The organism is Mucilaginibacter sp. dw_454, from assembly GCF_018449775.1.
Lineage (GTDB): Bacteria > Bacteroidota > Bacteroidia > Sphingobacteriales > Sphingobacteriaceae > Mucilaginibacter.
Genome location: NZ_JAAVVB010000008.1, coordinates 115,343 through 169,786 on the forward strand (window position 1 = coordinate 115,343; position 54,444 = coordinate 169,786).

A 54,444-nucleotide genomic window follows, 5' to 3' on the forward strand; every position below is an offset into this window, starting at 1 on the left:
TCCGGATGCGCCAGGGCCACGCGCTGAAACTCGTCTATAATATGACGCATCTCTACCGGGTTACTTTTTAAAAAGTTACGGCGGGCCGGTATGTTGTAAAATAAGTTTTTAACGGATATAGAGCTGCCGGCAGCAGTAGAGCACGGCTCCTGCTTGATTACTTCCGACGCTTCAATCGTTATATGACTACCCAGCTCATCTTCATGACGGCGCGTTTTTAATTCAACCTGTGCAATTGCCGCTATCGAAGCCATAGCCTCGCCCCTGAAACCCATGGTACGGATAGCAAACAGGTCCTCGGCTTTTTTTATTTTGGAGGTAGCGTGGCGCTCAAAGCACATACGTGCATCGGTACCGCTCATGCCGCAGCCATTATCTATCACTTGTATTAGCGCTTTGCCGGCATCCTTCACAATCAATTGGATCTTATCCGCCCCGGCGTCAATAGCGTTCTCTATCAGTTCTTTTACTGCGGATGCCGGTCGCTGCACCACTTCGCCGGCGGCGATCTGGTTAGCTACTGAATCTGGTAAAAGCTGAATTATATCTGACATTTATTAAATTTCCCTTCAATTACTTTTGCGCTGCTAAATTAGCTAATTAACGGCACAAGTTTGTATTTTGCACTAACAAACACCTACCTATGAAACTGATCACATTGCTGCTGTTTTTACTGCCGGTTAGCGCAATTTCACAGAACTTTAGTTATAACCAGGGCGGTACCAGCCAAAAAAACTATTACCAGGAAATACCTTATCTTAATATTAACGGCAAAATATTTGTCGATGTGGAGATAGCCGGTGGCAAGCATCGCTTTTTATTGGATACCGGCGCACCAACCGCAATCAGTAACGAACTGGCGGCGCAGATTGGCGCTAAAGTAATTAACCAATCTACCATTCATGATACCTTTCACCGTACCAACCCGGTAACTACGGTACAGGCAAATGGCATAAAGCTGGGAGACATTACATTTGACCAGATCCCGGCTATTACCGTAATGTCCGATCTTTATACCTGTTTTGGAGCCGATGGGGTTATAGGCAGCAACTTATTGCGCAATTCTATCGTCAGTATCGATAGTAAGCGGCATATGATCATCCTTACAGATCAAAAGAAAAAGCTGGCGCTCAAGTCAAAGAATAGTGTTGACATGATAACCAACGTCGGTGTACAAAGCGATCCGCAGATAAAAATCGTCCTTAAAAACAAACTTACACTCACCATCCCATTTGATAGCGGCGATAACGCCTTTTTGCGCATCGATGATAAAACTGTAAGGGATTTACGGCAATATACCTTATTTGATACCCTGGCAAAAGGTTACGGGGCCAGCGCAATGAGTATGTTCGGCATGCAGCAGGCCGATATAAAACACCTTTATAAAGTAGTTTTTTTTACCGTTGGGAATGGCCGTTTTGATAATCTGATCATCGAAAGTAACAAGGAGGTCATCCCGGCGATTGGCAGCAAATTGTTAGCGTATGGCGTAGCGACCCTCGACTTCATCCACAGCAAATTTTACTTTGATGCCTATCAGATCGAAACAGATCTTTCAGAAAAACAGTGGCCGCTCAGGCCTACTTTTGTTGGCAAACTCATTATAGGCGTAGTATGGGACAAGGCTAGTGACATTGTAAAGCAAGGCGAGCAAATCATTGCCATTGATGATAGGGATTATAGCAATGCCACATTATGTGAGCTATTGAATGACACTCCCCCGCTTTACGGCAAAGAGCAAGCTACACTCACCCTTAAAAATGCCCAAGGCGAGATCCGTAAGGTAACCATTAAAAAAGAATGAAAGCTATGAAACTAATCACATTACTGCTTTTGTTGCTCTCTTTAGGCGCTTTTGCGCAAACTGGTACCTACAACCAGGGTGGACCGGCTCAAAAAAATTATTATTGCGAAATACCATTCGAGAATATATATGGCAAGCTGTTTTTAAACGTCGAGCTAGCCGGCAAAAAGCATCGTTTTTTATTTGATACCGGTTCGCCCGTGTTCGTAACTCCCGAATTGGCTGCCGGGCTTAAAGCTAAGGTGCTCACGAAAGCTGCATCTACCGATGCTTATATGCATACCGACACCTCAATCGTAGTCCAGGTTAATGGCATTAAGCTGGGTGACATTACTTTTAATGGGATTCCGGCAATCTCAGCGTCTCCGGATTTTTATAAATGTTACGGGATAGATGGGGTAATTGGCAGCAACCTGTTACGCAAGTCCATCGTTAGTATTGATAACAAACGGCATGTTATCATCCTTACTGATCAGGCAGATAAACTTCACCTCGACCCCAAGAATAGTATGCCGTTTTCGTTCAAAGAAGGTCCGCAAAGCGATCCGGTTATTCATATGGTTATGGCCAATAAACTCGATCGGAATAACCCCATCAACATCAATATTCCGTTTGATACCGGCGACGAGGATTTTATAAGAATTGGCGATAACGAAGTTTCACAACTCAATAAATATAGCGTATTTGATACCTTAGCCAAAGGCTACGGCGCCAGCGCATTAAGTTATGGCGGTTTGCAGGACGCAGCCACTAAGTATCTTTACAAGGTGGCGCCATTTATGGTAGGTAATGCGCAGTTTTACAACCTGACCATAGAAAGCAATAAGGAGACAATACCGGCCATTGGAAGCAAGCTATTGAATTATGGGACGGTTACGCTGGACTACATCAACGAAAAATTTTATTTTGATGCCTATACCACGGTAAATGATCTGACCGAAAAGCACTGGCCCGTCGACCCCGCTTTCGTAAACAATAAATTTATAATCGGGATGGTTTGGGATCAGGCCAGGCTGCTGTTAAAACCAGGCGAACAGATCATGGCGGTAAACGATAAGGATTGCAGTAATATTACCATGTGCGACCTGCTGCAAAGCGGCCCTGGTTTGCATGCCGATGACCTGGCCACACTAACGCTTAAAAACGCCAAAGGCGAGATCCGCAAGGTAACCATCAGGCGGCGGTAGCCTGGCCCCGTAATATTTAAGATACTGGCCTAACTTTCTTCTGCTCCGGTTGTATATACTTTATATTTACAGCACATTACCACCGTATGAAGAAATTATGGCCCCTGCTGTTGCTTTTTGTAGCAGCCTGTAAGCAAAAGGAGTACAATGCCGATCTGTTTGTAAAAAATGCGGTAGTTTATACTGTCGACAGCGCGTTTACTGTAACCAATTCATTTGTGGTTGATGGCGGGAGGATTGTGGCAGTTGGCGATTCGACTACTTTATCCGAAAAATATCTGGCCCGCGAGGTGATTGATGCCCGGGGCAAAACCGTTTATCCGGGTTTTATAGATGCACATGCTCACTTCCTGGAATATGGACTGGGTCTGCAACAAGTAAATCTGAAAGAGCTGAAAAGCTGGCAACAGGTACTGGATTCGGTTAAAGAGTACGCTACAAAAAACCCTGAAGGTTGGGTGGTGGGCAATGGCTGGGATCAGAATTTATGGGTCGGCAGTAAATTTCCGGATAAAACTAAGCTGGATGCGCTATTCCCGGTGCGCCCTGTAATTTTGAACCGGGTTGACGGCCATGGCGTTATTGTAAACCAGGCTGCTTTAAATATAGCCGGTATTAAGCCCGGGCAAACCATACCCGGAGGCGAAATTGAAACCGTAAACGGCAAGCTTACCGGCGTTTTATTGGATAATGCGGTAGGCATTGTCACCCGCAAGATCCCCGATCCCAGCGATACACTGATTACCAATGCGCTACTAGCCGCCCAGCGCAATTGCATTGCCGACGGTTTAACCACCGTTGACGATTGCGGGTTACCTTATACCATGGTAAATACCATTTCAGAACTACAGCACCGCGGCTCGTTAAAAATGAGGATGTATGTACTGCTATCTGATCGCCAGGAAAACTATGATTACTTATTTAAACGCGGTGTATACAAAACTCCGGGATTGGACGTGCGCGGCTTTAAAGTTTATGCTGACGGCGCGTTGGGTTCGCGTGGGGCAGCATTATTAAAGCCCTATTCAGACCAGGCTAACTGGAATGGCTTTTTACGCAACAATCAAAAACATTTTGCAGATGTGGCCATGCTTATCGCTGCCAAAGGTTTTCAGATGGCTACCCATGCCATTGGCGATTCGGCCAACCGGGTAATGCTGAAAATATATGCCAGCGTACTAAAAGGCAAGAATGATCGCCGCTGGCGGATAGAGCACTCGCAGGTAATTGCTCCCGAGGATCTGGATATGTTTGGTAAATATAATATCATCCCATCGGTACAACCTACGCACGCTACTTCTGACATGTACTGGGCGGGCCAGCGCCTGGGGCCAAAGCGTTTAAAAACAGCCTATGCTTATAAACAACTGCTGGCGCAAAACGGCTGGCTGCCTTTAGGTACCGATTTCCCGGTAGAGGATATTAACCCGCTTTATACTTTTTATGCCGCAGTGGTACGCAAAGATCTAAAGGGCTTCCCGGCCAAAGGTTTCCAGATGGAAAATGCCTTAACCCGCGAAGAAGCATTAAGAGGCATGACAATATGGGCGGCAAAAGCTAACTTTGAAGAGAAAGAAAAAGGCAGTATTGAGGTGGGTAAATATGCCGACTTTGTCATTACCGACAAGGACCTGATGAAAGACAATAGCGCCGATTTGCCAAAGATCAAAATATTAAAAACCTATATAAACGGAGAAAAAGTATATGAAAGAAAATAAGCTGAATTGCTTAATATTATTGCTACTGGCATTTACCTTATTTAATTCTGCATGTGCGCAAACCTCCGGTCAGGCCTATTTAAAAGAAGAGAAGCTTGTCGAGAAATCGACCGTGCTTTTAAACAACGAAGACTACCTGGTACCGCTGCGAAACATTGGTAATCTAAAAATCGTCAGCATGCATTTGTCAAACCCATATGCGCGGGCTTTTGATAGTTTGCTGAATAAATACACAAAAGTTACCTCGCTTGATATTGCTGATCATACAGGCCGCACGGTATCTAATCTTAAGACTGATATCCGTTTATACAATACACTTATTATCCAGGTTACCGAGGCCGATTTGAGCAGTACTACGCTGATGCAACTCATCACCGATCATCAAAAAAAGAAAAATATAATTGTAGTTTATTGGGGCAAATCATCAGGTTTGTCAAAGCTAGATGAGATTACCGCCCCTATCCTTTACTCCGAAAAAGCAACTGACGTAGGAGCACAATTTGCGGCACAGGCTATATTCGGTGGTGTGGCTATCACCCAAAAACTAACTGAAAATATCAATCCGCATTATAAATCAGGGATGGGTTATCTCACTGAGAAAACCCGCCTGGAATATACGGTGCCCGAGGCCGTCGGCATTAACAGCAGTAACCTGCAGGACATCGACAAAATAGCCCGCGAAGCGATGGACGAGCATGCTACGCCGGGTTGTGTAGTTTTAGTAGCAAAGGATGGCAAAGTGATCTTCAACAAGGCCTACGGTTATCACACCTATGCAGCCGATGCGCCTGATAAGCTGACCGATATTTTCGATATCGCTTCCATGACCAAGATCTCGGCTACCACAATGGCTACAATGCAATTATATGACGAGGGCAAGTTAAACCTTGACTCTACCATCGCCAATTATTGGTCGGTTACTAAAAATACCAATAAAGCCGGATTGAAACTACGCGAGATCTTGACGCACCAGGCCGGCTTGATCCCGGATATCCCTGGTTTTGACCGGATAAAACCTGCCGATCATATCGCTGACTCATCTGCAGCTTACCCGATAAAGGTTAATAACGGTTACTTTCTGCGTAAAAACTATTATACCGATATCATGCTGCCGGCTATGCTCAACTCGCCACTAAAAACGCGCGGGCAATATGTGTACAGCGATTTGAGCATGATCTTTATGCAACAGGTAGTGGAGAATATCACTAAAACACCTTTGCAGGATTATGTACAGCAGCAATTTTATACCCGGCTAAGCATGCAGACCGCAGGCTTTTTGCCGCTTTACCGTTTCTCGCCGGATAGGATTATACCATCAGAGGATGAGCAGGAGTATCGCCACTCTGAATTGATAGGTTATGTCAACGATCCAACGGCTGCTTTAATGGGTGGCGTAGCAGGCCATGCGGGGGTGTTTGCCAGTGCAAATGACATTGCTATACTTTACCAGATGGTATTGAACAAAGGTATTTACGGTGGCGATGTATTCTTTAAGCCAGAGACAGTTGATCTGTTTACCGCCAAGCAATCGGCTGTTAGTCGCCGTGGCTTAGGTTTTGACCGTTGGGACCCGATACCCGAGCATCATTATCCGTCGGAATTAGCATCGCCCGAAAGTTATGGCCATACCGGCTATACCGGCACCTGCGTTTGGGTCGATCCTAAATATAACCTGGTATACGTATTCCTGGCTAACCGTTGTTACCCAAAAGTGGGCAGTAAATTGGGGAGTTTGAATATTCGCCCAAGAATACAGGATGTTGTTTACAAGGCCATTGCTAAAGGAAAGTAATTAACCCAACTTGTCATTTCGAAATCAGAGCACCTGATTAAACTCCAGCCGTTCTCCATCGGGCCCGGTAATATTAAAATACTTACAGCCGTTTTTCCAAAACTGCAAAAACACCGGCTCGGGTTCTATAATGTTAAAGCCGCCGTGTTGCATTATAGCGTAAGCTTCGTCAATATCGGCCACGTCAAAAGCAACGTGGTCAATATGGCCGTCTTTGCGGGCGGCAATTTCAGGTAAGATAGCAGCAGGCATTTGGTATAGTTCAATGATCATGTTATGACGCTTCATCATCACACAAGTACCTTGCTCGCCGTTATGGTCGAAATGCCTTTCCATCACATTTAAGAAACCAAGCCTGCTGTAAAACGAAGCGGAATTTACCACATTGGTTACCGGTATGCCTATATGCTGTATGGCTTTGATATCGAGCTTTATTGCTGTTTCCATTTTTGAAGGTATTACTAAATAACGGCAAAAAGGAGGTGTAGTGTTTTCCTTAACAAATTAATATTACAAAATGCAAACACTTAATCGCCAAATTGCTGTTAAACTTGCATAATTAATTATCACAACAAGCCAGATCTACCTTAAATGAAAATCGGAATTGTCTGTTACCCAACCTTTGGTGGTAGCGGTGTTGTAGCAACCGAGCTGGGCAAGGCCCTGGCCGATAACGGTCACCAGGTGCATTTTATCACCTATAACCAGCCTGCCCGCCTGGATTTTTTCTCTGAAAACCTTTTTTACCACGAAGTTTCGGTATCTAAATATCCACTATTTGATTACCCGCCATATGAGCTTGCCCTGGCCAGCCGATTGGTAGATGTGGTGCGTTTTGAGAAACTGGATATTCTGCATGTACATTACGCTATTCCGCATGCTTCGGCTGCGTTTATGGCTAAACAGATCTTGCTAACCTACGGCATCTATATCCCGGTAGTTACTACGCTGCACGGTACAGATATTACGCTGGTAGGTAAAGACCGCACCTACAAACCGGTGGTTACTTTTTCTATCAATAAATCTGACGGTGTTACCGCCGTTTCTGAGAATCTAAAGAAAGACACTTACGAGTTTTTTGATATTGAGAACGATATCCGGGTGATCCCTAACTTTATCGACCTAAAACGTTTTAACCTGCAGGCGAAGGACCACTTTAAAAGAGCCATAGCGCCCGAGGGCGAAAAAATACTGATCCACACGTCCAACTTCCGTAAAGTAAAACGTACAGATGATGTGGTAAGGATCTTTGCCAGGATCCGCGAAAAGATCCCCTCAAAATTATTAATGGTGGGCGACGGCGGCGAGCGCAGCGATTGCGAGCAATTGTGCCGCGATTTAGGAGTTACTGACGATGTACGCTTTTTGGGTAAACAAGATGCTATTGAAGAGATTCTTTCGGTGTCTGATCTGTTCCTGATGCCGTCGCAGTCTGAAAGTTTTGGTTTGGCAGCGTTAGAAGCCATGGCTTGCAAGGTACCCGTAATCAGTTCGAACGCCGGCGGTTTACCTGAACTGAATGTAGATGGTGTAACCGGTTACCTGAAAGATATTGGCGATGTGGAGGGCATGGCAGAAAAATCAATCTATATTCTGAGCGACGAGGCCCGTTTAGCAACGTTTAAAGAAAATGCTTTGGCCCGTGCTAAAGAGTTTGACCTGGCTAAGATTTTGCCAGTGTATGAGAATTACTATCTGGAGGTGATTGAGAAAAGTAAGGCGACTCAATAATATCCTGACAACCGTTTGGCTAAAGCCAAATTATTGTGTCTTAAGTTCCGTTGGCTAAAGCCAACGGCAATGAATAATGGATGATAATAGTTGCTTTCTAAGATCAAACTATTTCATTGCCGTCCCATTTATGGGATGGATACACAAACAAATCCAATTGGCTTTAGCCAAACTTTACGCGTTAGTCCGGATTTGCAATCCACCTATAACAAATCCGTCATTGCGAGGTACGAAGCAATGATGCGGCGGAGAGAACGCAAACGAAATTATGCCCCCTTACATCTTCAACGGATACGTATTAAACAGCAAAGACACCGCTGTGGATGGCCCGAAACTACTCTTAGGCTTCGGTGCTTCCTCAATATTACGCGTCGCCCATTTGGTTTGGATAATGCCATGGCTGTTACGGTTATTGTAGGCTACCTTGGCATTCAGGTCCAGCCAGTCCACTAAATCTGTGTTGCCTGTCTCTTGTGTGTATTTACGGGCATAGCGCACAAAAATTCCTTTAAAGCCCGGCAGGTCGCCGCCGTTTTCTTCGTTATTCATCACCTTGCCCTTGTAAATGCTATCGCGGGTAAACTGTGCTATTTTTTTAGCTTCCTGCAAATAACTGGCTTCTTTGGTGTGTTTGTACAACATGGTTGCCGCACCTAAAAAAGTTCCTTCATTATAAGTAAAGCTCACATTACTGGTTCTGAGCAAGCCGGTTCTTTTATTAATATCGACATTGTCTTTCACCTTGCCGGTAGCCATATTTAACAGGTAAATTTTAGACCAGCTATATAACGCAATTGCCTTATCATAATAAGTACTGTCGCCGGTTGCCTCGCCTAAATAGCAGGCAGCCACAGCTGCAGGGCCTTCAATACAAGCGTTCTTAGATGTCTTGCCCTGGTACCAGATCAAACCGCCGCCATAGGTGTTGTTAAAAGCGCGTTTATACATTTTATCGTATTGATCTTTGGCTTTATCTAAATAGATCTTATTACCGGTTAACAAATATCCGCGAACGCTAAATAGCACCGCCCAGGTAATATCGTCGTTAAAATCATTGTACATCCAGTCTTCTTTATGGTTTTTGATGAAGTTGGTGTACAGCGTAGCAAATTTGTCTTTGTATTTAGGGTCCTTAGTTACCTCGTAAGCATCAAGTACCGTCTCCATCATTTCGGCCTGGTCCCAAAAACCTTTGTGGGCTTCTACCTGGTAGCCATTGTACCAATCGTCGAAAGCCATAGTCGCGGTAGCTAAAGTTGGCGCAACTTCTTGTGCTAGTTCTTTTTTAAATATCCATTTCTGCGCATCTGTTTTAGAAGATGTCGCCAGTTTAATTGGAGCGCCGTCGACAGAACTGCCTGCATTCAAGGCAAACTTTGGATTAGCCGCTGATTGCAAGATATAAGCACCGCCACTGGCTTTAACAATCACCCATTTGGTGTCATCGCCATTGGTATCATCACTTTGATCTAAAGTAACCGAATCAGCAGGGGCCGCTATTATGTGCAGCAGTTTTCCGCTACCTACATTGGTTAACGTATACGTATTTTTCTTAACCAGTTTAACTATCCAGCGTTGCGCGTCAGATTTGGTATCGGTCCAGGTATCCACCGTTGCGCCGTTATCAACAGACGAATTAGCTACATCCAGCATCTTGTTTGCCGCTTTTGCTTTCAACGAATAAATAGTGCCTGAGGTAATGCCGCCGGTTTGGGCAAAGCTGATAGCGCTGCTTGCCAGCAGGGTGATGGTAGCTAAAGCGCGTAGGTAAGATCTCTTCATAATTGGGATAATTAATAGTTACTCAGGCAATAATCTCCATAAAAATCAACTTAAACTGCAATGTTTTGAAGATGTTACATAGCAAACGATTGCATAAATTTATTTAACATTAAAACATTTTGCACCCGCTTTGAATTAATTGTTTGCACCTACAATGGTGACCTGTTTAATTGGAAAATAAACTACGCATAGCCCTGTTGGGCGGCGGGCCAAGCGCCCTTTTTATGTTAAAGCGATTTGTTGATGCCGGCAACGCCAACCTGCTCATAGACATTTATGAAAAAAAGGACCAGTTAGGTTTAGGCATGCCCTATAGCCCTGAGGGTGCCAGGGACGAGCACGTAACCAATACTTCGGGCAACGAGATCCCGGAGCTGGTAACCCCGGTGGCCGACTGGGTGAAAACCGCACCCGAAAGCCTGGAGCAACATTTCAACATCAGCCCTGAAACCTATAACGACTATAAAGTTTTACCACGCCTGTTTTTTGGTCAATACCTGAAGGACCAATTTAAATTACTTTGCGATATGGCCAATGGCATGGGCATAATGGGACAGATCCATTTTAATTGCGCCGTAACCGACATTATTGATCACCCTGAACAGAAAATTGTAGCGATAGAAATTAATGGCGATAGGCACGCAGAATACGACCGCGTCATCATCTGTACCGGCCACACCTGGCCTAAAAAACACGAAGGTAAAGTCCGGGGATATTTTGATTCACCTTATCCGCCTGCAAAACTGAATATTAAGTCTAATGAACCGATTGCCATCAAAGGCTCATCGCTTACTGCGGTTGATGCGGTGCGTACGCTGGCTCGTGCCAATGGCGAATTTTGGATAGATGCCAATGGTGTGCGTCATTTTAAAGTAGCCGATGATAGTGCAGGCTTCAAATTGCTCATGCATTCGCGCGATGGATTGTTGCCCGGTATAAGGTTTCATTTGGAAGACCCGCATTTATCTAAAGATGGAACGCTAACCAAAGCGCAGCTACAACAGCATCGCCAAGCAAACGGCGGCTTTATATCACTGGATATTTTGTTCGAGGAGAATTTCAAGCACATCATTCTTAAAAAACATCCCGAAGTTTATGCAAAGATCAAAAGCATGAACCTTGAAGCTTTTGTTGAGCTGATGATGGGCATGCGCGAACACACAGAGCCGTTCCGCTTGTTTAAAGCAGAGTATGACGAAGCCGAACGATCCATCAAAAAGCGCGAATCGGTTTTTTGGAAGGAGTTGCTTGCTATTTTAAGCTTCAGCATGAACTATCCGGCTAAATATTTAGCTGCCGAGGATTACCTGCGGTTTGAAAAAACATTGATGCCTTTGATCTCTGTAGTCATTGCATTTATCCCCCAAAGCGCATCCGAAGAATTGATGGCTTTGCATAGCGCCGGTGTGCTGGATATTATAGCCGTGGGCCATGACAGCCATGCCGATGCGGGGCCTGAGCACGGGGCGACATATCATTACCATGGCAAAGCGGTGCACTTTAACACGTTTGTAGATGCTACCGGGCAACCGCATTTGGCGTTTGAGGATTTGCCTTTTAAAAGTTTGCTGAAGAAACAAACGGTTAGCCCGGCCCGGTTAAAGTTCAGGATTGCGGATGCCGCCAAAGCCACCGATCAAACCAAAATAGAAACCGATACCCAGGGCAATGATTGCCTGCGTGTACCCGGCATAGCTATTAATGACGATTATCAACCTGTTGATGAAAACGGCACGGTGAACCCGCGTATTTATATGATGGCGGTTCCGTATATTGGTGGTTTTAATCCGGATTACTCGGGGCTTGATTTTTGCGAGTCGGCCTCAGAGGTTATCATTAAAAGCATCTTAAAATAATGGATCAGCAACCGTTAAAACTATACTTATTACTACTAGGCTCAAAAGCGCCGGGGCGTCATGTAGAGCAGCATGATTTTTTCTTTGGGATAGCCCCATCGCTTAAGGACCTGATACCAAACATCAAAGCTTTTTGGCGCGGTGCGGCGGGCAATCTGCACATTGATGGTTTCCGCGAAGTGAATCATGTAGATGGGTACCGCATTGAGGCCTTGCTAAGAGATGAAACGACTGTCGAGTCGCCGGAAAGCTTATTCTTTATCAATTTAGGCGGCTATACCGTCGGTCGTTTAGAAGAACAACACTACGTAATTTTAAGTGTAAATAAAGATCGCGGCCAGGCTATTCAAAACGCTAAAAAAGCAGTCTTTTTTAAAACAAATACTATCGCCGATAACAAAAATGCCAACGCGCATATCGACGATAAATATGGCATTGATGTGGACGATATTTATAACATCGCCGAAATGTTGTCGCCGGCACAAAAGGCGAAGTATCATATTAAGATAACGCCTGAGAAAGGTTTACCTGAGGACGAGATTCATCTGGGGTATTTTAGGTTGGATAAGCTATAATAACCCTTTCTGTCATTGCGAGCGAAGCGCGGCAATCGCGAACTTTGCTCCTTGCGATTGCCGCGCTTCGCTCGCAATGACAGATTTTTTTGCCTATTGCACCGACGGCGGTGGCACCTTCACACCCCAGGCTTCATTCGGCTTGCTGCCCATTCTAAGCACTAGCTTACCACCCTTCATTAACTCGTCCCGGTACAGCCAACAGTTATTAAGTGGCTTGCCGTTAAAGCTGGCTGATTGAATATAAACATTAGTCTTAGAATTATTAATAGCTTGAATATTCAATTTCTTACCATTACCCAGCGCAATATTGGCACTGTTAAATACCGGGCTGCTCAACTCCACAATAGGCCGAAAATCTGTGAAACCTTTCACGTCGAACAATCCCAGCGAAGCCATTACGTACCATGAACCTAACTGACCCTGATCTTCATCTTGCCCATAGCCGTAACCATGAATGGGTTCTATACCATAAAACTCGTCGCAAATGGCGCGGGTCCATTTTTGGGTGAGCCAGGGTTTGCCCGAGAAGTTGAATAGCCAGCTGGTATGCAGGCAAGGTTGGTTGCCATGGTTGTATAATGATTTGATACCCGCAAAAGCATCGATAGTTTTACCACCACTGAAACCGTCATTTTCTGAGGTTTCAAAGATATTATTCAGGCGAGTGTTAAATTCATCCTTACCTACTGCATCAACCAGTCCTTTCGGATTTTGCGGGACGAAATAAGTGTACTGAATAGCATTCCCCTCCTGGAACCCGCGCCAAGGCTCGGCAGGGTCAAACTTGTCTATGAAAGAGCCGTCTGCACGTTTAGGACGCATCAGTTTTTGATCTTTATCGAAAATGTAGCGCCAGCCGTTGGAGTTTTTGATGAGTAATTTGTAGTCATCTGTCTTACCTAAATTCTTCGCCATCTGTGCGGCAGCAAAAGCGCTGAAGCTATATTCTAACGTATGCGACGCCGAGAAATGCGAGCCGGTCGAATCCGTATTATAATCCCCATCCAGATAAGGCGAGTAACCATATTTTACAAAAGCATCCACGTCCATTTTACCCGAGCCTTCTTTACGGTCCTTGCCCGATAACTCATTAGCCCGGATAGCCTGGTAAGCCAGATTAACATCGTAATCGCGAATACCAACCTGGTAAGCGGCTGCGATAGTGAGTCCCACAAAGTTAGTACCCACACCTGATACAAAATTACTGTTGGCAATGCCGTCGCCAAACCAGCTGCGCTCTTTGTAGATCTCTAATTGGGTATGCACATAATCATTATAATGGCTTGGGTAAGCCAGTGCCCATAATTGGGTTAGGTTCCAGTAGGCACCCCAAATAGCATCGGTGTTATAAAAGTTATAGCTAAAGCGGCCCTGTTTATCTTTTGGCAGGCGACCAATAGTCCCATCATGTCTTGGGAATGAACCATTAACATCATTGGCAATACCTCGCCCCAATAAACCATGAAACAAACCAGTATAAAATTTCACTTTGCTAACGCGATCTCCGCCTTGCACCATGATCTTGCCCAATTCGGTGCGCCAGGTGGCTTGTGCCTGTTGTTTGGCTTTATCGAAAGTTAAGCCTGTTGCCTCGGCCGCCAGGTTGGCTTTAGCATTGGCGATGGAGGTATAGGATAATCCTACCTTCAGCTCAATTGCCTCATTAGCCTGCGTTTTATAATTCAGGAAGATACCGGCGCCTTTCCCTTTGGCTTCTTTTGATTGTTGCTTTATTCCCTCGTTATTAAACGAGCCGACAGATGCCGGTGCTTTACTTACCTCGCCATAAAAACACATTTGCACCTGCCCGTCCGGATCGTACTTTTTAACGTATTTGGGATAGGTAATTACATAACCCTCAAAGTGCGTAGCGTCGGTCATTTTTACACCGGCGTCGCGTACCTCGCCGCTTTCGCCTTGTGTGTTTCCGATATCGAAGATAATGCGCGAGCGATCATTCTTCGGGAAAGTATAGCGATGAAAACCGACGTGTTTGGTAGCGGTTAGCTCGGCAGTAATATGGTAATCATCCAACAAAACTTTATAATAGCCAGGTTGCGCTATTTGATTTTTACGATCAAAATGCGAGCGGTAACCGCTGCCGGGTTTATCCAGTTCTCCGGGTTTTATTTTCAGTTCGCCGGTAGCAGGCATTACGCTCACGCCCCCTACCTGCCATTCGTGGAAATGCACAAAACCCTCAATCGAGTTATGACGGGTATCGTACCCTACAGCTTCCCAACCGCTGGCGTTGCCGTAATGTCCATTGGTTGAAGGCGCCAGTTTAGCCATGCCATAAGGCACTGCAGCCGGCGTGTAAAAGAACCAGCGACTATGCGCCGTGCCGATGTTTGGGTCGACATAACTTAAAACGTCCTGCGCATGCAGGTTGATGGTTGCCAGCGATAATATCGCGATAGCAAAACCTGATCTGATAGCTGTTTTCATAGTTTTAGTTTGCAGCTTTATAAGTTTCTTTCCAGTAATTGTCGATGTCCTCTAACGAGCGCCCTTTTGTTTCGGGAATCAATTTCCAGGTGATCCAAAGCGCAGGCGAACAGCAAATGGCGAACAACCAGAATGTTGCCGACGAACCCAGATCCTGCAACATTAGCGGCGTTAATTGTCCCACCAAAAAGTTTGCGATCCATAATGACAGCGTTGCCAAAGCCATAGCCTTGCCGCGAATGGCATTCGGGAAGATCTCGCCGATAACCACCCAGCAAACCGGCCCGAATGAAAAGGCAAAGCAGGCGATGAAGAGTAAGATAAATATCAAAATCCACGGACCGGTAGTCACTCCCGCCGCAAACAAAATACCAATTACAACCAGGGCAAATACAGCCCCGCCTATCCCTACAAATAACAAGGGACGGCGCCCCCATTTATCTATCGTAAAAATAGCGACGAAAGTAAATACCACGTTCACCAGGCCAATAGTAACCTGGCCTCCTAAAGCGTTGTTCAAAGTAAAACCGGCCTGCTCTAAAATCTTCGGACCATAATAGATCACCGCGTTAATTCCGCATACCTGCGATAGAAAAGGCAGTAACAATCCAATCCACAACGCCCGGCGATAAACCGGTGTAAACAATTCTTTTAATCCGGTTTTGGGATCGCTGCTTTGAGCTTCTTTTACCGCAGCTACTTCGCGGTCGGCAGCTTCCAGGCCGTCTACTTTAATCAAAATCTGTTTGGCTTTTTCTTCCTGCCCATGCAGTAATAACCAACGCGGCGATTCAGGTACCAGCAATAACGACAATAAAAAGATCCCCGAAGGGAAAATACCCAGCCCCAGCATAGCACGCCACACTTCGGTCGAAAATATTTTTTGAGTGCCTGCGCCGCCAAAGGTGTCGCCCGTATGAGCCGCCAGGTAAGCATTGCTAAAATAAGAGATGACGATACCAACCGTTAAAGCCAGTTGATACAGCGATACCATCATCCCACGGTAGCGGGACGGAGAAAATTCAGAAATATATAATGGTGATACCATCGAGGCCACGCCAATGCCCAAGCCACCGATCAATCGAAAGGCGATCAACTGCGAAAACGAAGTCGAGAACGTACACCCTACCGCCGACGCCAAAAACAGCACCGCCGACAGGATCATAATGAGCTTACGGCCATATTTGTCGCTCAGTTTACCGGAGGCGCATACCCCGATGATACAACCCAGTAAGGCACAACTCACAAACCAGCCCTCGTTCACCACGTCCAGGTTAAAATCCTTTTTTACTAAACTCACGGTGCCCGATATTACGGCCGTGTCGAAACCAAATAGAAAGCCACCCAGGGCGGCTACCAGGCAAACCAGGTACAGGTAAATGCTGCTTTGTTTTGTTGTGGTCATATGTGCTTAATCTTTTAAAAATGCTTTAATAACGCGGGCCTTGTTTTTGCCCAAATTGATTAGTGTATAGCTCTTTGCAGCTGCCGGTATTACGAAGGTTTCGGCATAGGCGAAGGCGTGTTTGGCGCCGTTATCTATCTCCAGTAAAACCGACTCGCCCTCTACCAGCATCATTACATGGCAAAGGCCGTCGGTGCTAACGTTTACCTTATTATCAAAATCAATGCGGTGCACATCATAAAAATGCTCGGCATGGGTAGGCAGGTGGATTAGCTCATAACCTTCGCTTTGCTCAATTACGGTTGGGTTTGAAATCAGTTCTTGCTGCACTTTATCGCCTTTACGATCGAACACTAAATTGTTAAAGGCATGGTCGATATTGATAGGGCGCGGATTTCCGTCGAGATCTAAACGCAGCCAATCGTACATCTTAAAGGTGAAGATGTATGGCGTGGCGCTGATTTCCAGCACCAGGTTGTTAGCTCCGGCGCTATGGATCGTCCCGTTAGGGATTAAAAACAAGTCGTGCTTTTTGGCCGAATGCGCCTGTACATAATCGGTAATTTGCAGCTCGGCATTGTTTTTTTGGCTGCCGATTAACGCCTCTTTAAATTCAGCTGGATCAATGCTTTCCTGAAAACCCAGGTATACCGTGGCTTCGTTAGGTTTGCAATCGAGGATATAATAGGTTTCGTCCTGCGTAATAGTCTCACCAAAATTGTCCTGGATATATTTTAAATGCGGATGACACTGGATGGATAGGTTGCCACCGTCGTAAGTATCTAAAAAGTCGAACCGGATAGGGAATTCATCGCCAAATTTATCGGCATGTTTACCCAGCACTTCGCGGTTGTTATGGAACATCAGGAAATCAAAAGATACTTCCAGCACGTTATCTCCGCTTTTAAAGATAATGCCGTTTTCAGGTACAATTAACTCAAACGACCAGGCATAATTCACGGCATCTTTATTCAGTCCGGGGATACGGTTCTTCATCCATTGCCCGCCCCAGGCGCCTGGCTCAAACCATGGCCGCACGCGGATAACGGATTGGGCCATTTGATTTAATCCGGCCGCGAAATCCGCTTTGTGCATCCAATTAATCGTATCGGGCCATTGGCCATCGGCTACGATATCGATTTTATCAAGAATGGCTTTTTTGTGCGCGTTGCACAGCACCCAATCTACAAAGTAAAAGCGTTTATACATTTGGGCCGGCTCAAGCATTTGCGGAGTGCCCAAATTAGTCGCGGTGCCGGCACGCATGCGAAATTGGATCTCGTTTTTGGGTACGTCGATATAGATCAATGGCGCATCCCAACCGGCCAAAGCTGCACCTGTGCCTATGATGATATTAATGTCTGATGATGTATCCGGACGCTGTGATCGCAGTTGTTCTAACTCAAATAAATCCTGTAATTGCAACGTACATTTGGTACCCCAAACAGAAGTTGGTGTACCCAGGAAAGGTTGTACCAGGCCATCAATTTCAGCCGCAGATTTTAGATACCTTGAGGTTTCAATAAAATTTACGCTAAGGCCCTTTTTCTCTATTTCTGCTTTTAAAGCATTTTTTGCCAATCCCCACCATACACCGCCATAGCCGTCAATCACTACGGTTTTTTGCTGCGCGATATATTGGGCTAGCGTGGCATAACCGCTGAAGATCGTGCCATCGGCCAATTTAGTTACGGGGTAAATATTGTATACCTCTCCGTCATTCACATCCTCCAGTTTATCGGGCATGAGATATTGCGTGGTTTTACGCAGTTGGGCGGCTAATTGGGTTTTATTGGCAGATGTATTATTCATTTTTAATTGTTGTAATGTATGTACATATAAACAGGCCTGATTTTGCGAATGATTAATTTTTAAGCCCGGAAAATTTTTAAAACAGCGGTTTATATGCGGTTATGTACAAACATATAAATTAATTAACATAATCATCAAGCGTTTAAAAAACTTATAATTGTAAAAGAATATTATGCGCCACGCTATAGACCATAAAAGCCCTGTCCCACTGCATGCGCAGGCGGAGATCCTTTTGCGGCAAATGATTAGTGAGGACGAGTACCAAAACGGTAAGATTTTCCCAAACGAGATTGAGCTGGCCAAGCAACTGGCTATATCGCGCTCCACCCTTCGCCAGGCTATTAACAAATTGGTTTTTGAAGGATTACTAGTTCGCCGTAAACGTACGGGTACCAAAGTGGCCAAAAGCGTGGTAAGCTCGCGCTCTAACAACTGGCTCAGCTTTTCGCAAGAAATGAAGCTGCGCGGCATCGCCATAAAAAACTTTGAAACCAATATTTCATGGGCGCTACCCGATGAGGAGATAGCCGATTTCTTCGAGATTAAATCCGAGCGCCAGGTACTTAAAATGGAAAAACTGCGCGGCAAGCCCGAGGGACCGTTTGTATATTTTGTATCGTATTTCCACCCCCGCGTAGGGCTAACGGGCGACGAGGATTTTACCCAGCCGCTTTACGAAATGCTGGAGCATGAGCATTCGGTCATTGCCACGCTATCTAAAGAAGAGATCAGCGCTATTGCGGCGGATGAGTTTATTGCCGGGAAGTTACAGATACCTGTTGGCAGCCCGGTGCTATTTAGAAAACGTTTTGTATTTGACCATGGCGAGCGGCCGATTGAATATAACCTGGGCTTTTATAAGGCGGATAGTTTTGTTTATACGGTGGAGAGTTTGCGGTGAGGTTTTGCGTTTTAAAACAACCAGATGCCACAAAATTGCCACAAGCGGGACGCTTGCTGTAGCGCCTGTAGGACTCAAAATTGTCATTGCGAGGAGGAACGACGAAGCAATCGCACGCGTTAAAGCCTTTCTCCTTGCGATTGCCACGCTACGCTCGCAATGACAGGGCTGATTTAGTGAATAAATCGTATCCTTGTATACGCGCCTATCCAATGACCAAAAAACTTCTCCTTGCAACGTTTTTCTCCTTACTGGTAAACATCGCCTTCGGGCAAACGCAACAGAAATTTACCCCGCAACAAATGCGACAGGATATTGACAGCCTGGTTAAAAATCTGCTGGCGGTACATCCCAATCCGTTTTACCGGTATCCTAAAAGTTCATTTTTTAACGATATTGATCAGTTAAAAGCAGGGCTTACTACTAATCTAACCAAAGTTGAATTTTACCTGTGGGTTGAGACACTTTTAGGGCATCTCGAAGACGGCCATACCGACCTGGCTTTTCCGAGTGATTATTATGATGCCAACCCTTTTGTCTTTCCTTATAACGTTAAACTGTCTACTCAAAAACCTTTTATTGTTTTGCAAAGCGCTTCGACGGTGATCAAATCAGAAATACCTGCCGGGGCCGAGATCATCAGCGTTAATAATATACCTGCGCAACAAATTGCGAACGACATTGCCGACCGCAACACCGGCGAGAACCGTTTGTTCAGGGCAGATTTTGGCTCGTCGAACTTTGACTTTTACCTGGAAGCGCTTTATAAAGCCAATGGCATTTATAGGGTTAAATACAAAGATAAAGGCCTGGTTAAAACTGTCGCCATACAGGGCTTACGGAAATCAGAATTAGATAAACGACACCGTGAAGAAAAAACAGTAAGCAGTATTAATGCTGATCCTACTTATTCCATAAAACTCTTTACCAAAGACTATACCGCATTAATTGATTTTAAAAGCTTTGACTGGGATGGTTTCAGCAAATTTATGGATACCACTTTCAGGCAATTGAAAGAAAAACACATTAAGCATTTAATCATCAACCTGATTGATGACGGCGGTGGCGACTCGGACGTTGGCGATGAGTTTTTTCAATATCTGTTGGATAAGCCTTTTACCCAGTACGCCAAGATCCTCGAAAAAAACAGCGAACCCTTAAAGCAGCGATTGCGTGAGCATCGTAAAGACAAAGCGTTAAGCAATGACGACAAAGCCTTATTAGCGAAACCCGATGGATCTTTAGACACGGTTTATTGCGATAAAATAGCCATTCGCAAAAATCCATGGCGCTATGACGGGGAGGTGATTTTGTTAACCAATATTAAAACCTATTCATCCGCAGCAGATTTTGCGCAATGTTTCAAGTACTATAAACGCGGACTTATAATTGGCGAAGAAACCGGCGGCCTGATTAAAAGTTATGGCGACATAGTGCCGGTGTATTTGCCCAATACCGGTTTGGAATTAACCATATCCAGCAAACTTTATTACAACTCGGGAGCCGGCGAAAATGATTGGCACGGGGTGATCCCGGATATAAAAGCAACATCCGACGAGGCCTTGCAGCGGGCATTTGATTATATTGATGAGCAGGGGAAATAAAGCCATTCAATACCTTATGACAAGTGCGCGCGGCTGTCATGCTGAGGCATTCGAAGCATATGGGCAAAGGCCATACGCTCACCCTTCGAGGGCCTCAGGGTGACAGGCCATTTTATACATGCTTCGTTTTCTCCGTGAAACAAAAAATACTTAAAAGTCATTTTTGCTGTTTCATTTTGTTTCACTATATTTTCATAAATAGCTAATTATAAGGTTATTAATCAAAAAATCTGTTTCACTTGTTTCATCTGTTGCACACACACGTGAAACAAAACACCGCTAACGCAAAAGCCCCGATCTTTCGATGCGGGGCTTTGCTCCGTTATTGGCAAACCTGATTAATAACTTCTCTTTAAGGTCTTTTCACGGCGCCTATCTTGGCAAGCAGCTTTCTATTTTCGCGACGGTGGATCAATCTGTGCACCAAAGCGTATATAATAGGCAGTATAAGTAAGGTTAATATAGTCGAGGTGATCAAACCACCGATAACCACAATAGCCAGCGGTTTCTGGGTTTCGCTACCAATACCGGTTGATATCGCAGCAGGCATCAAACCAATAGCAGCCATCAGGGCGGTCATTACTACCGGCCTAACGCGTGATATTACGCCATCAAGGATGGCTTTATCTAAAGGTATGTGCGCTTCCAGGTTCTTCTTGAACACCGATATCAGGATCACCCCGTTCTGGATACATACCCCAAACAAAGCAATGAACCCAATACCCGCCGAGATACTGAAGTTGATACCCGTTATATGCAGCGCCAGGATGCCGCCAATCAGCGCAAACGGTACGTTCAGGATAACCAGCGTAGCGTCCTTGACATTCCCAAAGGTGATGAACAGGATCAGGAAGATAACCAGCAAGCAGATTGGCACCACATGAGCCAGCGTCTTAGACGCACGGGTTTGGTTCTCAAACTCGCCCACCCACTGGGTTGAGTAGCCCTGATCCAGATGCACCAGTCGGTTTACCTTGGCTTGTGCCTCGGCAATGGTGCTACCTAAGTCGCGGCCACGGTTAGAGAACTTAACCGCAATGTGGCGCATGTTGTTATCGCGATATATGAACGCGGGGCCGGTTAGTATCTTAATATTTGCTATCTCTTTTATGGCTATCTTAGATCCGTTCAGGGTTGGCACCATTAGGTTCTCAATCTTATCCTGCGTATCGCGAAACTCCTTCTGGTAACGCACGCGGATGTCGAACCGGCGTTCGCCCTCATATAATTCGGTAGCTGCTTTACCACCTATCGCCATCTCGATCACCGCGTTTGCATCGGCAGTAGACACGCCATAAAGTGCCATTTTGCGTTGATCCAACTCAATTCTAAACTCCGGCTGGCCCAGGTTACGCAGCACGCCTAAATCGTCAATGCCCTTTACTGTTTTCAGCACCTTCAGCACTTCGTCGGCTTTGTGGTCCAGTACATCGAAATCAGAACCAAAGATATTAACTGCCAGCGATGCGTTAACACCCGCCACGGCCTCCTCTACGTTATCCCTGATAGGCTGTGAATAGTTGAATACAGCACCCGGTATCTTGATCAACTGGGTATTCATTTGGTCAATCAGGTCGTCCTCACTTAATCCCTTGCGCCATTGTTTCTTATCTTTCAGGTCCACCTGGATCTGTACGTCAAAGAAGCCTTTAGGGTCGGTACCGTCATTGGTACGGCCCACCTGCGCCAGGGTCTGTTTAACCTCGGGAAACGCGGCCAGTATCTGCATCATCTTTTGGTTGATGCTTTCGGCTTCCGGTAATGAAACGCTCATCGGCAGTTCTGCCTCCACCCATAGTGCGCCCTCATTCAAATCGGGCAGGAACTCGGTACCCAGGAACCTGGCCGAAAAGAACGTCAGCGCCATAAAAGTTATAGCCACCAGCAAGCTTAGCTTAGGGTTTCTATAGGTATAGCTGAACATTCGCCGTATGCCGTTCTCAAAGAACGATACTACCGGGTTATGCTTCTCTTTTACATTCTTATTTAATAGGATGCTTGACAAAGCAGGCACCAGCGTCAATGTAAATATCAATGCACCCAACAAGGCAAAACCCAGGGTATAAGCCAGCGGCGAGAACATCTTACCTTCCACCTTCTGGAAAGCAAAGATGGGTATCAAACAGGTGATGATAATCAGCTTGGAGAAGAAGATAGCCTTGCCCATTTCGGCACCTACATTCTTGAACAGGCCCAGCTTGGCCAGCTTGTTAAATTTCTCCATGCCGACTTCGTGCGCCTTATGATCAAGCGCTACGAAGATGCCCTCCACCATTACCACGGCCCCATCTATGATGATACCGAAATCTACCGCCCCCATCGATAGCAAGTTGGCGCTCATGCCCTTTATCCGCATACAGATAAAGGCAAACAGCAAGGATAGCGGTATAATGATAGCCACCGTAAGCGTAGTACGCCAATCGGCCATAAACAGGAATACGATCACGGTTACCAATACGATACCTTCCAGCAGGTTATGAATAACCGTCTCGGTACAGAAGTCCATCAGGTTAGTACGATCATAGAATGTATCGATCTTTACATCTTTTGGCAGGATGTTATCATTCAAATCCTTAACCTTATCACGGACGCGATCCAATACTTCGGCAGGGTTCTCACCCTTCCGCATTACAATGATACCTTCAATAACATCTTTCTGCTTATCGCGACTAACCTGGCCCAGGCGCGGCAAGCCGGCCTCGTGCACATCGGCAACGTCTTTGGCTAGTATAGGTACGTTGTTAACATTTTTGATGATGATGCTTTTCATCTCATCAATATTGTTGATAAGACCGATACCTCGAACTACATACGCTTGATCGTTCTTTTCGATTACGTCGCCACCTACGTTGATGTTACTGCGATTAATAGCATTAAAAACATCCAACGAAGTCAGACCATATTTTTGAAGTAAAGCAGGGTTAACGCTCACTTCGTATGATTTCTCTTCACCACCAAAGCTGTTTACGTCGGCTACACCGGGTACCGATTTAAACTGGCGGTCAAGCACCCAATCCTGTATGGCGGTAAGTTCATGCAGTGATTTGGTTTTGCTCTTTAGTGTGTAACGGTAGATTTCGCCCGTTGGGCCATAAGGTGGCTCGATTTCGGGTTTTACGCCATCGGGTAAATCGGCATTGGCCAGGCGGCTTAGCACTTGCTGACGCGCAAAGGCATCATCAACATCGTCATCAAAAATGATGCGGGTGTAAGATAAGCCAAAGGCAGAGGTAGTACGCAGGTTTGATTTCTTTTGTACCGAGTTCAGCACCGTTTCAATCGGAATGGTGATGAGTTTCTCCACCTCCTCGGCGCTACGGCCCGGCCACTGCGCGATGATGATGATCTGCGTATTGGTTACATCCGGGAAGGTTTCAATAGGAGTATTTGAGTAACTCCACACGCCAAGGCCTGCCAAAATAGCGGTCATGAAAAACACGAAATAACGGTGTTTTAGTGAGAAGTAGATTATGTTTTTAATGAATTTATTCATTGTCTGGTATCAAGTATAGAGTATCAAATAGTAAGATAATTAAGCGGCGTATCAGGTCAAGTATCGTCTTGATACTAGGTACTTGATACTAGCTACTCCTAATTAATCGCCGGTTATCGCGTCATATAACAACAATTGATTTTTGGAGACTACCTTATCGCCGGGCTGTAAGCCGGAGGCTATGTATGATACATCGTCAACCGTTTTTATTACGCTTACTTCGCGCACTTTAAGGTCGCACTTGCTATTGTAGATCACCACATAGTTCTTGCTGCTATCAAACACCACCGCCTTTGCAGGTACCGATACCGCCTGGGTGTTCTCGCTATTGGTGATGACTACGTTGGTAAACATCTCCGGCTTCAACAACATCCCCGGGTTAGGCAGCGCTATTTTGATCTTCATTACTTTATTATCCGGATCTAATACCGAACTGATCTCGTTTACTTTACCGTCAAACACTTTACCCGGGTAAGCCAGCGTAGTTACTTTGGCTGTATAGCCAACCTTTACTTTGCTGATGTCCGATTCGAACACGTTTGCCCAGATCCATACATCCTGCATATTGGATATAGTGAACATACTGCCCGCGTTATCCTGGCGAATGAAGCTGCCGGAGGTAATGTTCTTTTCGATAATGTAACCACTTTCCGGAGCTTTGATAACCAAAGTGCCATTTTCGCTGGTATTGCCGCCGCCGTTGATAGACAGTTGCTGCTTAACCTTGCGGTTGGCCGCCATAGCTTTATTATAGTTCTCTTGAGCCTCGGTATAATCACGCTCGCTTGAAATGCCATTTTTGTATAATGATTCTGCCTGATCTAACTGACGTTTAGCAACGGATACATCTGATTGAGTTGATGACAGATCGGTATAGTTACCCGCTACATCTGCACTGCGCATAATAGCCAGCGTTTGCCCTTTAGATACTTTATCACCTAATGAAACCCTTACGGATATCACCTGTCCGCTGGAAAACGGGAAAACTTTAACTACGTTATTATCATCGCTTGATACTTCGCCGGATAGGCTAAGCTCATCCTTCATGGTGCTGGTTTTTGCAGTATCTATGGTGATCATTTTTTGTAATGAATCACTTACACATACCTGCGTATTCTCAGGGGCATCAACGGTTTTGGGCTTGCAGGATGCCAAAAACATTAAGCTGCCAAGACCAATCAAAATCGTTTCTTTTTTCATCATTATTATAGTATATCAATTTTAGTATTAAGGCTTAATTACGGTGGTACCTGTAGCAAAGTTCAAATCGGCTATGGCCTTTTGAAGATTATTTTGCTGTTGGATTATTTTAAGTTTTGTGTCTTTGTAGGTATCAAAAAAATCGACAAACTCAATCAGACCTATTTGCCTGTCTTTGAAGCTCTTCATCATTGCGTTAAAAAGCTTATCATACTGCTCGTTAAATTCTGATTGTTGGGTAGTAAACAACTCCTGGGTTAGCTCGTACTGTTTAACCGCGGCAACTACCTCATTTTTTAAACGGGCATCATTTTGTTTCACGGTGCTTTCCTGGCTTTTCAGCGTATACTCTGCCGATTTGATATTGCCCTGGTTGCGGTTAAAAAAAGGCAGCGGAAGGCCTATTTGCAAACCATAATAGTTTGGCGCGTAGCTACTGTTCTTATCATAAGATACACCTACGGTGATGTCCGGAGCGGCTAATGCTTTTTGGTAAGCCAAATCATGCGTAGCCGAGTTTAGCTGATATTGGTTTTGCAGATAATCGGCGCGGTTAGTTTCAGCTTGGGCGATCAAAACTGGAATATCCAGCTTGATCGCTTGGCTTTGTTGATCGGCTAAAACAGGGGTAATGTATGTGGTTTCTTTTACGCCTAACAGCGTCTTTAATTCGGTTTGCAGATCATTGATCTGTTTGCTGTTTTCAATACGGTCATTCTGCAGGCCAAACAATAAAGCCTTTAGCCTGATCAGGTCCTTCATTGAGGTATTACCTGCGTCGAATGTTTTTTGGATACCATTTACCAGGTTGGTTGCTGTAGCTATCTCCAGCACGTAAATCTTATCCTGCGCAACCAGTGTGGCCAACTGGCCAAAATCTAATTGCAGGTTATAACGCAGGTTGCGCATCAAATCATTAAATGCAGCTTCCTGTATCTGCGCGTTATCTTTAGCTACCTGCACTTGTTTGCCGCGTTTACCTGCGGTGGTAAACACCTGGTTTAGTTGCAAAAACACCTGGCCCTGGCCCAAATTATCATTATGATAAAAGAACTTTTTGCTGCCGCCGTCATAAATGTTCTGATCGGTGCTCAGTACGGGGTTGTCCCAAAGCTTTGCTTGTGCTATTAAAGCCTTTGTCGACTCTATGTTATACTTCTGTGCAAGCAGTTCCAGGTTATTGGCCAAAAACTGCTTTTCGGCATCCTGAAAGTTTATCGCAAGTGTATCAGTTTGGGCCTTTGCCTTAAAAACTGTAGCTGAAATGAATAGGGGTATTATTAAAAAACCGACTTTAAAACGCATAATTATTCTAAAGCACCAAAGGTATTGCTGCCTATCATCGAATAAATTAGAAAGACATTAGAATTGATTTTAATGCATGAATTTTACGGTCATGCAGGTACCCTCGTCTTGTTTAGAGGCTACGGTGAGCGTACCATTAAAAAGTTGGATAATTTTTTGCGTTACATACAACCCAATACCGCTTCCCACAAAGTTGCGGCTATTTTTGGCTCGGTAAAAGGATTTAAAAATCAGGTCGAGATCTTCTGCCGGCACACCGATACCCGAGTCTATAATTTCCATCTGGATGGTAGTTTCATCAGCATAAAAATTACACTTAACGGTTTGCTGGTTAGAGAATTTGAAGGCATTGCCAATTAAGTTATTAATGGCAATATAAAGCAATTGATAATTTGCCGGTATGGTTAACCGGGTCTCGTTTTCCGGCATGTGTTCAATGTTCACCTGCAAGGCACCCGGGCCTATTTTGCCTATCCAGTAGTCTTGCAGCTCCCACAATAATTCATCTATACGCACCGGGCTGGTATCGGCAATGGTATAATCCATGTCAACCTGGGCCAATTCCATCAAACCAGTTATGGTATCTCTTAGTCGTTCAGATTCTTCCAATATCAATTGCAAAACCCGGTGACTTTCTTCGGGCGGCAGTTGTTTGGCCAGCGCATGCTCGGTTTCGCCAATGATGGTGGTTATGGGCGTGCGTAACTCGTGCGAGGCGTTGGTAACGTAAGTGCGCTGCAATTCAAAAGCGTTCTCCAGGTGCTCTAATAATCGATTAAAATTATTGGCCAGCTCGCTTATTTCGTCCTTGCCTTTTCCCTCGTCAACCCGCAGATGCAGGTTGGTCGCTTTGATTAGTTTCATTTGCCGCACCACATTTTTTATGGGCGATAAAGTTCCCTGGGCCAACCATCGGCTTACCAAAAATAAGGTAGCGGCAACTATTAAAAACACAATGAGCATGGCCTCGCGGATGGATTCCAGCTGGTGCATCCCCGTATCATCAATAGCAGAAACCAGGATCACGAAATTGCCCTGGTTGTCTTTAACGTAAATGCCTACTATTTGTGCCGGATCTGTACTATACTCTAAGTAATTGTATTTACGTACCGCTTCAATGGTCTTGAAATCCCAGTATTGTTCATCGTCGCGAATAAAAGCGGCGGTGTTTTTGTCATCATAAAAACGGGTAACCTCGCCATGCAGGTTTCGCATAAAACGTGCGCGGACTTTACTCAGCGAATCAGGGCTGATCTCGTCGGCTTTCAAATATAATTGTGCCGCCACGTTGGCGCGGTCATACAAGTGGCGATAAAAGTCATTATGGACAATGGTATAAACCGATATGTACAGCGCTATCATTACGGCCAGCAAAATGCCCGAGCCTACCAGTGTAAAGTAAAGCGAAAGCCTGTCCTTTATTTTCACGCCTAAGGTTGTTCTGTTTTAAAGATATATCCCTTGCCAATAACTGTATGAATATATTTTTCGGGAAAACCCTTGTCAATTTTATTACGCAGGTAGTTTACATACACGTCAACCACATTGGTACCGGTATCAAAATTTATTCCCCAAACCTTTTCGGCAATGGTTTGGCGCGACAAGATCTTGTCGTTATTGTGCATCAATAATTCTAACAGGGCGCACTCTTTCGTGGTTAGCGTTATTTTTTTTCCTTCACGCTCCACCGTATTATTGGCTACATTTAATACTATATTTCCCTGGCTGATAATAGGCGACGAATCTGAGGTATTGCGACGCAATAAAGCGTCGATACGGGCCTGTAGTTCTTTTAAGTGGAATGGCTTAACCAGGTAATCATCGGCACCCGTGTTCAGGCCCGTTACTTTATCGTCTACACTGTTCAACGCAGTTAGCATTAAAATAGGCACTGTTTTATTTTTTTGGCGGATATGACGACAAACGTCCATACCACCTAAATAAGGCAGCATCAAATCCAGGATGATCAAATCATAAGGTTTACCGGTAAAGCGCTTGATAGCCTCAGCGCCATCGGCAGCAACATCTACCGTGTGATGATTCTCTTCGAGCGTTTTTTTAACCAGGGCCGATACCCGGTCCTCGTCTTCAACTAAAAAAATTTGTGCCATATCGTATTAACAAATATAGTTTGAAAGTATTATACGACATCTTAGATTATTCTAATGTCTGATTATATTCTTTTAGCATTCTTCCTTTTTACGTCCTCGCGAGCGAGGAACGAGCGTGACGATCTCTTAACACTTTGCAACCTATCGTATAGAGATTGCCACGCTACGCTCGCAATGACGTGTCGGTTATGGTTGGATATTATCAACCCTATGAGCATTCGTCAACCAGCATTAATATGGAGTGATAATTTTTACCGACAGCATCAGACAAGGCAATCTCACAGGTTTTTGATGATGAATAATAACCGTCAAAATTATCAGCCGTAACTTCTTTTGCCTCCGGCCAGGTGGCCGAGTGTGTCAATTCAGGATGGAGAAAACCTCTGTCACCAGCCATGCCGCAGCAACCGGCAAATACCGGTACATCAACCTTCTCCGCAAAATGGCGGGCTATTTTGGTGAATTGTGTTTCCAGTCCGGGCATTTTTTGGAGTGAGCATACCGGGTGTAAAACCACATTGGTTTTTTTATGACGGATCCTAAGCTTTGGCATTACATAATCATGAATATAAGTAATGCTGTCGATAATACTTAGCTGATCGAACCTGGCTTTGTTTTCTTCGGTTAAAATGCTGCGGCAATGCGTCAACGTTTGGGTGCACGAGGTAACATCTAAAACTACCGGCAATTTACCGCCCGCGGTAACCTCCCAAAGCTTTGCAATGGTTGCGTTGGTTGTAAAGTGATAGGCGTCTTTAAAACCTTTTGAGGAATAGATCTGTCCGCAGCAGTTTTTCTGGATATCCTGCGGGATGATGACATTGATCCGTGCCTTGGCAGATACATCCATAAAAGTTTGCATCACACCCTTTTGACCAGGTTGCGGTTCGCCCATTACCCGCGAGATACAAGCCGGGAAATAAACCACCGAGCGCGTATAGGTGGAGTTATACAAATTACCCGGTATAGGTTCGGCCGCGGCCAGCTGATTAGACCATAACGGGAAGCTAGGGATAAATTTCCGCAAAGCTTTGGTCAATTTAAACATGGACTGCGCCCCCAATAAACGGTTGACTAAGACCCCTGTTTTAAGTGCCCAACACACCAGTTTATAAATCAACACAAAGCGACGGGCAGTAAACAGTGCGACATCGATTTCAAAGTTAGAATGGTTTTCGCGACGCAAGCGTTTTACCAGGTCACCCGTATTAATATCAACAGGGCAGGCTGTGGCACAAAGGCCGTCTACGGCACAGGTATCCAATCCCTGGTACTGGTATTGATCTAGCAGTTCTTTATACTGCGGATGATAACCTTTATTTTTTAGCCTCAACAATTCACGGCGCACTACAATACGTTTACGCGGTGTTAGTGTGATGTCACGGCTAGGACATTTGTGCTCGCAAAAACCACATTCTATACAACGGTCTACTTCTTCTTCAACCTGCGGCAGTTCTTTCAGGTTTTTGATATGGGCCTGTTTGTCAGCATTAATAATAACGCCGGGATTAACCAGGTTATTCGGGTCGATGGTTTCTTTAACCGTTTTCATGATGCGATAAATCTCACCGCCCTATTCGGTTTCTACAAAAGGTGCCATGTTTCGGCCGGTACCGTGCTCGGCTTTTAAAGCGCCATTATATTTTTTTACTACCAGGTCAACCACATCCTGCAAGAATAATTGGTAGCGTTCTATCTCGGCAGGGGTGTCAAAGGCCTGCGTAACTACAAAGTGAATGTTTCCATCCTTGGCGTGGCCAAAAATGATGGCGCGGGTATAACCATGTTCCTTAAATAATATTTGCAGATCGGTTATCGCGTCGCCCAAACTATCAACCGGAAAAGCAACATCCTCTAAGATCACCGAAGTACCACTGGCACGTACCGCCCCAACTGCCGGAAACATCCCTTTACGTACTTTCCAGAATGAAGCTTGCTCTGATGCAACCGAGGTAAACTCGGCTTCTTGCAATAAAGAAAGCTCGTTTGTGATGGCCAGGAAAGCGTCCATTTGCGTCTTCAGTTCATCTTGCGTATTACCCTGAAATTCTACCAACAGCGCTGCAGCATTTTCAGGCAGGGTTTTGATGACTGCAGGCATGCTTTCCATATTTTCTATGGATTGCATCGATGCCCTATCCATCAACTCGACCGCAGCCGCGCCGGCATTGGTCAAAGGCCTGATAGCCTGGCAAGCCGAATAGATATCGGTAAAATAAAGCATGCCGGTCAACTTCTCCGGGTAATCCGGGACGGTTTCCAATACTGCTTCTGCTATGAAGCCTAATGTTCCTTCGGCACCTATTAAAAGGTGCGCTAAAACATCCATTGGCTCTTTAAAATCAATAAAAGCATTTACCGAATAGCCTACGGTATTTTTAGTTTGATATTTTTGGCGGATCTTGTCATAAACGGCTTGATCATTCAGAATAGAATCGCGCAGCGTTTTTAGTTGATCATAAATTGGTGCCGATTCTTTTTCAAATCGCTCGTAATCGGCAGGTAGCTCGGTATTGTAGCGCTTGCCATTTGGCAAAATAAAGGTGATATATTTTACGGTATGATAAGAGTTTTTGGTGACGCCGCAGCACATGCCGCTGGCATTGTTGGAGATAATGCCACCCATCATAGCGGCATTTATACTGGCCGGATCGGGACCAATTTTGCGCTGATATTTTTTTAGATAAGTATTAACATTCGCGCCTATTGCTCCCGGTTTTACCCGCACCTGTTCGCCGCTATTTTCTATCGTGATTTTGTTCCAATGCTGGCTCAGGTCAACCAAAATACCATCGGTGATTGACTGGCCGGATAAGCTGGTGCCGGCAGTACGAAAAACAATAGGAATATGATGTTGCTTAGAAAAAGCCAACAGACTAATCACCTCGGCCTCAGACACCGGCAACACTACGGCTTGTGGCCGCAAATAATAAAAACCTGCGTCTGATGCCGAAGCTACCAGGTCAATCAGGCCTGTCTTTATCCTGTCGGCGGGCAATATGGCCCCCAATAAATCGCCGATCTTTTGATCCACTATAAGAGTTATTTTTTAGGTCAGATAGCTTCGCGGTAACCGAAAAGCTGTGCTAATTTAAGACATTCTGTCGAAGGTAGTATACCGTCTGAAGAAGTTGGTTCAAATAAACTTGATGCAGCAGCACAAACACCCAGATTCAAGCATTCAGTAATTTCCCGATCATTATGCACACCAGTTAAAACTCCCGCCGCAAATGCATCTCCCGCGCCGGATGCCCCCGCAATCTTTTCAGCCGGCATATTAATGCTGGGTTGATAATGGGTTTGCCCACCCCTGCTTACAGCAATAACACCTGTAGGAAAATGCAGGATCACCCATTGCTTAACGCCCATGTCGATAATCCGATGCGCAGCTTCATAGCATCGCTTCAGGATAATGTTGCCGTCAATCATCGTCGATATTCCAGTGATCATCCCGGCCTCATACTCGTTTACAAACAGATAATCTATATAAGGTAGCGATGGCGGGATCACATCTTTAAAACGGTCCGACCGCTCACTAACAATGTCTACCGAAGTAATCAGTCCGCCGGCTTTGGCGTTTTTTAAAACTTTGGTGGCGCGGGTAGTCCCGTCAGCCTCGATGATATCGAGTTTATCTAACAACAGCAAATAGCCCAAATGGAAAATCTTATCCTGCGAACCAGAAAAATCAAAATCATGAATATCCAATAAAGCATTAGCACCACGCTGATGAAAAAAAGTGCGTTTGCCGGTGCTTTTTACACTCATAACATCGGTATAGGAGGTATGCGCTGCTTTAGTTTGACGGATTTGGTTGGTGTTAATACCCAAACTCTGACAATGGCTGATGATCCGATCTCCCTTTTCATCATCGCCTACCAAACCTACCCCGCTGAGCGGGAAATCGGCCTGGAGTTTTACCAGCCCCATAATAACATTATAAGCCGAGCCGCCATTACAAGCGCTTTCGGTAAATATGTTTACCAGCTTTTCTTCCTCCGGAAAAACATCGATCAGTTTTACCTGATCCATGATCCAGTTGCCGCCAACCAAAATACCGTTTCTCATAGGCTATTTATCGCTTAACAGTTTTACTATCGGGGTTTCGTCCTCGTCAATTTCTGCGTAACGGCCAATGTTGGGGTCAGAGAAAAAGTTATCGTTCACGTCATCATTCGCGGTAGATACCTCGCCGATGATACATTCGTCAGAAGCCGGGAAAAATTCATGCCAGATGCCAGGCTCAATCGTCACACGTTCGCCAGATTTCAAATGCAATTCATCGCCAGATCTAAATGCTTTGAACGCGCCATTAACTTTCATTTGGAAAGCTCCCTGGCCTGCTAATCCATTTGACGGGTCCTGCGCCCAAAGGCGTATTACCAGTTCGCCGGTACGGCAAATAATATCTTCTTTCTTTTTTTTATGGGTGTGCGATGGTGTGGTTTGCCCCTTGGCGGCATACATCAGTTTTTCGCAATATTCTACCTCTTCGGCCAGGTTAATCAAGATCAAACCAAACTTTTTAAAATCGCCTAAGCCAAAATCGGTTACGTCCCAGCGGGGCTGCGGCGGCAATGTCCAGCCGTTTTCTTTAAAAAACTTGCCCGAGCTTACAATTGCCTGGTTAATCTCTGATCTTTTCATGCCGGTTGGGTTTGGTTGTAATCTATTTTTTCGACGGTTTGATTAGCGAATGATTTCAGCGCCGCGTCAAAAACATAATGACTAGCCACCGCTTCGTCTGGCGTAACGCAACCAAAACGACCGTTCAGGAAACCTTCGCGCTCGGCTACATAGCCGGCCAACATTTGCATAAAGCAATCGGCAAAGCCCGGCTCAAAAATACCACCTGTAATAACCGGGAACGGCACACCTTTAAAACCAAGGTCGGTACGTTGCCAGTACTGGTCGCCATCTATACGGAAGGTCCATAATGCTTTGGTGTCCTTAGTGCTGTATTTTACGCCCCCTTTAGTACCAAAGATCTCAATGTACCAGGTATTGGTTTCGCCCGGCGCGATACGTTTCATCTCCAGTAGCATCGGCACCTGTTTGCCGTCGATGGTTACTTGTGTATTTAACATAGCATTGTTCCAGGTGTCGCAAACAGCCATGCCACCTTTACCATCCGGGCGCTCGGTTACTATTTTTTGCAGGCTGGCATAAACCGACTCAGGTTTCCAACCTAATCGCAACGGAACATGAAGCACATGCATCCCCAGATCGCCCATTACACCTATTTCGCCACAATATTTAACCTGGCGTTTCCAGTTGATGGGTTTATTAGGGTCGATATCGCTTGAGTGCAGAAAACCCGCTTTAACCTCAATAATTTCACCTATTCGTCCAGATCTCACTTCCTCAATTACACGCTGCGGACCCGGCAGGAAAGGCATTTCAGAACTGCAACGCACAAAGCGACCCAGCTCTTCGCCCTTATCGCGGATAGCCAAAGCAGCGTCTAAATCAATGCCAAAAGGTTTTTCGGCCAGCAAATCTTTGCCGGCTTCCAATACCTCGATATAAAAATCTTTATGCAAATTATGTGGCAGCGCCACATAGACAACATCAATATCGTCGCGCTGCAAAAGTTCTTTATAGTCAGCGGTGAGTAATTCAACCGAGGGGATATTTTTGTACCATTCCAATACTTGCGGATTCAAATCGCAAACGGCTTTCAACGCCACTTGCGCAGGAAAATCGTTCAATGCAAACCAACGTCCAAATGAGCTCGCGGCTTCGCGGCCCATCAATCCACCACCTATAATACCTATGTTAATTGTTTTCATTTTGAATGTAAGTTTTAATCTAATATAAATTTGTCATTGCGAGCGAGGTACGAGCGTGGCAATCGCAAGGATGCACAGTTCGCGATTGCCACGCTACGCTCGCAATGACAACTTTTTTATCCCCCTATTTTAACAAATGCATTACATCAGCCGGTTTGGCGCCGTCATGTACCAGTGCCATCAGGGCTTTGGTCATCCCAGCCGGGTTAGCGTGTTGGATAACATTACGCCCGTAAACTATACCCTTAACACCTTGCTGCATCAGCCCGTAAGTTCTTTGCATGATTTCTTCGTCGCTGGCTTTGCCGCCGCCACGCACCAATACCGGGATGTTACCGGCTATTTCTACGATGCGGTGATATTGGGTAACGTCATCGGTTGGGTCGGCTTTAATGATATCGGCACCCAGTTCTACCCCTTGTCTAACCAGTGGGATGATCTTTGATGGGTCGCCATCAACCATGTAACCCCCGGCCTGGGTATTAGGGCGAAACACCAATGGCTCAATCATCAATGGCATTGCATATTGCTCGCAAACCGGTTTTATTTTCAGGATGTTTTGAATGCATTGATCGGCAACTTCAGGCTCGCCTGGAATACTGAACAAGTTTACCACCACACAGGTGGCGTCTAAACGCAAAGCTTGCTCAACCGGGTTTTCTATCATGCGGCTAAACAATGCTCTTGGCAAGTCTTTGCCGTATACGTTAGCTACGTCGGTACGTAAAACCAAAGACGGTTTATAGCGGCCAGGGATTGACTGTAGATATTGAGCCTGGCCGATAGTTAATTGTATAGCATCAGGTGCAGCATCAACCAAAACGTCGACGGCTTTTTTGATATTTTCTATTCCGTTTAAAAAGGGATATTCATTAAAAAATCCGTGGTCTATCGCCACGTCAAAGCAATTGCCCGAGCGGCCATTAAATAATCTGTTTAATCTGTAGGTCTTCATGTTAAATATATATATACGTTTTTATAGGTATTAGCTGCAAAATATGCCGATTGGTTATTGTAATTTAGGTTTAAACACCTAATATAAAAGCAAAATGCGGTTAATTTTAATATCTTGACACTAAACTTTAATGGTAACGGCATTAACAACCAGCCGCTTAACAGCTAATAGAAAACCCGTACAACTATAGGGAGTGCGATAATTAAAAACGTCAGCGACTTCTCCCTCGTTTAAGTTTATTGAAAAAAATAGCTTTTTGCTATATAAATAGGGTTACCGGGACCAAACATAAAAAGTTTTACTTGTATATACAAGTAAAATGCGAGGTTTTTAAAACGCGGTTTACGTTGCGCTAAGTCACATTTTATTACATTTGTAATTGATTCGCCTAAATCTATGAGTAAAAAAGAAATAATTCACCTATATAAAAAGATCATTGAAGACCTTAAATCTTTAATAGAAAAAGGCGATTATAAAAAAGGCGATCTGCTACCGTCGGAGAATGAGCTTTGCAAGAAGTACGAAACCACGCGCGTTACTATAAGGCAAGCGCTTTCGGCTTTGGCAAATATGGGGTACATTACCCGCAAGCATGGTAAGGGCAGTATTGTATCCGAACCTAAAAGCGGCTTAGGTATTCTCTCATTAAGCGGAGTTACCGCCAACATTGGCGACCGCAAATTAACTACAACCATACTGCAAAAACCCATCAAAAAGGCCTGGCCCGACGATTTCTTTTTTGATTTGGGGGAGGATGAACTGGCGGCAGGCTGTATCTTCTTTTCGCGCCTGCGATATATTAATAATACGCCGGTGTTGTACGAGGAAACACATATCAGCAATGTTGATCTGCCTCATTTTTCGTCAAGAACGTTGGAGAATAAATCGTTATTTAAGATCCTGAAAGAGCATTACAAGATCGAGGTGAAGGAAGGCGAGCAAAAGATCTGGGCCATTCATGCCGATAAAAACATCAGCCATTTATTGAATATAAAGACAAGCCACCCCATAGTGCACATGAAGCGCCGCCTGCAAACCAACAATAAGGGCGTGCGCATTTACTCGTCTTTATATTGTAATACCGAAGAAAATTTCCTGCAGGACAGCTTTTAATCCAGCTGATCTATACGTACCCAATCCATACCGGCAGCAATAGCCGATTGTACGCCTGGGTCGCCGTCTTCAAATACCAAACAATCTTTTGGTTCGATGCCTAATTTAATAGCCGCAGCCAAAAACGGATCAGGATAAGGTTTGCCATGAGGCGTTTCGCCGGCGCAAACTAAAGTTTCCACTAAATCGGCAATACCTAAAACGTTTAGTGTTTTTTCTACCGCTTCGCGCGATCCGCCCGAAACAACGGCAATCCTTACTTTACCGAAATGAGCTTTCAAGTGGTCAACCACATGTTCGACAGGTGTTATCTTGGCGATGTATTCGTCGTGGTAAAGTTGTTGGCGAACCTCCGCAAACTCTTCAGGGTCCATATTTGAACCATAGCGTTTGTTGATCTCTTTAACCACCGCAGGCACCGGCCAGCCGGCCAGCTCATCAATAATTTCGCCGTCGATAGTTACGCCCTGATCGGCAGCAACTTTAATATAGGTTAGCGCGTGGGCCTTCATGTTGTCGGCCAGGGTGCCGTCGCAATCGTAAAGAAAAGCTTTGTAGCCTTTGTCGCTGCGCTGTAGCAGTTTTTCGTATTTAGATGGTGATGTTATTTCCATAAGCCGCAAAGCTAGGAAAATGGGTCTAAGAAAACGTCATAACAAAGTAGAGACGCAATATTTTGCGTCTCTGGATGTTGTTTTTAAACAGGCTATCGTCTTGTGGAACCCGAAGAATAAGTAAAAGACAGAAAAGCATTAACGGCCTTTTCACTCAAACTACCGGGTTCCTCAGGATGATCTCCAGGGTGGTCAAAAGACGCAAAATATTGCGTCTCTACATTCAGTCCTCGGAATATGCTTCCGCCATTTTTAAATGCAGGTTTGCGCCAAAGTGTTCGGCATCTATAGCCAGTACCTCATTGAAAGCTTTCGTTGCTTTGTCGTATTGTTCCAGGCCCAGATAACCCAAACCTTGTATGTACAAACAATGCGCTCTGTTACGCAGATTCAGGTCATCATCAAAAATCAGCAAATTAGGTAGCGACACCGCGAAGTAATCGATCTTCACTTCTTCGTTCAAATGCTTTTGGCCAAACTCTACCAGTTTGTTAAAAATCTTTTTTGCCCTTGCCTCATCGCCCAGTTTATTCCAGGCCAGGCCCTGGTAAAAGATCTTGTCGGGCTGCTGGTCGTTATAAAAAATAGCTGCCGACGGCTCGTCCAAACCTTCTGTCGCTTTGCGGAAATACCATTGCGATTGCTCTTTAGCATTCAGCCCTTCGTTAGCGCATCCCAGCCAATAAAACACGTCATTCTCAGCCGCGCCAAACAATTTACCCTCGCCCAAATTATGCGGATAAGTTTGTGCTTTTTCTAACAGGTCAATGGCAGCGGTAAACTCCCGACTATTAATCTTCTCGCAGGCTATCGCCACCAAACTATAAACATATTGGCCCGAGGCTTTGCCTTCGCCGCCCTCCCATGGATGAAACTGGCGCGCGCTGATCTGTTGCAGCGCTTTTTCATGATGACCTAAAAAGTTATGGATAGCCGCACGTTCCAAATAAATGTCGTCGCGCTCGGTAGTCGTTCTCAGATTATCCTCCAATAATTTAAGTCGATTGGCTGGGGCATAGTTCAAGCGTTTATACAGTTGATCCAACTCCATTAATATCCTTGCGTCGGTTTTATCCAGCGTAAAAGCTTTTTCGAAATAGGTGACCGCTTTATCATGTTCGCCGCGTTTATTGAAGTAGGCTATGGCCAGGTTTCTTAAAACGGTTGGAAAGCTGTCATCCAATTGAGCAGAGCTTTCCCAGGCAGCAATGGCATCGTCGTACTGGCGTTTATCATACCATAAATTACCCAGGTAATACGGCGCTTTAGCATCTGTTGGATTTAATTGAGAAGCCAATTGTAGTGCAGCAATATCTTCTAAGCGATCAGGAAAACATAGGTACGGATCGGCTATTTCGGCTTTCTTTAGCAACTCGATAGCCTTAGATTCATTTCCTGATTGATGCTGAAAATAAGCCAGGTAATAATACACCATTGGATTAGTTGCATCGCTGGAAACAGCGTGTTGTAATAGCTCAGATGCTTCTTCATATAGCCCGGCATTAGCGTAATCTAAAGCATATTCTATAAAGTTCTGATCCCAGCCGCGAGATAGTTTGTTAAGTTTATCTAAATGAGTTTTGTTATGATCAGCCAGGTACAATTCAAACAGGGCACCCAGGTTAAAGGCATCACGTTTTAAAGCTTGTTGCGCTGTCGCGATAGCTTCATCAACCCTTCCTAATTTACGATATGCGGCAGATTGCAACACATATGCCTTGCTGTTATTGGCATTACGATCAATAGCCGACTGGATATGATCCAGCGCCAGCTCATAATTGCTATTCATCAGGTCCAATTGCGCAACCATAAAGAACCCGCTGTCTTTCCAGGCGTTACTCCACGTCGCTTTGTAAAAGGCATCGTAGGCCTCTTTGTTCTTGCCCTGAAATTTCAGCGCTAAGCCTAAATTGTAATATGGTTCGCTATCGTAAGGGTTTGGATTTCTTTGGATGCTCGTCTCTACCGCCTTGCGAAAATACGGCTCGCTCTGCGCAAACTGCCCGCGACGCAGATACCAGGCACCTAGGGCGTTATTATTACGAATATCTTTCGGATCGCGACGCAACGCTTCTTCATAATAAGACACCGGGCTATAAGTAGCATGGCGATATTGCTCCAGATGCTGTCCCGTCAAAAACAACTGCTCGGTGTTCTCTACCTCCTCAGGCAATAAAGCAGGCTTGGCCGGCTCCGGTATGTTATTCAGTTTGTTAGTTGATGGATCGTAGCTTAACAATTCTTTGCCTTGCGATGGTGTTATGGTCACTAGCAATCGGTTCTCATCGATATTAGCTGCGCTGATGTTTTTTTCATATACCAGCTCCGGGCTGATGTCGGCAATATCCTCCAATAATGTTTTACCCTCGTAGCTTAGTTTGATCTTCAGTTGCTTTTGTTCACCAGTCGTGTATACTTTCAGGTTGATGCTTTTATCTGCATAATCCAAAGCCAACAGCACATCCTTACTTGCATTTTTGATGACACCCAAGTGGCTGTAAGGCATGAAGTATTGCGTGAAATGCTTTTCTTCGTTCGGCATTAACCAGCTAAAATCGGGTTGGTTGTCGGTAAACATACCGGTCATTAGTTCAATGTATGGGCCGTCCTCGTCGGTTAAGTTACGGTCCCAGGCCTGGCCGAAATCGCTATGACCCCAGGTCCACTGCTTTTTGCCGGGCGATACCTGGTGATTGGCCACATGCAGTAAACCGCCTTGCGTATCATGCTCATATCCGCCCACAAAATCATAAGCCGAATTGATGGCCATGTACGACGTTGGCACCGGGATATTCTTATATCTCGAGATATCCGTACCCGGCGAATAATCAACTTTATAATACGTGCCGGTAGCAATCGGAAAGGTCGACACATCGCGCTTGCCGTGATCAAACACTGCATTCACATCAGGCGGAAAAACCGACTGGTAATCGTCATTAACCTTAACCGCCGGATTGGCCCACCATAAAAAAGTTTGCGGCAGATAGGAGCGGTTAAGCAGTTTTGCTTTGATCTCGATGTATGCCTTATCGGGATATAAGGTAAAACCCGTCATGCCCTTGGTGTGGAACATGCGTTCTATCTCATTCGTCCAGATAGTTTTGCTGCCATCGGCATTACTTTCTATTCTATAATCGATAGGCTCAAAAGTGCTCGGGCGATGATGCTGCGGCCAGTTGAACTCGATACCACCCGAGATCCATGGACCGGTCAGACCCACTAACGCAGGTTTGATCACCTGGTTATAATACACAAAATGGCGCTCACGAATTTTATCATAAGCCATCTGGATGCGCCCGCCCAGTTCAGGCAAAATCATGATCTTAATGTACTTGTTCTCCAGGAAAAGGCCGATGTATTCTTTATCTTCTTTCTCGTCGTAGATTTTCTCGATCACCGGGTTTGGATACACCTTACCGCTGCTGCCCTGGTATACACGCTTTTCAAAAAACATCGGATTCTTGTCGGGTTTGCCGATGCCATAGGTTGGGATGGTAACTTTCTCTTCCCAGATATTTACAAATAGGTCACTCATAGTACTGCTTAATGTCTTATTAAATTATCTTCCAGCTCTTCCAAAGTTTGACCTTTGGTTTCTTTTACTTTTGTTTTGATGAATAAAAATCCGCCGAAACAGATAGCAGCGTACAGGTAAAACGGACCATAAGTACCCAGCACCTTCGCGAGTATCGGGAAGGTGAACACCAGTATAAAATAGGCACCCCATAGTGATACTACTGCTACTGTTGACGCTTCGCTTCGAATTTTATTAGGAAAGATCTCCGAGATCAACACCCAGGTAATTGGTGCAATGGAAATGGCGTAAATGCTGATCGCCAGTAAAACTGCTATCGATACTAAAATGGCGGCTGCATGGCTTTGTAGTAAAAATGCTAACACGATGTAAAGAATAGCTAAACCCAATGAACCAATCAGCATCAATGGGCGACGCCCCAGTTTATCTACCTGCCACATGGCCAGCAGCGTGAACAGCAGATTAACAATACCGATAGATACCGTCTCAAAAAGTTGTTGGTTCAAGCTCGAACCTATTGAGGCAAATATGGTGGAGGTATAATTGAACACCACGTTAATACCGCAAAATTGTTGAAACACCGCTAGTGTTATTCCCACTAAAACCGCAGGCCGTACCGCTTTTTCAAAAACAGCCTTGAAACTCTTTTTGCCGCTACTACCCGCCAATGATTTTTGAATGGCTTGCATGGTATCATCAGCAAAACTGCCTGAGCCGATTTTAGCCAACACCGCTTTTGCTTTATCAGTATAGCCGGCTTTCATTAACCAGCGCGGGCTTTCGGGCAGCCAGATCACACCCACTAAAAATACAGCTGATGGTATTACTCCCAGACCGAACATCCAGCGCCAGGCATCTACACCTTTATCGGCTAAAAAGTAATTGCACAAATTGGTTATCAGAATACCCAGGACAACCGTTAGTTGATTTATGGCAACATTTCTGCCCCGCACGGCAGCCGGTGAAATTTCGGCAATGTACATGGGGCAAAGCATGGAAGCCATACCCACACCAATGCCGGCTGCAAAACGCATGATGACAAAAAATACCAGGCCTTTTGATAGGGCAATCCCAAGCGATGACACCGCGAAGATAAACGCAGCAACCATCAATCCCGGGCGGCGGCCATAGCGCTCGGCCAGTCTACCTGCTATCAGGCACCCTACAATACAGCCTAATGCTAATGATCCCGTTAGGAAACCTTCCCACAGCGGGTCGAGCATAAACTCTTTGCGTAAAAAAGGCAGCGCGCCGGATATCACAGCAAAATCGAACCCGAATAAATATCCGCCCAAGGCCGATATAAATGAAATACCGACAATGTAAGCGCCGTTAAACTTGGTTATTTTCTCCATTAATTTAGGTTATTGGTGTATGTAAAGAGCTGCGCCGCCACCTTTGGCTAAGTTCAGTTCCATTTTGGTTTTATTGGTTACGGTGATGGTTTTATAGGTATAGCTGGTGGCTACCGTGTTGGCATCTGCCCCGTCTGTATAAATATCAGCTTTATAACTCACACCTTTGGGGAGGAATGAAAAATCAAGGTTTTGCTTACGCTCGTCCCAATTGGTCATGGCGCCCACAAACCAGTTTTTGCCTTTTCGTTTGGCTATCATGGCATACGCGCCAACTTTACCGTCAAGCACTTTAGTTTCATCAAAGGTTGAAGGCACGGCCGACAGATAGGTCAGGATATCCGGATATTTTTCATATTCGGTTGGCGAGTCGGACAGCATGGCTAAATATTGGTCGTACACCACATACATTGCCAACTCATGGCAGCGTGTACCTAATGACGATGGCAAGCCGCCATCAATTGGCTTAAAAGTAGCCATGGTAGCATTGCGCATAGAACCCGGCGTATAATCCAGTGGACCGGCCAGCATTCGTGTAAACGTAAAAGTTAAATGGTGTTGCGGATTAGCGGTAAAATCCCATTTATCACATTCCTCGCCGCGCACCGCTTCATAGTTCATAATGTTGGGATAAGTGCGCTGTATGCCTGATGGCTTACCGCAACCGTGGAAGTCAATCATTAGATGACGTTCTGCGGCGCCTTTGGCAATTTTTTCCATCCACTGCGCTACTTGCTGGTCATCGCGGTCAAAGAAATCCACTTTTAAACCCGCCGCACCCAACGACTTAATAAAGTCCAGGTTTTTGTCCAGATCATTCAGCAATGGCACAGCTACAGCCCACAAAAACACACCAACGTTCTTGCTTTTAGCGTAACGTATCACCTCGCGGATATCTACACGGGACATCACTTTTTTCACATCATAATTGTCTGACCAGCCGGCATCGATCATCAAATATTCCAGTTTGTTTTTGGCAGCGAAATCGACGTAATACTTATACAATACCGTGTTCCGGTTTGCCATTCCAGACGGGATATCTGCGCCGGGCAGCATGGCGTCATGCCACCATTCCCAGGTCGCTTTGCCGGGTTTTATCCATTTGGTATCTGTTAATACTGATGGTTTAGCTAGCTTGTAGATCAGTTGATTATTGAGCAGTGTTTTGTCGTCATCGGTAACAATCACAACGCGCCACGGGTAATCGCGCGCGCCGCTGGTTTTGGCGATATAGTTTTCGCGCTCTTTTACTACCGACACAAAATTTCCCCAGCTACCCATTACAGATTTAGCCGGATAGTAGGCCCATTCACCACGGAAACCACTGTCATGCTTTTGAATGTACATGCCGGGATAATCAGCCACATCAGCCTCGGCAACAACCACTTTTACATTACTTTGCGGATAAGCAAATAAAGCAGGAGTTAATGCGCGGGTATCGTTTTTTACATCAGCGACAGCTGGCTTTACTACATACGGCAGCTCCCAGGCAGTATAGTTAGTCGTCTCTGCCCAGGTTGCAGATGGATTTCCAGGCAGGTTAAATGAAGCCTGCTCGCTCATTACTTTTACGGAGTCTTTCAAAGCCGTCACAAAGCGATAGGCCATGCCTTCGTTATAGGCACGAAATATCACTGAATAATCGCCATTGAACTTTAGCGTGAGTTGCTGGTAATTATCTGTTAGCGTAGCTGATTTGCCATACAGCGGATGCAAGATATTTTTGATATCAACTTTGGTATTATTAAGCACCTTAGCCGATTTTCCTAATGTTTCTTTATCCAAATTTAACGATATAGATGAAATCGATATTACAGGACTGCCTTTATAAATAACGCTATAAGCTATACTGTCGTCAACCTTTATATTTACTGAAATATTTTTATCTGGAGATGTGATATGATAAGATTGAGCCGCTACTTTGCCGCCAATTATCGCCAGTAAAAACATAAAAACTAAGCATCTCATATTACGTCAAATTTAAAAGTGATAAACTCATCATATACATGATGCTTGGGCAATAATGCCGATGGAAATTCTGGCCTGTTCATACTGTCGGGATAATGCTGGCACTCCAGGCAAAGGCCCTCGAATGGTTGGCAATAACGGTTATTTAAATTAAGATGTTTACTGTTCAGATAGTCGCCGGTGTATAGAAATATACCGGGATAAGAGGTATTGACAGTCAACGCCCGGCCTGACAATTGATCAATCAACTTGGCGGCGAAACTTTTGTCATCATTCAGAATATAGTATGAATTAATGCCTTTTTCGGCGTCAAGATTAATGGGGGCGGCAGGAATTATTTTTCCTGTTGGGATATAATCACCGCCGGCAGCCACTATCTTATCGGCATTGATTTGTATCTGATGATCCAGCACCGTCAAATCGCCGTCGGACAAATTGAAATAAGCGTGATTGGTAAAATTGGCATAAGTGTCTTTATCGCTCACGGCTTTGTAGCGGATAGAAAGCTCATTGTCGTCGCTCCATTTATAAGTTATCCGGAGATTCAAATTGCCGGGATAGCCGCCGTCGCCATCATGGCTATGCAGCACCATAACCAATTCATCGTCATTTACTTCAAAACCAAACACTTTACTATTAAAACCACTTGATGCGCTGTGATTACTATTTACACCATCATTAGCTTCTAATTGATAAATTTCTTCATTAAGCGTGAACTGCGATTTGCTAACGCGATTGGCGTAGCGGCCAATGGTAGAACCGATATAACAGTTATCATCCAGATAGCTTTCCAAAGTGGGAAAACCGATAATAGCATTGCCTAATTTACCATCCTTACCGGGCACTTTAACACTTACCAGGGTAGCGCCATAGTTGCACACTTCTACAAAAGCGCCGCTGCTATTAGTAAGCATAAACAGAAAAATGTCTGTACCCTGCGTGGTTCCCCAGGCTTTACAGGTGATGGTAGTACTCATAATTACGTTTAATCGGTAAGGTAAAAGTAGGCGCATAATGCATCGCGAAAAATGGACAATGACAGATATTAAATGGACAATATTATCATTCAATAATTAGGTTTCTTTATATTTATCTGTCGAAAATGTACATTTGATGCACAGCCAGCCAATTATACCATTTTTAATAAATGAACAATATTACCGAAAGCAAAAAGATCAAGGAAGGCTTTGTAGGCCAACGCATGATTGTGCTGCCACCAAACGTTAAACGGTCGGTAATTAGCAACCCGCTCATTCGTAATTTCTATTTGACGGCCATCGGTTATTATCCTAAAGCCATCTATCATGACCGCGAGCGTAAGGCAGGCAGTAACCAATATATCCTTTTATATTGTGTAGATGGCGAGGGCACGGTACATATCGGCAACGAAACGTACTTGCTCAAACCCAATACCTATATCATCATACCAAAAAATGTAGGGCACCGGTATAAAAGCTCCAATAACAATCCCTGGAGTATTTATTGGGTACATTTTAGCGGTTTAACTGCCGATGCTTTGTATGAACGATCAGCACCGCAGGGTTATCCCGAGGTTCATGCCATCCCCTATGATGAAAGCCGGATCAAACTTTTTGAGCAGGTCTACAGGATATTGGAGCATAGTTTTCATGAAAAGGAGCTGGAAATTACCAATCTGTATCTACAGCATTTCGTCACCTCGTTGATCTATTATAAAGAATTGAACCCGGTAGCTTATGAAACTGACGCAGTGAGTTTGTCTATCGCCCACATGAAAAAGCATATCGACAAAAAGCTGTTGATTGAAGATCTGGCAGCGCAACGGGGTATTTCAGTATCGCATTATTCGCGGCTATTTCATCAAAAAACCGGGTCGTCGCCCATCAACTATTTTAATTTACTGAAGATCCAGGCCTCGTGCCAGCACTTGTATTTTACCGACAGAAGCATTAAAGAAATTGCCGTTACGTTAGGTTTTGATGATCAGTATTACTTTTCGCGATTGTTTACCAAGCTAATTGGTTTATCACCGTTGAAATATAGGAAAACGCATAAGAAATGATGTTTTATTTGTCATTGCGAGCATAGCGTGGCAATCGCAAGGATGCAATATTCGCGATTGCCACGCTATGCTCGCAATGACAAATGTTATCAGCTACAAAATGCCAAGATCGCTTAATTCATTGTATAATTCCGATAGATAAGATCATCCATCTTTAAAACCATTTTGTCTATTTTTAATGCTGACTTTCAGGATAGATTTACACCGATTTATAAACCACCTAATATTCAATATTGCGTCTGATGGATTTTAAAAGATTTATGCCTGTTGCGGCATTTTTTGTTTTGGTGTCGATGACCACCATTGCCCAAAAACAATTGACCTTACATTATGATAAGCCCGCTGCCAATTGGGAACAAACGCTGCCTTTGGGCAATGGCCGCTTAGGTATGATGCCGACCAGCGGTATCACCGACGACCAGATCACACTAAACGATATCACGCTATGGTCCGGCTCTCCGCAAGACGCCAATAACTATGATGCATACAAGAAACTGCCCGAGATCACCCAACTGCTGCTGGCCGGTAAAAACGTCGAGGCCCAAAACCTCATTGACAAAGACTTTGTGTGTAAAGGTCCCGGCTCAGGCGGTAAACAATGGGGCTGTTTCCAGACTTTGGGCAATTTGAACCTGAAGTTTGATTATGGCAATGCTGATGCGTCGGCTTATACCAATTACCATCGCCGCTTATCTTTAAATAATGCTATCGCGACAACAAGTTATAAAGTTGGTACAACTACTTATACCCGCGAGTACTTTACCAGTTTTAGTGGTGATGTGGATGTGATCCGTTTGACTGCAGATCAACCGGGCAAGCTAAACCTGAGTATCGCCATGGATCGCAAAGAACGATCTACCACCACCACCAAAGGCAATACCCTACAAATGCAAGGCCGTCTGGATAATGGCACCGACGGTAATGGCATGCAATACATCGCTAACGCCAAAGTAAAACTGAGCGGCGGTACCTTAACTGCCGATGACAATAAACTGGTGATCAAAAACGCGACATCCGCTATAATCTATCTATCTGCAACCACCGACTTCCGCGATGCCGATTTCAAAACCCGTATGACGCAGAACTTGACTTCGTCCATGCTAAAACCATATGAGCAGTTAAAGAAGGAGCACATTGCTAAGTTCCAAAAACTGTTTAACCGCGTCACCCTTGACCTGGGCAAAACGGACGATAGCGAAACTACCGATCAGCGCCTCATCACCTTTCATAATAACCCGGATGCCGATAAATTGCTGCCGGTATTGTTTTACCAATTCGGTCGTTACTTAAGTATTAGCAGTACCCGCGTTGGCTTATTGCCACCAAACTTGCAGGGGCTTTGGGCCAATGAAACCCATACGCCATGGAATGGCGATTATCACCTGGATGTGAACGTACAGATGAACCATTTCCCTGTCGAGGTTAATAACCTGTCAGAATTGAACCTGCCATTAGTAGAACTGGTGCGCGGTATGGTTAAAAACGGCGAACGCACCGCCAAAGCTTACTACAATGCCGATGGCTGGGTGGCCCACGTAATTACCAACGTTTGGGGTTGGACCGAACCCGGCGAAAGTGCCTCGTGGGGTGTCACCAAAGCCGGCTCGGGCTGGTTATGCAGCAATCTGTGGGACCACTACGCCTTTACCGACGACAAAGCCTACCTGAAAAGCATCTACCCGATATTGAAAGGCTCGGCACAGTTTTATAATAGTATTCTGGTTAAAGATCCTAAATCTGGCTATATGGTAACTGCTCCATCATCATCGCCAGAGAATAGCTTTATGATGCCTGATGGCAGCGGCCGCCACGCCAGTATTTGTATTGGTGCCACCATAGATAACCAGATAATGCGCGAGCTTTTTGCGAATGTGATCAATGCTTCGGAGACGCTGGGTATCGATCCCGACTTCCGCGCACAACTGAAGAAACGCTTAACCGAGATCCCTCCTGCCGGCATTATCAGTAAAGACGGCCGCATCCAGGAGTGGCTGGAAGATTATGCTGAAACCGAGCCTACGCACCGCCATGTGTCGCACTTGTATGGTGTTTACCCGGCATCAGAGATCACGGCCGATGGTACGCCTGAACTTGCCGAAGCCGCCCGCAAAACTTTGAACGTTCGTGGCGATGATGGACCAAGCTGGTCCATAGCTTACAAACTGTTGTTTTGGGCCAGGCTGCATGACGGTAATCGTGCTTACAAGCTCTTCCATGAGTTGATGAAACCGGTTACCGCTACGGGCATCAACTATAGTGCTGGTGGTGGTATTTACCCTAACTTGCTGTCTGCCGGTCCGCCGTTTCAGATTGACGGTAACTTTGGCGCCGAAGCCGGTATTGCCGAAATGCTGATCCAGAGCCATGAAGGTTATATCAACCTGTTGCCTGCTATCCCTGATTGCTGGAAAGCGCAGGGCAGCGTGAAAGGACTGAAGGCCCGTGGCAACTTTACGGTAGACATAACCTGGAAAGACGGCAAGGTTATCAGTTACCTAATCACATCGCCGCAGGCTAAAAAGGTAAAAGTGAAGGTAAATGGTAAATTTGAGGTAATTAATAGCCACAAAAGTTTATCATAGTTTTAAAGCAATTGCTTAAATATGCAGACCGAAACTTCGGCAACCAATCAATAAGAGTAAACCATGAATTTTAAATCTTCATTCCTTTTGCTGCCACTGGCGCTAATTGCGCTGAAAAACAATGCGCAAGCGCAGGTTATTTCGATAGAAACCGCCAATAACGCGCTGGTGTTGCAGGCTGATGACAAGCACGACGTTAACACAATATACTTTGGCCCTAAACTGGCCGACAGCAAAGAGTATAGCCACCTCGCAGCCGCTTATGGCAAGGACAATGACTATACCGGCCAAATGGCATCGGTTTATACACCGGCCGGTTCGCGCAACTTGTTGGAGCCGGCTATCGCGGTATCGCATGCCGATGGCAACCAGTCGCTCGATTTGAAATATGTGAGTCATAAGATTGATAAAGTAAGCGACGATATTAGCTTGCTGACTATCATACTCAAAGACCAGGTCTACAATACGGAGGTTACGCTTTACTACAAATCATACTATAAAGACGATGTGATAGAGCAATGGAGCACCATTAAGAATGGCGAGAAAGGCACTATCGTTTTGAATAAGTTTGCATCTGCCGATCTGTATTTGAAAGCCGGCTCATTCTACCTGACCCAATACCATGGCGACTGGGCCAAAGAGATGCGCCCAGAAACCTCGCAAATCACCCATGGTATCAAGACCTTGGACAGTAAACTAGGCACCCGTGCCGACCTATTCCAACCACCAGTGTTTATGGTGTCGATGGATAAGCCGGCTACCGAGGATGAAGGAACGGTTTTATACGGTTCCATTGAATGGAGCGGCAACTACCGTACCGATCTGGAGCTTGACCCGGAGAACAACCTGCGCATTATATCGGGCATTAACAACTATGCATCGGCATATCAATTGAAGGCCGGCGAGAGCTTTACTACGCCGCCGTTCCTGTCTGTACTATCACGTAACGGCAAAGGCGATGCAAGTCGCAAATTGCAGCACTGGGCGCGTAACTACAAGCTATTGGATGGGAATGGCACCCGCTTGACGTTATTGAATAACTGGGAGAGCACCTACTTTGATTTTGATGAGACCAAGTTGGCCGCTTTGCTGAAAGACACTAAGAAACTAGGCGTCGACATGTTTTTGTTAGACGATGGCTGGTTCGGTAACAAATACCCGCGTAATGGCGATCACTCCGGCCTGGGCGATTGGCAGGAGACCAAAACCAAGCTGCCAAACGGTATCTCTTCGTTAGTTAAAGGTGCAGGCGACAACGGCGTGAAGTTTGGCATCTGGGTGGAGCCTGAGATGGTGAACCCTAAGAGCGAGCTGTACGAGAAGCACCCGGATTGGGTGATTAAACAGCCTAAGCGCGACGAATACTACTTTCGTAATCAGCTGGTGTTAGATCTGAGCAACCCTGCCGTGCAGGATTTTGTGTTTGGTATAGTTGATAACCTGTTTACTCATAACCCTGCCCTGGCTTACATCAAGTGGGATTGCAACGCAGTGATCTATAACGCTTACTCGGCTTACTTGAAGAAGGACCAGTCGCAGTTTTATGTGGACTATATGCATGGGCTGTATAACGTACTGTCGCGCATCCGCGCTAAATATCCTAAGGTGCCCATGATGCTATGCTCTGGTGGTGGTGGCCGTGTGGATTACAACGCGTTGCAGTACTTTACCGAATTCTGGCCAAGCGATAACACCGACCCGCTGGAGCGTGTGTTTATCCAATGGGAGTACTCTTACTTCTACCCGGCTATTGCCAGCTCAAACCACGTTACCGACTGGAGCAAGCTGCCTATCAAGTATCGTGTTGACGTTGCGTCTATGGGCAAGCTGGGCTTCGATATCGTGATCAGCAAGCTGGCCCAGAACGACCTGCAGTTTGTACAGGATGCGGTGAAGAACTTCAATGGCTTTAAGTCGGTTGTTTGGCAAGGCGACCAGTACCGTTTGCTTGATCCGCGCGAGAATGCGGTAGCGTCTATAGCCTACGTTAATGAGGCTAAGACAACCGCCATCATGTTTAACTACCTGGTTAACTATCGCTATGATGAAGGCAGCAAAGAGCCTATCCGTTTGAAAGGACTGGACCCGGCTAAACAGTATAAATTAAAGGAGATCAACCTCTATCCCGGTACCAATTCAGGTGTTGACGAGAACCAACCCTATTCGGGCGACTTCCTGATGAAGATCGGTATCAACCCGCATGTAAACTCGGGCCGCAGCAGTGTAGTGTTGCAGGTACAGGCGCAGTAATCGCCTTATGTCATTGCGAGCGAGGAACGAGCGTGGCAATCGCAAGGATGCCATGTTCGCGATTGCCGCGCTACGCTCGCAATGACAAATTGCGGTGTTTTGTTTCACGTGAGTGTATGACAGATGAAACAAGTGAAACACTTTTTTAACACAATAAATTATCATTCAACCAATTACAAAATTGGAGTGAAACAAAATGAAACAGCAAAAATGACTTTTAGGTCATTTTTTGTTTCACTTCCCTTTTCCCACTCTCTTTTCTAGAGAGCTGTTAATTCAAATTATTTAACAGCTTAATTTTCATTTAAAACATTTTAAACTACTGTAAAAAGCTTTATTTACTTTTATAACCATGCTTTTCCATTTCAGAGACCAATTTCCGCAGCTTAATAAACATTGGGAACGTTATCTGCCCTACCAGCAGCGTAAAGAGGTTGCCGCTAAAACCGTTTTGCTGGAAGAAGGCAAAGTATCGCAGCGTTATATTTTTATTGAGAAGGGATGCGTGCGCCTGTTTTTCAATAATCATGGTGATGATAAAACCGTGCAATTCTTTTTCGAGAACGAGGGCTTGACCTCTATAGACAGCTTTGTCAATAATTTGCCCAGCCAGTTTACGATCGAAACAATAGAACCATCTGTGCTCTTGTTGCTGCCCAAGCGATATGTTATGCAATTGATGGACGAGCTGGTGCATGAAACCGGCTTTATGCAAATTATGTTACGGCTATCGGCGCAGCGCCAAACCCATTATATTAACGAATTTGTTTCTTCTATCCGTAATACGCCCGAGCAGCGTTACCGGCGCCTGTTAGAAGAGAAACCACAGATCATTCAGCGTGTGGCGCAGCATTATATTGCCTCTTATTTAGGGGTGAGTTCCGTTCATTTAAGCCGCATAAAAAGCAAATTGGCTAAAGGCAATCTGCACTTTTAAACTTGATAACATATGTTATCGTTACGGGGTATCCGGGCACTGTAGTTTTGCTTCATCAAATCAATAAATGATGAAAGCAGCAGTAATTTATCAAAAAGGCGACCTACCGCAATATGCCGATATGCCGGCGCCTATTCCAACTAACAAAGAAGAAATATTGGTGACCGTAAAAGCAGTGGCCATTAAACATGTAGATAAAAGCCGTGCTTCGGGCAATCATTATTCATCCGACTCACCTGAAGGCGAGGGCCGCATTGTAGGCGGCGATGGCGTTTGCTTATTGCCCAACGGTACCCGCGTGTACGCCATTGGGGCCAGTGGCATGCTGGCCGAGCAAGCTTTAATTGAGCCAGATCGCACGGTAAAAGTTCCTGAGGGATTGAGCGATGCCGAGGCCGCCGCTTTGCCCAATGCGGTTATCGGCGCAGCAATGGGTTTAAAATTTAAAGCTGATGTTCAACCAGGCGATGTGGTATTAATTAACGGCGCTACCGGTTTCACTGGCCGCATAGCGGTACAAATAGCCAAACATTATGGCGCCAAAAAAGTAATCGCCACCGGCAGAAATACAGCTTCGTTACAGGAGCTTTTAACCTTGGGTGCCGATGAGGTTATCCAGCTAACCGGTAATGACGAAGATTTTAAAACGCAAATTGCCCGGGCGCATGCCATTACGCCTATCGATGTAATTATTGATTATTTATGGGGAAGTACGGCCGAAGTTATTTTGTCTTGCCTGCAGGGCGATGGCGGCTTTACCAATCGCATTCGCTATGTATCTATCGGGGCAATGTCCGGCGATTTTATCCAGCTTTCGGCAGCAAACCTACGGAGTGTTAATTTGCAGTTGAGCGGCTCGGGCCTGGGCGCCTGGACCAAGCCGCAAGTTGCCGTGCTTTTTCGTGAGATCTTGCCGGAGATGTTTGAATTGGCTGCGACAGGAAAATTGAGATTAAAAACCAAAGTGGTGGCATTGGCAGATATCGCCAGGTTATGGGATATGGATATCACCGATGGCAGCAGGCTGGTGGTGACGATATAGATATCGGTGAAAAGAGGCAAAATATTGCGTCTCTACATTTATCCCGCGTGTAGAGACGCAATATTTTGCGTCTCCGGCGAAGCAGTTAATTGGTTTGCGTCTCCCGCAAGACCTTCAAATCCTGATCTGCCGTATATGCGCTTTATATTTCAAGGGCAGCAATGCCCCCACAACCCAATTGGACATCCCCAATTGCCGTATGGCTTTAAAAATTGTTAGCAGCGGCTGCAAAGCCCCCGGCTCCCCAAGTTCCAGCACTTGTTTAACGGGTTCGGGCGTTATTAAAGCCTGAACCCGCTTAAGTAAAACAAACCGTACGCCGCCTAAATGCTTGCGGTACTGGCGATACAGATCGACCGTAAAATCACTGCGGATGATGTCATTTTCTAAATGTTGTTGATGAGCCAGTTGCCATTGTACATAGTTTAGTGGCAAATCTTTTAACCACATCCGTTTGCCTACGCGATAAAACACATCGAAAACTTCTTCCTTTTCTGCCTCGGTTAATTCGCGGTACAGGGCCTCATAAGCATGGATAGAATACCATATCAGCATAAATAAAACGTCGCGGTAGGCCCAGTCGGGAATCTGTGCGCCGCGGTTTTGTTCGACATTTTGATGGATTGCTGTAATCTGGTCGATATATCGATTAGCCTCGTCCAGCAGCGAAAAAATGATCTTGCGGGAATAGGTTACCGTAGAGAATAAACGCCCCAGCGGATCGGCAGGCAGGCGACCGGTAAAGTACAGCCAGTCGACTGCTTTATTCAAAGCAAACTCGGCGGCGGCCCCGGCAAAAATAAATAGCACGGCATCGGGGCTGCCCCAAATTTTGCGGACGATTGAATCCTCTTTAGTGAAATACTCCATAGCTTTTTCTGTTGATGCGCAATGGTTTGCCCGATAGCATTTCAATCACCACTACCAAAATAATGCCTCCGGTATACATCAGCATATCTGTCCATGAAAAAGAGGTGCCCATAATGATTTTGGCAAACCTTGAACTGCCCCAGCCTAACACATAAACCAGGTGATAATATTGGCTGATCTCGACCGCGTAAGCAAACAGTAGCACACCCAGCGCCGCCGCCATGAGGTTTACCTTAAAGAAGCTCATCACCAAACAATGGATCAATATCACCACCAAAAAATCGCCGATAAACGGGCGGATAATGTTGTCATGCACATAACGAGCAATGATGATCTCGATGGCCAGCAAGGCCACGGTTAAGAGCAAGTATTTTAGGTTGAAACGCATGTCTTTCATTTAGTTTTAATTAATGTTGTCATCTCGACCGTAAGGAGAGATCTATACACATGCTGAAATGTTTCCCTGTCCGTGCATAGATTTCTCGCTATGCTCGAAATGACAATCTCTTTCTAAATATTATTTGTCATCTCAAGGGAGAGATCTATACATTCGCTAAGATTTGCGCATGTATGGATTTTTTACTACGCTCAAGAGAATAGTTCTCCTCATTCCTCGTCGAGATGACTGTTTTATAATAATCAGTAGGTTATCCCAATACGTCG

Annotated in this window: 39 protein-coding genes (1 of these 39 running past the window's edge); 15 read left to right on the top strand and 24 right to left on the bottom strand. The window is 45.1% G+C overall.

Annotated features, from left to right (window positions below; all coding sequences use genetic code 11):
* A protein-coding gene (mutL, locus tag HB679_RS19655) for a DNA mismatch repair endonuclease MutL (RefSeq protein ID WP_214073738.1) crosses the window boundary here: on the bottom strand, positions 1-554 show its beginning. Its footprint begins 1,330 nt before the window's first position; 554 of the gene's 1,884 nt are visible here — the first part of the coding sequence; it begins with the start codon at positions 552-554; its stop codon lies beyond the left edge, outside the window.
* A gap of 89 nt (positions 555-643) precedes the next feature.
* Here mutL and HB679_RS19660 point away from each other — a divergent pair, with 89 nt between their 5' ends.
* From HB679_RS19660 to HB679_RS19675, 4 genes are all read left to right on the top strand, one after another.
* The gene (locus HB679_RS19660; protein ID WP_214073739.1) at positions 644-1,804 is read left to right on the top strand and encodes a retropepsin-like aspartic protease; all 1,161 of its coding nucleotides are present in this window, start codon (positions 644-646) and stop codon (positions 1,802-1,804) included.
* A 5-nt stretch (positions 1,805-1,809) separates the two neighbouring features.
* Positions 1,810-2,991 (top strand): aspartyl protease family protein, encoded by a 1,182-nt coding sequence (locus HB679_RS19665; RefSeq protein ID WP_214073740.1) that lies wholly within the window; start codon positions 1,810-1,812, stop codon positions 2,989-2,991.
* Positions 2,992-3,077: 86 nt separating this feature from the next.
* A complete protein-coding gene (locus HB679_RS19670; RefSeq protein WP_214073741.1) occupies positions 3,078-4,709 on the top strand; it encodes an amidohydrolase in 1,632 nt (543 codons plus the stop codon).
* Positions 4,696-6,501 (top strand): serine hydrolase, encoded by a 1,806-nt coding sequence (locus tag HB679_RS19675; protein ID WP_214073742.1) that lies wholly within the window; start codon positions 4,696-4,698, stop codon positions 6,499-6,501. Before HB679_RS19670 ends, HB679_RS19675 begins: the two co-directional genes overlap by 14 nt.
* Positions 6,502-6,525: 24 nt before the next feature.
* Here HB679_RS19675 and HB679_RS19680 read toward each other — a convergent pair whose 3' ends face one another.
* Positions 6,526-6,948, bottom strand: coding sequence for a VOC family protein (locus HB679_RS19680; RefSeq protein WP_214073743.1), 423 nt, complete (start codon positions 6,946-6,948; stop codon positions 6,526-6,528).
* A 144-nt stretch (positions 6,949-7,092) separates the two neighbouring features.
* Here HB679_RS19680 and bshA point away from each other — a divergent pair, with 144 nt between their 5' ends.
* Positions 7,093-8,232 (top strand): N-acetyl-alpha-D-glucosaminyl L-malate synthase BshA, encoded by a 1,140-nt coding sequence (bshA, locus tag HB679_RS19685; RefSeq protein ID WP_214073744.1) that lies wholly within the window; start codon positions 7,093-7,095, stop codon positions 8,230-8,232.
* A gap of 276 nt (positions 8,233-8,508) precedes the next feature.
* On the opposite strand, the gene HB679_RS19690 is transcribed toward bshA, so the two are convergent.
* Positions 8,509-10,014: a glycoside hydrolase family 76 protein gene (locus HB679_RS19690; RefSeq protein ID WP_214073745.1), complete on the bottom strand. Its 1,506-nt coding sequence runs from the start codon at positions 10,012-10,014 to the stop codon at positions 8,509-8,511.
* A gap of 170 nt (positions 10,015-10,184) precedes the next feature.
* Here HB679_RS19690 and HB679_RS19695 point away from each other — a divergent pair, with 170 nt between their 5' ends.
* Together HB679_RS19695 and HB679_RS19700 are read left to right on the top strand one after the other, a co-directional pair.
* Complete coding sequence (locus HB679_RS19695; RefSeq protein ID WP_214073746.1) at positions 10,185-11,870, top strand: FAD/NAD(P)-binding protein; 1,686 nt, start codon at positions 10,185-10,187, stop codon at positions 11,868-11,870.
* Positions 11,870-12,445: a DUF1543 domain-containing protein gene (locus HB679_RS19700; RefSeq protein WP_214073747.1), complete on the top strand. Its 576-nt coding sequence runs from the start codon at positions 11,870-11,872 to the stop codon at positions 12,443-12,445. The genes HB679_RS19695 and HB679_RS19700 overlap by 1 nt, the downstream gene beginning before the upstream one ends.
* A gap of 93 nt (positions 12,446-12,538) precedes the next feature.
* On the opposite strand, the gene HB679_RS19705 is transcribed toward HB679_RS19700, so the two are convergent.
* Genes HB679_RS19705 through HB679_RS19715 form a run of 3 tightly spaced genes read right to left on the bottom strand, consistent with a single transcriptional unit; the run spans position 12,539 to position 18,113 of the window.
* The gene (locus HB679_RS19705) at positions 12,539-14,896 is read right to left on the bottom strand and encodes a GH92 family glycosyl hydrolase (protein WP_214073748.1); all 2,358 of its coding nucleotides are present in this window, start codon (positions 14,894-14,896) and stop codon (positions 12,539-12,541) included.
* A gap of 4 nt (positions 14,897-14,900) precedes the next feature.
* Positions 14,901-16,301, bottom strand: coding sequence for a sugar porter family MFS transporter (locus HB679_RS19710; RefSeq protein ID WP_214073749.1), 1,401 nt, complete (start codon positions 16,299-16,301; stop codon positions 14,901-14,903).
* Between the two features lie 6 nt (positions 16,302-16,307).
* Positions 16,308-18,113, bottom strand: a complete 1,806-nt coding sequence (locus tag HB679_RS19715; RefSeq protein WP_214073750.1) for a class I mannose-6-phosphate isomerase — start codon at positions 18,111-18,113, stop codon at positions 16,308-16,310.
* A gap of 172 nt (positions 18,114-18,285) precedes the next feature.
* Between HB679_RS19715 and HB679_RS19720 the strand changes: the two genes are divergently transcribed.
* Positions 18,286-19,014 carry a GntR family transcriptional regulator gene (locus HB679_RS19720; protein WP_214073751.1) on the top strand — a complete coding sequence of 243 codons (729 nt, stop codon included), beginning with the start codon at positions 18,286-18,288 and terminating at the stop codon, positions 19,012-19,014.
* Positions 19,015-19,226: 212 nt separating this feature from the next.
* Positions 19,227-20,618, top strand: coding sequence for a S41 family peptidase (locus HB679_RS19725; RefSeq protein ID WP_214073752.1), 1,392 nt, complete (start codon positions 19,227-19,229; stop codon positions 20,616-20,618).
* Between the two features lie 352 nt (positions 20,619-20,970).
* On the opposite strand, the gene HB679_RS19730 is transcribed toward HB679_RS19725, so the two are convergent.
* The 11 genes from HB679_RS19730 to HB679_RS19775 all read right to left on the bottom strand — a co-directional run bounded on the left by HB679_RS19730 (position 20,971) and on the right by HB679_RS19775 (position 35,474).
* Positions 20,971-24,111 (bottom strand): CusA/CzcA family heavy metal efflux RND transporter, encoded by a 3,141-nt coding sequence (locus tag HB679_RS19730; protein ID WP_214073753.1) that lies wholly within the window; start codon positions 24,109-24,111, stop codon positions 20,971-20,973.
* A gap of 102 nt (positions 24,112-24,213) precedes the next feature.
* Positions 24,214-25,311 (bottom strand): efflux RND transporter periplasmic adaptor subunit, encoded by a 1,098-nt coding sequence (locus HB679_RS19735; protein ID WP_214073754.1) that lies wholly within the window; start codon positions 25,309-25,311, stop codon positions 24,214-24,216.
* Positions 25,312-25,338: 27 nt separating this feature from the next.
* Positions 25,339-26,616: a TolC family protein gene (locus HB679_RS19740; protein ID WP_214073755.1), complete on the bottom strand. Its 1,278-nt coding sequence runs from the start codon at positions 26,614-26,616 to the stop codon at positions 25,339-25,341.
* Between the two features lie 69 nt (positions 26,617-26,685).
* Entirely contained in the window at positions 26,686-28,044 is a 1,359-nt protein-coding gene (locus HB679_RS19745) for an ATP-binding protein (RefSeq protein WP_214073756.1), read from the bottom strand.
* A 2-nt stretch (positions 28,045-28,046) separates the two neighbouring features.
* Entirely contained in the window at positions 28,047-28,727 is a 681-nt protein-coding gene (locus tag HB679_RS19750; RefSeq protein ID WP_214073757.1) for a response regulator transcription factor, read from the bottom strand.
* A gap of 208 nt (positions 28,728-28,935) precedes the next feature.
* Positions 28,936-30,279 (bottom strand): (Fe-S)-binding protein, encoded by a 1,344-nt coding sequence (locus HB679_RS20680; protein WP_255547670.1) that lies wholly within the window; start codon positions 30,277-30,279, stop codon positions 28,936-28,938.
* A 21-nt stretch (positions 30,280-30,300) separates the two neighbouring features.
* Positions 30,301-31,761 (bottom strand): FAD-binding oxidoreductase, encoded by a 1,461-nt coding sequence (locus HB679_RS20685; protein ID WP_346345163.1) that lies wholly within the window; start codon positions 31,759-31,761, stop codon positions 30,301-30,303.
* Between the two features lie 20 nt (positions 31,762-31,781).
* A complete protein-coding gene (locus tag HB679_RS19760; protein WP_214073758.1) occupies positions 31,782-32,795 on the bottom strand; it encodes a carbohydrate kinase family protein in 1,014 nt (337 codons plus the stop codon).
* Positions 32,796-32,798: 3 nt separating this feature from the next.
* Positions 32,799-33,374, bottom strand: coding sequence for a D-lyxose/D-mannose family sugar isomerase (locus HB679_RS19765; RefSeq protein ID WP_214073759.1), 576 nt, complete (start codon positions 33,372-33,374; stop codon positions 32,799-32,801).
* Positions 33,371-34,519, bottom strand: a complete 1,149-nt coding sequence (locus HB679_RS19770) for a Gfo/Idh/MocA family oxidoreductase (protein WP_214073760.1) — start codon at positions 34,517-34,519, stop codon at positions 33,371-33,373. Before HB679_RS19770 ends, HB679_RS19765 begins: the two co-directional genes overlap by 4 nt.
* Before the next feature lie 124 nt (positions 34,520-34,643).
* Positions 34,644-35,474 (bottom strand): hypothetical protein, encoded by an 831-nt coding sequence (locus HB679_RS19775; RefSeq protein ID WP_214073761.1) that lies wholly within the window; start codon positions 35,472-35,474, stop codon positions 34,644-34,646.
* A gap of 396 nt (positions 35,475-35,870) precedes the next feature.
* Between HB679_RS19775 and HB679_RS19780 the strand changes: the two genes are divergently transcribed.
* Positions 35,871-36,587, top strand: coding sequence for a GntR family transcriptional regulator (locus HB679_RS19780; protein WP_214073762.1), 717 nt, complete (start codon positions 35,871-35,873; stop codon positions 36,585-36,587).
* On the opposite strand, the gene HB679_RS19785 is transcribed toward HB679_RS19780, so the two are convergent.
* From HB679_RS19785 to HB679_RS19805, 5 genes are all read right to left on the bottom strand, one after another.
* Positions 36,584-37,201, bottom strand: a complete 618-nt coding sequence (locus tag HB679_RS19785) for an HAD-IA family hydrolase (protein ID WP_214073763.1) — start codon at positions 37,199-37,201, stop codon at positions 36,584-36,586. The genes HB679_RS19780 and HB679_RS19785 overlap by 4 nt on opposite strands.
* A gap of 223 nt (positions 37,202-37,424) precedes the next feature.
* Positions 37,425-40,736, bottom strand: a complete 3,312-nt coding sequence (locus HB679_RS19790; protein WP_214073764.1) for a DUF5107 domain-containing protein — start codon at positions 40,734-40,736, stop codon at positions 37,425-37,427.
* Between the two features lie 8 nt (positions 40,737-40,744).
* Positions 40,745-42,091, bottom strand: a complete 1,347-nt coding sequence (locus HB679_RS19795) for a sugar porter family MFS transporter (RefSeq protein ID WP_214073765.1) — start codon at positions 42,089-42,091, stop codon at positions 40,745-40,747.
* Positions 42,092-42,100: 9 nt separating this feature from the next.
* Positions 42,101-44,059 (bottom strand): glycoside hydrolase family 97 protein, encoded by a 1,959-nt coding sequence (locus tag HB679_RS19800; RefSeq protein WP_214073766.1) that lies wholly within the window; start codon positions 44,057-44,059, stop codon positions 42,101-42,103.
* Positions 44,056-45,036 carry an aldose epimerase family protein gene (locus HB679_RS19805; protein WP_214073767.1) on the bottom strand — a complete coding sequence of 327 codons (981 nt, stop codon included), beginning with the start codon at positions 45,034-45,036 and terminating at the stop codon, positions 44,056-44,058. Before HB679_RS19805 ends, HB679_RS19800 begins: the two co-directional genes overlap by 4 nt.
* 170 nt (positions 45,037-45,206) lie before the next feature.
* Between HB679_RS19805 and HB679_RS19810 the strand changes: the two genes are divergently transcribed.
* From HB679_RS19810 to HB679_RS19830, 5 genes are all read left to right on the top strand, one after another.
* Positions 45,207-46,100 (top strand): AraC family transcriptional regulator, encoded by an 894-nt coding sequence (locus HB679_RS19810; protein WP_214073768.1) that lies wholly within the window; start codon positions 45,207-45,209, stop codon positions 46,098-46,100.
* A 242-nt stretch (positions 46,101-46,342) separates the two neighbouring features.
* Entirely contained in the window at positions 46,343-48,682 is a 2,340-nt protein-coding gene (locus HB679_RS19815; RefSeq protein WP_214073769.1) for a glycoside hydrolase family 95 protein, read from the top strand.
* 63 nt (positions 48,683-48,745) lie between these two features.
* A complete protein-coding gene (locus HB679_RS19820; protein ID WP_214073770.1) occupies positions 48,746-50,932 on the top strand; it encodes an alpha-galactosidase in 2,187 nt (728 codons plus the stop codon).
* 352 nt (positions 50,933-51,284) lie between these two features.
* Complete coding sequence (locus tag HB679_RS19825) at positions 51,285-51,869, top strand: Crp/Fnr family transcriptional regulator (protein ID WP_214073771.1); 585 nt, start codon at positions 51,285-51,287, stop codon at positions 51,867-51,869.
* 70 nt (positions 51,870-51,939) lie between these two features.
* Complete coding sequence (locus tag HB679_RS19830; RefSeq protein WP_214073772.1) at positions 51,940-52,911, top strand: zinc-binding alcohol dehydrogenase family protein; 972 nt, start codon at positions 51,940-51,942, stop codon at positions 52,909-52,911.
* Positions 52,912-53,025: 114 nt separating this feature from the next.
* Here HB679_RS19830 and HB679_RS19835 read toward each other — a convergent pair whose 3' ends face one another.
* Together HB679_RS19835 and HB679_RS19840 are read right to left on the bottom strand one after the other, a co-directional pair.
* Entirely contained in the window at positions 53,026-53,781 is a 756-nt protein-coding gene (locus tag HB679_RS19835; RefSeq protein WP_214073773.1) for an oxygenase MpaB family protein, read from the bottom strand.
* Positions 53,765-54,169 (bottom strand): DUF2809 domain-containing protein, encoded by a 405-nt coding sequence (locus HB679_RS19840; protein ID WP_214073774.1) that lies wholly within the window; start codon positions 54,167-54,169, stop codon positions 53,765-53,767. Before HB679_RS19840 ends, HB679_RS19835 begins: the two co-directional genes overlap by 17 nt.
* Between the last annotated feature and the right edge of the window lie 275 nt (positions 54,170-54,444).

What these genes read in the sequence shown, in the direction of transcription:
- HB679_RS19660 (WP_214073739.1), top strand. Translation starts at nt 644, where the DNA reads ATGAAACTGATCACATTGCTGCTGTTTTTACTGCCGGTTAGCGCAATT.
- HB679_RS19665 (WP_214073740.1), top strand. Translation starts at nt 1,810, where the DNA reads ATGAAACTAATCACATTACTGCTTTTGTTGCTCTCTTTAGGCGCTTTT.
- HB679_RS19670 (WP_214073741.1), top strand. Translation starts at nt 3,078, where the DNA reads ATGAAGAAATTATGGCCCCTGCTGTTGCTTTTTGTAGCAGCCTGTAAG.
- HB679_RS19675 (WP_214073742.1), top strand. Translation starts at nt 4,696, where the DNA reads ATGAAAGAAAATAAGCTGAATTGCTTAATATTATTGCTACTGGCATTT.
- HB679_RS19680 (WP_214073743.1), bottom strand. Translation starts at nt 6,948, where the DNA reads ATGGAAACAGCAATAAAGCTCGATATCAAAGCCATACAGCATATAGGC.
- bshA (WP_214073744.1), top strand. Translation starts at nt 7,093, where the DNA reads ATGAAAATCGGAATTGTCTGTTACCCAACCTTTGGTGGTAGCGGTGTT.
- HB679_RS19690 (WP_214073745.1), bottom strand. Translation starts at nt 10,014, where the DNA reads ATGAAGAGATCTTACCTACGCGCTTTAGCTACCATCACCCTGCTGGCA.
- HB679_RS19700 (WP_214073747.1), top strand. Translation starts at nt 11,870, where the DNA reads ATGGATCAGCAACCGTTAAAACTATACTTATTACTACTAGGCTCAAAA.
- HB679_RS19705 (WP_214073748.1), bottom strand. Translation starts at nt 14,896, where the DNA reads ATGAAAACAGCTATCAGATCAGGTTTTGCTATCGCGATATTATCGCTG.
- HB679_RS19710 (WP_214073749.1), bottom strand. Translation starts at nt 16,301, where the DNA reads ATGACCACAACAAAACAAAGCAGCATTTACCTGTACCTGGTTTGCCTG.
- HB679_RS19715 (WP_214073750.1), bottom strand. Translation starts at nt 18,113, where the DNA reads ATGAATAATACATCTGCCAATAAAACCCAATTAGCCGCCCAACTGCGT.
- HB679_RS19720 (WP_214073751.1), top strand. Translation starts at nt 18,286, where the DNA reads ATGCGCCACGCTATAGACCATAAAAGCCCTGTCCCACTGCATGCGCAG.
- HB679_RS19725 (WP_214073752.1), top strand. Translation starts at nt 19,227, where the DNA reads ATGACCAAAAAACTTCTCCTTGCAACGTTTTTCTCCTTACTGGTAAAC.
- HB679_RS19730 (WP_214073753.1), bottom strand. Translation starts at nt 24,111, where the DNA reads ATGAATAAATTCATTAAAAACATAATCTACTTCTCACTAAAACACCGT.
- HB679_RS19735 (WP_214073754.1), bottom strand. Translation starts at nt 25,311, where the DNA reads ATGAAAAAAGAAACGATTTTGATTGGTCTTGGCAGCTTAATGTTTTTG.
- HB679_RS19740 (WP_214073755.1), bottom strand. Translation starts at nt 26,616, where the DNA reads ATGCGTTTTAAAGTCGGTTTTTTAATAATACCCCTATTCATTTCAGCT.
- HB679_RS19750 (WP_214073757.1), bottom strand. Translation starts at nt 28,727, where the DNA reads ATGGCACAAATTTTTTTAGTTGAAGACGAGGACCGGGTATCGGCCCTG.
- HB679_RS20680 (WP_255547670.1), bottom strand. Translation starts at nt 30,279, where the DNA reads ATGAAAACGGTTAAAGAAACCATCGACCCGAATAACCTGGTTAATCCC.
- HB679_RS19760 (WP_214073758.1), bottom strand. Translation starts at nt 32,795, where the DNA reads ATGAGAAACGGTATTTTGGTTGGCGGCAACTGGATCATGGATCAGGTA.
- HB679_RS19765 (WP_214073759.1), bottom strand. Translation starts at nt 33,374, where the DNA reads ATGAAAAGATCAGAGATTAACCAGGCAATTGTAAGCTCGGGCAAGTTT.
- HB679_RS19770 (WP_214073760.1), bottom strand. Translation starts at nt 34,519, where the DNA reads ATGAAAACAATTAACATAGGTATTATAGGTGGTGGATTGATGGGCCGC.
- HB679_RS19775 (WP_214073761.1), bottom strand. Translation starts at nt 35,474, where the DNA reads ATGAAGACCTACAGATTAAACAGATTATTTAATGGCCGCTCGGGCAAT.
- HB679_RS19780 (WP_214073762.1), top strand. Translation starts at nt 35,871, where the DNA reads ATGAGTAAAAAAGAAATAATTCACCTATATAAAAAGATCATTGAAGAC.
- HB679_RS19785 (WP_214073763.1), bottom strand. Translation starts at nt 37,201, where the DNA reads ATGGAAATAACATCACCATCTAAATACGAAAAACTGCTACAGCGCAGC.
- HB679_RS19790 (WP_214073764.1), bottom strand. Translation starts at nt 40,736, where the DNA reads ATGAGTGACCTATTTGTAAATATCTGGGAAGAGAAAGTTACCATCCCA.
- HB679_RS19795 (WP_214073765.1), bottom strand. Translation starts at nt 42,091, where the DNA reads ATGGAGAAAATAACCAAGTTTAACGGCGCTTACATTGTCGGTATTTCA.
- HB679_RS19800 (WP_214073766.1), bottom strand. Translation starts at nt 44,059, where the DNA reads ATGAGATGCTTAGTTTTTATGTTTTTACTGGCGATAATTGGCGGCAAA.
- HB679_RS19805 (WP_214073767.1), bottom strand. Translation starts at nt 45,036, where the DNA reads ATGAGTACTACCATCACCTGTAAAGCCTGGGGAACCACGCAGGGTACA.
- HB679_RS19810 (WP_214073768.1), top strand. Translation starts at nt 45,207, where the DNA reads ATGAACAATATTACCGAAAGCAAAAAGATCAAGGAAGGCTTTGTAGGC.
- HB679_RS19815 (WP_214073769.1), top strand. Translation starts at nt 46,343, where the DNA reads ATGGATTTTAAAAGATTTATGCCTGTTGCGGCATTTTTTGTTTTGGTG.
- HB679_RS19820 (WP_214073770.1), top strand. Translation starts at nt 48,746, where the DNA reads ATGAATTTTAAATCTTCATTCCTTTTGCTGCCACTGGCGCTAATTGCG.
- HB679_RS19825 (WP_214073771.1), top strand. Translation starts at nt 51,285, where the DNA reads ATGCTTTTCCATTTCAGAGACCAATTTCCGCAGCTTAATAAACATTGG.
- HB679_RS19830 (WP_214073772.1), top strand. Translation starts at nt 51,940, where the DNA reads ATGAAAGCAGCAGTAATTTATCAAAAAGGCGACCTACCGCAATATGCC.
- HB679_RS19835 (WP_214073773.1), bottom strand. Translation starts at nt 53,781, where the DNA reads ATGGAGTATTTCACTAAAGAGGATTCAATCGTCCGCAAAATTTGGGGC.
- HB679_RS19840 (WP_214073774.1), bottom strand. Translation starts at nt 54,169, where the DNA reads ATGCGTTTCAACCTAAAATACTTGCTCTTAACCGTGGCCTTGCTGGCC.